Origin of the sequence: Ruminococcus sp. NK3A76 (genome assembly GCF_000686125.1) — a bacterium.
In the GTDB taxonomy this organism is placed as follows: domain Bacteria; phylum Bacillota; class Clostridia; order Oscillospirales; family Ruminococcaceae; genus NK3A76.
The window spans coordinates 634,386-692,056 of record NZ_JMMA01000002.1; the positions used below are offsets into that span (position 1 = coordinate 634,386).

Below are 57,671 nucleotides of genomic sequence, written 5' to 3' on the forward strand. Positions count from 1 at the left end.
TAAACGTTCCGGCAGGTATAGGCTCGCCTATATTCGACGGACTTGAAAACTCTATCGCTCAGCTGATATTCGGTATCCCTGCTGTAAAGGGACTTGAATTCGGCGTGGGCTTCAATGTTGCAAATATGCTCGGCTCTGAGAATAACGATGAATTCTATGTTGACGAGAGAGGTCACGTTGTGACAAGAACAAATAATCACGGCGGTATCCTTGGCGGTATATCCTCGGGTATGCCTATAACACTGAGGGTGGCTTTCAAGCCTACACCTTCTATATCAAGGCCGCAGGAGACAGTCGATTACTCGGCACTCAAGAACGAGACTCTCACCATAAAGGGCAGGCATGACCCCTGCGTAGTTCCGAGAGCTGTTCCGTGCGTTGAGGCGGCTGTGAATATCGCACTGCTTGACCATATGCTCGATTATCCCAACTTCTAAGGAGGAAGCGGCTTGGATCACAATTTCGGAAAATATGTCGAGCCGAATATGCTCACTTTAAAAGATGTATATGAGGCAAAGATCTTGCTTTCGTATTTCCTTTTTCAGATAGACAGACCATGTACACCTATGCAGCTGATAGATATCTGCGAGCAGTCGGGGGTAATGGATTATTTCCTTTACTCGGCAGCTATCACGGATATGGAGCAAAACGGCATCGTCGAGCTCAAAAGCATCGACGGCACTGAGCAGTATGTGCTTTCTGACAAGGGCAGGGACGGCGCTGAGGATTTCAAGGCAATAGTAGCCCCGAGCCTGAGAAAGAAGATATACGCCACAGGGCTCATGTTCTTTGCACGCCTTAAGAATGAGCGTGATGTGAGCTTTGAGGTGACAGAGCACGGCAAGGGCTATCTTGTAAGGTGTAAGTGCTGCGACGGCGATTCTACGCTTATGGATATATCTCTGTATGCACCTGACAGCGATCAGGCGGAGTTTATCAAGGCGAAGATCGGCGCAAACCCCTCGGCATTTTACTCGAAGGTTATGGATTTTATAATCGACAACCAGGAGTATCTGCCTGATGTAAGAGGGTAGATGACATAAAATTTACAGAGAATAAGCGACAATGCTGTACCCGTTTGGGACAGGGCTGTTGTTTATTCTTTTTTTATTATATAGATTAGGTAGTCCAAGGCGTTATTATTGTGTGAATTGCTTACGACAAAGGTGCCTGAAACGGCGTAGGTAAGCGCTTTCGGCACTGTCGGGCAAAAATTGCCGCTGCATAAGGTTATCGACATTCTTTGATAAATACTGTGCATCTTGCAGGGTGGGGAATGCACCGATTTAACAGGCTGAAAAGCGTTTTGCACATAAGTATGTCGTTTTCTTAGTGTATTATGTATAAAACATAGAACGTCGAAAAAAGGCTTGACATTCTCCCGAAACTGTGCTAAAATAAACAAGTCGCCTGAGGAACGGGGGTCAACGAGAGGAAAAAGAAATAAAAAAATATTTCAAAAACCTCTTGACAAACGAAAAAAAGTGTGATATAATAGACAAGCACTTTTAAGAAAAGGCGCAACGGTATCTTGAAAATTGAACAATAACGAGAAACACAAAACCCTTGAAAATTGCTTTGAGGAAACGAGAAGTAAGGTCAAGCAAAGACTAAAAAATGAGCGAAACACGACAGTGAAGAAACTGAGATCATAAATCTCGAAAGAGAATTAGGATACAATCTATTTAAAGAGTTTGATCCTGGCTCAGGACGAACGCTGGCGGCACGCTTAACACATGCAAGTCGAACGGAGTTTTAGAGAGCTTGCTTTTTAAAACTTAGTGGCGGACGGGTGAGTAACACGTGAGCAATCTGCCTTTCAGAGGGGGATAGCAGTTGGAAACGACTGATAATACCGCATAATATAGTAGGATCGCATGGTTCAACTATCAAAGATTTATCGCTGAAAGATGAGCTCGCGTCTGATTAGATAGTTGGTGAGGTAACGGCTCACCAAGTCGACGATCAGTAGCCGGACTGAGAGGTTGAACGGCCACATTGGGACTGAGACACGGCCCAGACTCCTACGGGAGGCAGCAGTGGGGAATATTGCACAATGGGCGCAAGCCTGATGCAGCGATGCCGCGTGAGGGAAGAAGGTTTTAGGATTGTAAACCTCTGTCTTCAGGGACGATAATGACGGTACCTGAGGAGGAAGCTCCGGCTAACTACGTGCCAGCAGCCGCGGTAATACGTAGGGAGCGAGCGTTGTCCGGAATTACTGGGTGTAAAGGGAGTGCAGGCGGGACTGCAAGTCAGATGTGAAATGTAGGGGCTTAACCCCTGAACTGCATTTGAAACTGTAGTTCTTGAGTGAAGTAGAGGTAAGCGGAATTCCTAGTGTAGCGGTGAAATGCGTAGATATTAGGAGGAACATCAGTGGCGAAGGCGGCTTACTGGGCTTTTACTGACGCTGAGGCTCGAAAGCGTGGGGAGCAAACAGGATTAGATACCCTGGTAGTCCACGCTGTAAACGATGATTACTAGGTGTGGGGGGACTGACCCCTTCCGTGCCGCAGTTAACACAATAAGTAATCCACCTGGGGAGTACGGCCGCAAGGCTGAAACTCAAAGGAATTGACGGGGGCCCGCACAAGCAGTGGAGTATGTGGATTAATTCGAAGCAACGCGAAGAACCTTACCAGGTCTTGACATCGTACGCATAGCATAGAGATATGTGAAATCCCTTCGGGGACGGACAGACAGGTGGTGCATGGTTGTCGTCAGCTCGTGTCGTGAGATGTTGGGTTAAGTCCCGCAACGAGCGCAACCCTTACTGTTAGTTGCTACGCAAGAGCACTCTAGCAGGACTGCCGTTGACAAAACGGAGGAAGGTGGGGATGACGTCAAATCATCATGCCCCTTATGACCTGGGCCTCACACGTACTACAATGGCTGTTAACAGAGAGAAGCGACATAGTGATATGAAGCAAAACCCTAAAAGCAGTCTCAGTTCGGATTGCAGGCTGAAACCCGCCTGCATGAAGTCGGAATTGCTAGTAATCGCGGATCAGCATGCCGCGGTGAATACGTTCCCGGGCCTTGTACACACCGCCCGTCACACCATGGGAGTCGGTAACACCCGAAGTCAGTAGCCTAACCGTAAGGAGGGCGCTGCCGAAGGTGGGATTGATGACTGGGGTGAAGTCGTAACAAGGTAGCCGTATCGGAAGGTGCGGCTGGATCACCTCCTTTCTATGGAGAAAGCGAAAGAGAGAACACTCTTTCAAAAGAATAGAATTCTCCGGTCAGCAAGGATAAGAAACAGCAGTTATTGTTCAATTTTGAAGATACCGAAAGGTATCTTGAAAAGGAAAGCATAAGACGGAACCTAAACCCTGAAGAGAGGGAAGGAAAGATAAGCCTGCCTTCTTAGAACATGGGGGTGTAGCTCAGCTGGGAGAGCACCTGCCTTGCACGCAGGGGGTCAGGAGTTCGATCCTCCTCATCTCCACCAATGGGTAAGGAAGACGAGCATACCGTAGAATGTAACCGGACATTGAAATTTGTAAAGCGAATTGAAGCGAGCCAAGGGAAACTTAGCCATTCAAATTTGCGAAGCAAATTAAAATGGGCGCATAGCTCAGCCGGTTAGAGCGCACGCCTGATAAGCGTGAGGTCGGTGGTTCGAGTCCACTTGTGCCCACCATGGAAGCAAAAAAATGCTTCTGAGATAGCAACTTGAAAATTGAATAAAGGAAAAGGTAAATGCAAATGAGGAAAATAAACGACAAATAAAGTCGGGTATTTTTACTACAATTAAGCTAAAGCAAAAATTCTTTGTAAAAGGCTTTTAAAAGCAAATGAGAGCATAATTCAAAATGGTCAAGCTAATAAGAGCGCAGGGAGAATGCCTTGGCATCAGGAGCCGATGAAGGACGTGGTAAGCTGCGAAAAGCTGCGGGGAGTTGCAAGCAAACATTGATCCGCAGATATCCGAATGGAGCAATCCGCATGGACAATATCCATGCATCACATACTGAATAAAATAGGTATGTGAGGGGAACCGCCTGAACTGAAACATCTAAGTAGGGCGAGGAAAAGAAATCAACCGAGATTTTGTGAGTAGTGGCGAGCGAAAGCGAAAGAGGCCAAACCGAGAGTAGCAATACTTTCGGGGTTAGGACAGCATTTAGCATTGTCAAGTTCTAGATGAAATGTATGGGAAGACATACCGAAGAATGTGATAGTCATGTAATCGAAAGGACGAGACAGCGAGCTGTATCCAGAGTACCGCAGGACACGAGGAATCCTGTGGGAATATGGGGGGACCATCCTCCAAGCCTAAATACTAACTGATGACCGATAGCGAATAGTACTGTGAAGGAACGGTGAAAAGAACCCCGGGAGGGGAGTGAAAAAGAACCTGAAACCCTGTGCTTACAAGCACCGAGAGCACGTCAAAGTGTGATCGGGTACCTTTTGTAGAATGGTCCGGCGAGTTATTGTATGTGGCAAGGTTAAGTACTTAAGGTACGGAGCCGAAGCGAGAGCGAATCTTAATAGGGTGTTAAGTCGCATGCAATAGACCCGAAACCGAGTGACCTATCCATGTCCAGGCTGAAGTGGAGGTAAAACTCCATGGAGGGCCGAACCCACGTTCGTTGAAAAGACCGGGGATGAGGTGTGGATAGCGGAGAAATTCCAATCGAACTCGGATATAGCTGGTTCTCTCCGAAATAGCTTTAGGGCTAGCCTCATGACAGATTACCGGAGGTAAAGCACTGAATGAGCTAGGGGTCGAAAGATTACTGAACTCTATCAAACTAAGAATGCCGGATAATCGATTCATGGGAGTCAGACAGCGTGAGATAAGTTTCGTTGTCAAAAGGGAAACAGCCCAGACCCACAGCTAAGGTCCCAAAGTATATTTAAGTGGAAAAGGATGTGGGGTTGCATAAACAACCAGGATGTTGGCTTAGAAGCAGCCATACATTAAAAGAGTGCGTAATAGCTCACTGGTCGAGTGACCCTGCGCCGAAAATTCAACGGGGCTAAAATGTACACCGAAGCTTGGGATTCATTCTTTTGAACAAAGCAGATTAGTACCGAACAACGCCGAAGGCGTTCAAATTCAACGATAAGGTTAGAAAGGTATTAGTAGGTTTTGTTCAAAAGAATGAGTGGTAGGAGAGCGTCGAATAAGGGGTGAAGTCATAGCGGAAGCGATGGTGGACTTTATTCGAGTGAGAATGCCGGAATGAGTAGCGAGAATTATGTGAGAATCATAATGGCCGAAAATCCAAGGTTTCCTGAGGAAGGTTCGTCCGCTCAGGGTAAGCCGGGAGCTAAGGTGAGGCCGAAAGGCGTAGCCGATGCACATACGGTTGAAATTCCGTAGCCGCCGAAAGAGTTAAGCACAGGGACACTTTAGAAGTGATGAAGCCGGGCGATGGTTGACCCGGTCGTAAGGGATCGAAAATAAGTAGAGAAGTCATCATAGATAGAGGCAAGAAAAGCTGTGTGTATATCTAAGGCGCCCGTACCGCAAACCGACACAGGTAGATAGGAAGAAGATTCTAAGGCCAACGGGAGAAGGGTTGTTAAGGAACTCGGCAAGTTGACCCCGTAACTTAGGGATAAGGGGTGCTTGAGCAATCAAGCCGCAGAGAATAGGCCCAGGCGACTGTTTAGCAAAAACACAGGTCTCTGCTAAATCGAAAGATGACGTATAGGGGCTGACACCTGCCCGGTGCCGGAAGGTTAAGAGGAGGAGTGAGAGCTCTGAATTGAAGCCCCGGTAAACGGCGGCCGTAACTATAACGGTCCTAAGGTAGCGAAATTCCTTGTCAGGTAAGTTCTGACCCGCACGAATGGTGTAACGATCTGGGCACTGTCTCAACAACCTGCCCGGCGAAATTGTAGTACCGGTGAAGATGCCGGTTACCCGCGACTAGACGGAAAGACCCCATGGAGCTTTACTGTAGCCTAATATTGGACTTCGGTATTTCATGTACAGGATAGGTGGGAGACTGGGAAGCATGGCCGTCAGGTCGTGTGGAGTCGACCTTGGGATACCACTCTTGGAGTGCTGGAGTTCTAACCTGCGGCTTTGAATCAAGTCGGGGGACATTGTTAGGTGGGCAGTTTGACTGGGGCGGTCGCCTCCTAAAGAGTAACGGAGGCGCTCAAAGGTTCGCTCAGCATGGATGGAAACCATGCTCTTGAGTGTAAACGCAAAAGCGAGCCTAACTGCGAGAATGACGGTTCGAGCAGTAACGAAAGTTGGAGTTAGTGATCCGGCGGTATGTGAATGGAAATGCCGTCGCTCAACGGATAAAAGCTACCCTGGGGATAACAGGCTGATCTCCCCCAAGAGTCCACATCGACGGGGAGGTTTGGCACCTCGATGTCGGCTCATCGCATCCTGGGGCTGAATTCGGTCCCAAGGGTTTGGCTGTTCGCCAATTAAAGCGGTACGCGAGCTGGGTTCAGAACGTCGTGAGACAGTTCGGTCCCTATCTGTCGTGGGCGTAGGATATTTGCAAGGAGCTGTCCCTAGTACGAGAGGACCGGGATGGACGCACCTCTGGTGTACCAGTTGTCACGCCGGTGGCACGGCTGGGCAGCTATGTGCGGAACGGATAAACGCTGAAGGCATCTAAGCGTGAAGCCGCCCTTAAGATAAGATATCCCATCTGTTTACAGAGTAAGACCCCTGAAAGACTATCAGGTTGATAGGCTCAAGGTGTAAGTGTGGTGACATATTTAGCCAGCGAGTACTAATCGGTCGAGGGCTTGACCTTGATGAATTAAACTCTCAGATCCTTCCCTTTATTCAATTTTGAGGTTGTTATCAACCTACTTTCGGTGACTATAGCGATGAGGTCCCACCTGTTCCCATGCCGAACACAGAAGTTAAGCTCATCTACGCCGACGATACTTGGCTGGCAACGGCCTGGTAAAATAGGTAGTCGCCGGAATAAAAAAAGATAAAGAGGATAATAATATCCTCTTTATCTGCATATTCCTCCTTAGCTCAGTCGGTAGAGCAGATAGAAATCTGTTGTACGTTTAGGGCTAAGCAGAGGAAATCACAAATTGAAAGTTTCATATTTTTATAGAAACTTTCATATATTCCTCCTTAGCTCAGTCGGTAGAGCACTCGGCTGTTAACCGAGTTGTCGTTGGTTCAAGTCCAACAGGGGGAGCCAAAAATGAAGAGATATTCACCTGTAAGCAGCACTTGATTTTGGAGGAGGCTGCTTGGAAGCTTGGTGAATATCTCTGTTTTTTTATTCTATCATAGATCATTTGATTTGTCAATACTCTTTTGTTATACGAATGTCATGGAATAATATATTTCTATTGGCTATAGTGATTGTTGATGATATATCTCTGAAGTGATATTAAATATATGCAAAAGTACAGCCCTCAAGTCGTCCTTGAAGGCTGTAATTCATTTATTGTGATACTATCTCCCCGTCCGAGATCTCAATGACCCTCCGACACTGCCTTGCCACCTCATCATCATGCGTGACGATTATGACCGTCTTGCCCTTGCCGTTGAGCTCTTTTAGCAGCGCCATTACCTCCTCGCCCGAGCGCTTGTCGAGGTTGCCCGTCGGCTCATCGCAGAGCAGAACGTCGGGGCTGTTTATCATAGCACGAGCGATAGCCGCCCTCTGCTGCTGACCGCCCGAAAGCTCGGAGGGGTAGTGCTTTATCCTGTCATTTATGTCGAGTGCTGAGTAAAGCCCTTCTGCGCCCTCGCCTTTCTTTTTAGCAAGCTTGGACGGCAGCAGGATATTTTCTTCGGCAGTCAATTCAGGTATCAGGTCAAAAAACTGAAACACAAAGCCCACATTGTTAAGCCTGAACTTCGACAGCTCGGTGTCGTTCATTCTGCCTATCTCGGTGTCGTTGTAAAATATCTTCCCCTCAGTCGGCGCATCAAGCCCGCCTATGAGGTTTAATAGCGTTGATTTGCCGCTGCCCGACTTGCCGATTATCGCCACCATTTCGCCGTCATTTATCGTGAGGTCAACGCCCTTGATGGCGACCACCTTGCCCTCGCCCTTGCCGTAGGTTCGTGTGAGGTTTTCTGTCTTTATCATTGTCTTTTCCTCCCTTTTGAAAGTGATGAGGCTATGTCGGGGGTGAACATCTTGAAGCTGCGGCGGGTGAGCAGGATAGTTACCACACACATTACCCCGAACACTATCATCAGCGGTAATACAAAGCGTATAAACCACATCTGATTGTCGAGCAGGTAATCGACACCTATCTTACTCATGCGCTCGTTGTACTCATTCATTTTCTGCATAAATTCGTTAAACATACTCTCGACCTGAAAATACGGCCTGTATTTATCTGCCATATCTCTGCTTTCCTGCCATAATGCTTGCTGGTCGTTGTAGGCACTTTTCATTACTCTTTGCATCAGCTTTATTCCGCCAAATGTAAAGACGCAAGCCGCAACAGGTATGCGTATGCTGTCGAGCATAAGCCTGCGTCTTAGCTTTTTAAGCGGTGTGCCGACTGCACGCATAACGGATATCTGATATTCTTTTAAGCGTATCTTCATACCAATGCCATTAAAGTATGCCGCAAAGCCTAAAAGCGACATTACAAGAATAAGCAAAGCCATTGAGCCTATCTGTGAGGCATTTTGCAAAAACAGCTTATGCTTTTCGATGCTGTATGAGGTCTTTTCCATGCCTGTTCCGAGAGGGAGGGCGTTTGCAGGAAGTGATTTTGTCGCAAATATCTCGGTGTAGCATGCATTGCTTACACCCAAAGCCTTTGCGCCCTGCGCTGTGGTGAGCAGGCTGCATCTGTCACCTGTCGTTACGGCGTAGTGCAGAATATTCGGCGTGTCTTTGTTAAGCCTTACAACTGCGCCTATCTCGGTGTCCTGCGTGGTGAGCTTATCTATGCCAAAGCCGTTATCTGTGTAAAGCGAGCCGAGCGTTATCTTCTCACCACTTGAAAAGACCTCCATATCCTCTGTCAGAACTGCGATGATCTGCTCGCCGCTTGAAAGCTTGCTTATGTCTATGCTGCCGCTTATGATGTAAGGCTCAAGCTGTTTTATAGCTGCCTTGTTTGCAATAGCTGTCTTGTATCCGTAAAAATATTTTCCGCTGTCGATAAACGCTTTGCCCTCGTCCGATGAGTTGTCATAGATAAACTTTCGCATTTCATCATCACCGAAGGTTATGCCATACAAAAGCCCGTTCTGCCGCTCGTCATACTGTAAAAAGGTGTGTGTAAGTCTGCCTGTTGTTATTGCTTCATCAAGCCCGTCTGCGGTGTTATCATCAATTCCGCAGGTGCTCTCTGTCTGTGGGGACATACATAGGTTTTCAAGCATATTATTCTGCGGAGGAAATGCAATGTAGTATTCTTCTACACCGTCCTCCTCAAAATCGAACCGATTATTATTGCCGAACTTCGTTGTAACATATGGGTGAAACTCACCTGTTTCATTGTCAAAGCTGCCTGTTGTTGTGTAGTATAGCATATACCCGAAGATAGTTCCAAAGCAGATAAGACTAAGGGCAAGAGTCTGTATTACAGTAACAGATCTGTTTGCAAAAGCCCTTGCTATGCACCTGCTAAGACCTGCTGCTTTTCTGTTTCTGCGGTGCGGCATTCTGATATGTGAGAGCAATGCCGCAAAGAGATAGCCCGAAAGCAGCACGGCAAGCGAAAACACAGCCGCATAAAGATAAGGGCTTGCTATATTTTCTGTAACGAGCGTATCGGTTGTAAAGCCAGACAGCGGCGGCTCTTCAAGGACACTTACCTGAAACTGATATATACCAAGATATACGGACGCACCTACCCCCAGCCCAAGTGCCGACTGGAAAGCCGCAAGTATAAGGTATTCGGTAGCAAACATCACACGCATACTGCGCTTTGACATTCCTACTTTTCGCAGCATCGTCAGGCTCCCCTCACGCTCGGAGAAGATATTTCGCATAACTGCTATGACAGACAGCGAGGATATAAGGGTCGCGATAATACAAAGAATAGTGATACTCCTTGTATTGCCTGCAAAATCGCCTTTATAGCTTTTGGCTGCATCGACTGATTTATTTTTCCAGGTCGCAGAAGGCAGCATACCGTCAGTATATCCAAGGTTACTTACAAAATATCTGTCAAGTTCATCGGCATTCTGAAACTCCTTGATATTGTCAAGCATAGTGTAGCTGTAAAGGGGCGTTTGACTATTATCCCCGCAGACATATATCATAGGGATATACTTTACATCACTTTCATCATAGCTTTGCTTGTAAGTGTTTGTATCATTTATCCATTCATCGGCTGAGCGTGAAAACTCTCTGCTGTGCCCGTAGGTTTCCTTATCAATTATGCCAACAAGGGTATATGTACCTAAGTCAAGCGTTATCTCATCACCGACCGAGCCAAAAAAGCCCAGCTTGTCAAGTGCGTGGCGCTCTATGGCGATTTCTCCCTCTTTCTCGGGCAGCCTGCCGCTTTCAAAGGGGATATGTGCAAGACTGTATGGATCATCAAGATATCCATATTCATATTGTATCGCACCCTTGCCCGTCTTGCCGAGAACATTTATTGTTCCCTCAATTGTATCGTCCGTCCTCAGAGCATTGAGTATCTTTGCTTCATCGCTTGGCCACATAAAGGAGTAATAGCCCGTAACGTTATAGCGATTATCAAGGAAACGGCGAAATTCTGCTCTTTGGAGCAGGAATGCACAGCACACCACCGCACACAGCAGCACACCCGAGAAAAGCAGCGCCGCAAGGCTTTTTTTGTGCTTGGACCAGTACTTTCGTGTAATATATAGTTTAATAATCAATAGTTTTTCCTCCAATCATATTAACGGGGAAGTATTTATCTTCCCCGTTAATATGTTAATGATTATTTTGCTATTGTATATTCATAAGCGTCATATATTGTTATGTATCCATTTGTTGAACCACTTGATGTTGCTTTTATTCTATAATATGTAGTATCAAGCTCAAGGAAACATGTTGATGATAATGATGATGGCATTCCCAAAACTTTTTGAGGTATAACAATAGTCTGAGCAACACTATTATTTTTCCTAACTATTCTAATTGTAGTTGATGAACCCGTTGTTGGTGTGAATGATACCGTATGGTTACCATAGGTATAAGTGTTGAATTTATCCGTGCTTGTATATCCTGTTGAATTAATATTATCGAATTCATACTGTACTTTATTATTAGTATTAGAACATATATAAATATACCCAGCCGCATTTGCCTCAATGCCAAAAGCTCCTATTGCCATAACCATTGCAGCACCCATAGCTGCTAACTTCTTTCTGAGTTTCATAAAAATTCCTCCCTATCATTTTAGCATATCATCAATAAGATATCAATGCGCTAATTCCTTGTCGTAAAGCCAATATTCCTACAACTCGCTTAAAGCGAAAGCCTTTAAACCCGGTTCCGATACTTGGACAACGCCCAAGTATACAGTACTGTATACTTTCAAACCAACGGAATCAGTCCTCCTCTCTGCATAAAGCATAATTCATATTGTTTTTTCGGCACTATACTTTAACAGTGTCTCAAAATTGCTTCCTGCATAAACCACAAAAGACGATTTCAAACGATATGTACCGTTGGATAGACCTGAATAAGTCTTAGTAAACGATCCTCTATAGTAGTTAATGGTCGTGCTTGCGCTCTTGACAGTTATCCAGTTACCCGAAGAATTTTTCTTCTGCAAATACTGTCCAATGACTATCTGAGTGGTTTCTCCAATATATCCTGTTAATGAACTCTTACACGTTGCTGTATTACCTGAAACAAGCAATGTGGAACTATATGATTCAGTATACAATAGCTTTTCGCCATTATCAGGTGTTTTGGCTAAGGCATTAAGAGGAAAGGCAAGTAAAAGAACCATTACTATTAGAACAGAAATACTCTTTTTCAAAAAATAAACCTCCAATCATCATGTATTAAAAGCATTAACTGCTTTCATATACTATGACTTTTTGGAGGTCTTATTTCTGACAGCTTTTTTACCAGAACCACACTATTCTACTTTTTGCACAGTTTTTACTATGCTGATTAGTTCATCTTTACTAATGCTTGAACTGTATTCCATTATAATAATCACTATTACTACAAATAGGCTAATACTTCAGAGTAATAGGAGATATAAATATTGTTGGATGTAGTTGTGTTTATTGAAAAAATGACAAATAAGATGTATAAGCATTCCCAATAACCCCCGCATTAACTCCAAACCACTTAAACACCTCTATCCCCAACAAATACAAAACCAGCGGCAGCACCAGCACCGCCGTTTCAATCAGCAGCGCCGCAATAAAACTCTTTGCTTTCTTTGAAATAAAGAATATCAAAAGCATAGCTGTTATAAGCGTAAAGAACCTGACCACACAGAGCAGTATAAGATACGCCTTTATGCTTATGCTAAACCCTTTCAGATGCTCCATAGAGCAGGCAGGAGCATTTATTTCTCTTGTGCCGTAGGCTTTGAGTACTCCGTAGAAATACGGCGCATATGTCAGGATATAAACTATCGTCACTATCAGAATACCTATGATGAGCTTGCGGATAAACACCGCACCTCTGCCTTTAAGTGATGTGTGCAGCAGCACGCTTGCGCCCGTCTGATACTCAATACTGTAAACGTAAGTGAGCGTGCAGATAAGCATTGCCATTGCCGTAAGTGCCATTGTGGTGTCCTTGCTGCCTGCGCTCTCATCTCCTGTCAGCAGCTTGTAACCGCTGTCGTAAACTATCTCTCCGCCGTTTTGCTTCAGGTAGTCAATGTACTTTTTAAACGTTTCGTAAGCAGAACGCTTTTCGGCTAAGTCCTGCATTTTTATCATAGAGGATATTTCATCTCCGCTTGTGTCATATTCATCAAGCGCCTTGCCTTCAAGTGCGATAGCCTGCTCTTTTTCTTCGGTAAGCTCACCCTCATATTTGAGTATATACTGCTTTAAGTATATTTCCTCTTTTGAGTAAAATCGTTCCTTTATAGGCGTGTATGATGCATATACTAATGCCGCAAATGCAAGCAGTATAAACAGCACCTTGCCGTTTATCAGTATCTTGTAGCACTCGTGCAGAAAAAGGCTTGTGTGATGTATTTCTGGAAAATGCAGTGATATTCTCCTTGTGCGGCTTCTGATAACGCCACGCTTTGCAAAAATAACTACCGAGCAAACAGAAAACCCCGTCAGCAGAATTATGACAGAGATAAAAAAGATGTAAAAATACCCATACGGCTCACCGAATATGTTGAGATTTAGGTATTCCGAATAAAGCTGCTTTGTATCCGCAAAGGCAACAAGGTTTATGTATTTGAGCGGACAAAGATAGCTCGTCGGCTGAATGGTATAGTACAAAGCACTCTCGCCCGCAAGGATAACGGCAAGTATTGCATATACCTTTACTGCGCTGTCAGAAACAGCTGTCACAAGATAGATAAGAGCCGCAAATGTGCAGTAAACTATCAGCTTTGTCAAGAGAAAAAATACAAAATATTCGGAGACAGATATTCTCAGGTTGCTGCCGTTAAAGGAAAGCACAGACTGTATCTGTCTTGAAATGTCGCCAAAGCCGTAGGTATTGTAAGCTATTATGAAGTTGACAGAATAAAGCATCACTAAAGCCACAAAGGCCGCTGCAAAGCAGGTAAACAGCTTTGCAGTTCCGAGTGATGCCCTGCCCTTGAATGTCGTGCGTGAGAGGGTAAGCTGTTCAAGCTCTTTTTCACGGGTGACGATAGTAACGATCACCGTCATTATCATCAGAAAGGCGATAACATCTGTCGGCAGAAAGCCCGTTGCCATATCAACGCCCTTTGAGGGTGAAACTTTAAGCGCTGAGCCTTTAAGATGTGCAAAGTCATCAGGCGTTTTGGCAATGTTCTTGTAGCTGAATGAATCGGGATCGGAAAAAATGGAAATAGCGGTCATTTTCTTTGCTCGCTCGTCAATTCCCGATAAATAATCATCATACCCTGAGACTGCTTCGACCTCTGTAAGTACCGTTTCAGTCAGCTCAAGCTGCACAAGGTCGCTGTCGTTTTCTTCGAGGGCGGTTTTCCTATCACACAGTTCAGTATATACATCAGCCGCAGGTCTGCCTGAGATCTCGGCATACATCTCCCCGTACTGCTTAGGGGTGTAGAGTGCATCGGTGCTGTTCTCGTTAACATACAGCATAACGCCGTTTAAGACGATGAGCGCTATAAATATACCTATGGTGCTTTTTCGGAAGATTGCCTTGATAAGCTCGTTAAAATATATCCTCATACTCTCACCTCAATCAAAATAGTAAAGATAGAGGTCTTCAAGGTCAGGCTTGCAGAGGGTGTGCTCAAAGTCTGTCGGCTCGCTGTCAGAGATAACTCTTACATAAATATTCTGCATATCCTTTGAGATATTGCCGACTTTGTATTTGTCTGTTATTTTGGATAGTTTGCTTTCGTCTGCTTTTATCTCAAACACCTTGCCCGACAGCTTTTCACACAGCTCATAGGGCTTGCCCGAATCTATTATCTCACCGTGCGAGAGCAGCAGAACTTCTTTTGCGATAAACTCGATATCAGGCACAACGTGCGTTGCTATTATGACTATTTTCTCAAAGGCTATCTCTGCGATAAGGTTGCGTATCCTTATCCTCTCTTTCGGGTCAAGCCCTGCGGTAGGCTCATCAAGGATTATTATCTCAGGTCTGCCGAGCATTGCCTGTGCGATAAGCGCACGCTGCTTCATTCCGCCCGAAAAGCCGCCGAGCCGCTTTGTGCGTGCATCATTCAGATTTACAAGCCCTATAAGGCGCTCTATATCCGCCTTTGCCTGAGCCTTGCTCATACCCTTCAAGGCTGTCATATAGTAAAGAAATCTCTCCAGCGTAAAGCCCGGGTACAGCCCCTGCTGCTGCGGCATAAAGCCTAAAAGTCTGCGAAACTCAGAACCCATAGATACAGTATCCTGTCCGTTATACATAACGCTGCCGGAGGTGGGCTTTAAGTTATCTGTAATGATATTCATAAGTGTTGATTTACCTGCGCCGTTTGGTCCGAGCAAGCCATAAACACCGGGGGTGAACTCATAGCTCAGGCCTTTAAGGGCGGTGAAGGTGCCGTATTGTTTGGTGAGGTTGCAAAGAGACAGTGTCATTTCTTAGCTCCTTGTTTTATCTTTTCGTTTATGCTTGACAGTATATCCTCTATCCCTGCGTCTGACAGCTCTTTGTTTAAGGCGGCTATATCGCTGTCTAAGTCCTTGCTTTTCCATATATTCTGGTATTTATTCATTACCGTGTTTATCTCCTTGCAGTCTGTTGTGATATCTATCCCTGCCAGCGGAGATACGATGACGTTTTCATCATAATATGCTTTCTTTTCATCAGGTGAGCTAAACTGCATTAGCATATCTGCGCCATACAGCACATTGGTGTCTATGCCAAATACCAGCTTGTTTATAAAGCCATATATCTTCTCACCCGATGCGTCATAAGCATATCCGTCCTTTTCTGTAAACTCATTACCATAGACCAACAGATCAGCTATCTCGGGATCGGTATGAATTACCTCCAGCAGTTTAAATGCCTCTTGTTTCTTCTCACTTGTATTTATTATACCTGTCGATGCTCCGAACCTTTGACCAACTATGGCCTTGGTTTTGTAAATATAGATGTTCTCTTTACTAATCGGAACAGTATCTTTTGTTATGAGCACGCTCCAGTCGCATTCTATATCGGTAGCTTTTCCTTTGTTAAAGAGTGAGTTCATTTCCTTTAGCCAGGCCATACATTCGGCATCACCTGTAATGCTTTTTGCAACGCCCTCGGGAGTGGTTATAATACCATTGCTGTAATAATCACCATAAAACGAAGAATAGTCAAAACCACTCAGCCCATAGTACAGCATATCATTATCGCTTAATAATCCGTCAAGCTGCGTAATATCCCCGTTAAATGCCTTGGCTTTCTCAGCAGGTATCTTATCAAGATCAAATACTACGCACACCCCTATATCCTGCATTGCCTCGCTCGGTATAGTATAAATGCTGCCGTTTGACTTTGTTGTTTTCCAAAGCTCCTCGGGGATAAGCGAATAAAGCTCGCTGCCCTTTAGCATATCATCAAGCGGCGCAAAATACCTCTCGGCAATAAGCCATTCGCAGGGCTTGTCATCATCTGAATCAAATCCTGCAAATGCTATATCAGCATCAGCCTTTATAAGCTCCGAGTGATAATCTATCTCGCCCGGTATATCACTGATAGGCACAAATCTTACTCCAAGCCCATATTTCTCGTCAAGTAAAGCATTAACTTTGTCATTCACTTCATCGGATATGATTATGCTGTCGGGAATTGCCCACTTGATATAGAAATCATCATCATGTGTCTGCGGTGCAGGAGTTGTTATGCTTTCTGGCAGAGAGCTTATGCTATCAATATTTGATGTATTGCCGCTGCACCCTGATAAAGCAGATAGAGAAAACACCATAGCTGAAATTATTGCTGCTCTTTTAAACAAATCCATATTCACACCGCCTTGATCTTTGTAAGCTCACATTCTTTACCGCTTAATAACGCTGCTTTTTCAACAAAACCTAAAAATGTATCCTTGCCAACGCTGTAATACATATATACATAGCTGTCTGTTATAGCAGCTATCGAAGTGTTTTTATCCTTGATGCCAAGCTTAGTCATTTTGTCTGAGGATATGTCGAAAAGAGCAAGAGAGTAATCGTCTTTACTGTAAACGAGTACGCCCTTGTCTGTTATAAGATATGGAGAGTACTGACTGTCAAGTATCTTCCTGCTGCCGTCTGAAAGTGAGATAAGTGCAGGCTCGTCCTCGTCTGAAAGTGCATAGTCGAAGCCAATATCCGTAATATTTGCATCTAAAGTACAGATACTTTCAGCCTTGCTGCTGCCGATATCAAAGCGTATAAGCTCTGTCTTTATTATGCCTTTCAGATATTCTTCATAATCACTATCACTCTGCTTTGAAAGGTCAATGTCTTCTGTGGTGTATGTATATGCAAATACCGCACTTTCCCCGTCAAAGCATATTTTATTGATTATGCCCTGAGTGTTTTCGTATGAGGGGGTGGTGCATATCCTCCCGCTGTCAAGGTCTATCACACTTAATTTGCACACACGCTTATCAAGCGACTGACCGTTATCATCAAAGCTGTTATAGTAAGCACAGGCATAGTAATGTCCGCTGTATGCCGATGCACTTATTGTCTGAGCATTGTCAAGCCTTGCTATCTCGCTTCTGTTTGTGCCGTCTTTATCCGCCTTGCACAGTACCTTTGTTGACAGGTCTGCATAGCTGCTTTCCTTTTTGTCGGGGGTGTATAGGAAATACAGATCATCACCGTATATCGCAGGCGAATAGCAACTCCCTTCAACATATCCGTCACAGGTGGGCTTGGGGTTTGCTGCACTTACTCCTTCGTGCTTGCAGTTGGCTTTTGAGCACAGCGCTGTATCATACCCGCTTGCGAGGTCATAGAAGTGAAGTATGCCGCTGTCGCTTACATATGTCACACCCATATCAGAATAGCTTTGCGCTGATGTGAAGTCGATAGATACAGATTGCTTTTCTGTGCTGCTCTGTGGATCATTATCATTACTCTTGCCGCATGATGTAAGCAGCAAAAGTGTTATCACAAGAATAAAAAGTCGTTTCATACGCCGCCTCCTTTTATTTATATATACGTTTACCGGAGATGATTTCACTCGATTGTTCAAATGGATTTGTAAATAAGGACAAAAAATTTGGTTGTTTATTGTGATAAATAATAGAAAGCATTTGATCGTATTTACAGATCCATTAAAACATATATTAAATCATCAAATATAGGAGCTGATTGCAAGATTAAAAGCACTCAGCTCCATATTATTCTGTATGACACTTAAATATTCAGCTATATTGTGAGTGCATAATGCTATGTATTGATTATGCTATTAGTATATTACACTAGTCGGCTGAGACCATGCGCCAACTGTATGTGTTGCTGATTCACTATAGCTTCTATTACCACTAGGTGCTGTGAAGCTTACTGATGCCGAATAAAGTGCGCCATTATTTGCAGTTTTAGTTGTTCGTACAGCTGTAGATATATTAATATAAATGTATTTACCTTGAACAACTGCAGTCGCATACGGTTTTGTAGTGTTTGTTGAACTGCTACCGGTACTATATGTCACAGTAGATGTTCCTGTATTGGTATATCCCGGGAATGTCGCAGTAACTGTATCGCTTTTTGCACTTGCTCCAATGGCAGTAACAGAAGCTATCATAATAATAGCAGTACTCATAGCAACTAATCTTTTTCTGATTTTCATAACGAAACCTCCATAATACTATTTGCATATCATTCTGAAAAAGTCAATGCATTTATTACTTGACTTAAAGTCAATACTCCTATAATTTGCTTAAAGCAAAAGTCTTAAACCAAGTACTTATACATACAAGTACACAGCCGTAATATTACACTCAAAACATCGGACTCATCCTCCTCTCTGCATAAAGCATAATTCATATTGTTTTTTCGGCACTATACTTTAGCAGTGTCTCAAAACTGCTTCCTGCATACACCACAAAGGACGATTTCAACCGATATGTACCGCTTGATAGCCCGGTATAGGTCTTTGTAAATGACCCTTTATAATAGTTGATAGTCGTGCTTGCGCTCTTGACAGTTGTCCAGTTACCCGAAGAACTTTTCTTCTGTAAATACTGTCCGATAACAATTTGTGTGGTTTCTCCATAGTATCCTGTTAATGCGCTTTTACAGGTTGCTGTATTCCCTGAAACAAGCAATGTGGAACTGTAAGATTCTGTATACAATAGTTTTTCACCATTATCCGGCGTTTTTGCTAAGGCATTAAGAGGAAAGGCAATTAAAAGAACCATTACCATTAGAAGAGAAATACTCTTTTTCAAAAACAAAACCTCCAATCGTCATGTATTAAAAGCATTAACCGCTTTCATATACTATGACTTTTTGAAGGTCTCATTTCTGACAGTTATTTTATCAAAACTACACTATTCTACTTTTTGCACAGTTTCTGCCATGCTGATTAGTTCATCTTTACCAATATTAGAACTAATTTTAATCATATAATCACCATTATCCCATATTAAATGATTATAATTGTGATTATCTGTATAGAACATTGCTTCGTATCCGTTTATTTCGACTGTGATGGTTTTAGCATTCTCTGTGTTTATCGCAATATCGAATTCATTTTTTGTGAATTGAGAGAAATCTATAATCCTATTGTTACTGCTTTTATATGTTATATTATATGAAACGTCATCTTTTTCTTCATAAGTAACCGAATAATCCTTTATCAGTTCTTGCGATATACCATAAATATCTTTGATAGTTTCAGGGACACTGCTATCTTCATCATTTGATCTTACAACAGAATACTTTTCAAATGTATTAACGATAAATGATTTAAAAGCCTCTCTGAATGACGCCACGCTCATAACAGTTGTAAATGAAGCGATAAGTATGATCCCGATAATACAGGCAGCACGCTTTGCGGCGGTATTGATCATCATATAGTATGGCTTGCTCCTTCGCTTGACGAGCTTATCCATACGCTTTTCAAACCCCTTTGAAAATGTATGCTCGTTTTCTACCTGCGGCAGCATATCATCATATTCGGGAGTAAGTGCATCAAATATTGCTCTTTTGTAATTGCTTTCATTCATCTTGATCACCCTTTTCAAGCAGCTTTTTTAGTAACATTCTTGCTCTTGATACTCGCTTATAAACAGTATCATCAGATATTTTTAGAGTTTTAGCTGTCGCCTTTGTGCCTATATCCAGAAGATCATATAGATAAATAATGTCCTTATACTTTTGCGGCAGCTTTTTTATTGCATCATAAAGATCATCATATTCATAGCTGTCAAAATAACTTGAATCAATTATTTCTTCTAAAGGAGTATCATCTTTCTTTTCAAGGCTCTTTTTATTCTTATTATATCTGTCTATTGCGTTGTTCCTATTTATTATGACTATGTAGGCACGCATTTTCTGACGATTTTTTTGTGAAATTTCTGTAAAGCTATCAGCGACTTTCAAAAAGGTGTCTTCGACAACATCTTCGGCGTCCTCGGGATTCTTAACAATGGAAAGTGCATCAAGGTAGAGTGACTGCTTAAAATCCTCATATATTTCTTTAAACTTGTTTCTGTCATTGTCTGTTTCAATGACAGACATATATACTATCATCATTTTGTCACTTCCTATTAGTATTTTATATTGTATCATATAAGCCGAATTTTTGCAAGTATACTTATTATTTTTAATTATGACATAACAAAGCACAGCTTAGTATAAACTGAGCTGTGCTTTTATAGCATAATAAATCAATATAGGATCATTCAGACTTAGCAGGTGCAGGTATTACTATACTTTGTTATAGTCTCATAGTCGTCACCACTGTATACCTTTGCAATGGTCTTGAGACGATATGTGCCGCTTTGTAAGTCAGATTTCTGAGTTGAATATATTGCAATATATGTATTATAGGTATTTATAAAATACACTTTATTAGACCATGATGACCCATTTTTCTTTTGGAGTATTTGTTCAATCCTAATTTTTGTTGTTACATCAGGATATCCCATTACAGTACTTAAACATGAAGCTGTATTATTTGATATAGATAAATAATTACTTATCTGTCGAGTATAAATATACTCTTCTGTTGTTATTTCGTCTTCATGTGTATCATATTCACCTTCTGCGAATGCTGCCGAACCACAATTAAAAACCAAGACTAATGATAAAATCGCTGAAATGATCTTTTTCATAATATAATCACCCTTCAAAATAAAAAATGGCAGAGATTAATCTCTACCATTATTAACAGCTTAATTATATTATATGTAAGAATCAGCCTTTAGCTTTTGTTGAATTGCATAAATTGAGCGACGATTCTTTGTCTAAATTGCTTGTCATTTCAAATATGTAATAACCATTATCCCAAATGTATGTTGTATCTTTGTCTGATTCAATAATTAAGTATTCCTGTCCGTTATAAGTGGTTTTAAACTCATTAAGATGGTTGTCATAATTAGTTTCATACTCTGTTTTAGTTTCTTGAGTAAACAAAATATAATCTCCATTATTATTAGAATAAAATACAGATAAGGCTACATTTGATAAACCATACTGAGTCTGATTGAATCCTTCCGGCAACTCAGAAATATAATACTCTTCCTCTATCGTATCCGGATAACCTGTATCAGTCCCACTTTCGGTTGAGACAATAGTATAATCAGAGAATGCTTTCATAATAAAGTCGAAAATCGCTTCACGAATAGCTTTTACACTTAACGCAGAAGCGGACAGTATTATTATAGTCGCAATAATACAAGCCACTCTTCGTCCTGTGGTACAGATAAGCATAAAGTAAGGCTTTTTCTGATTCTTTATCAGTTTGGCCATTCGTTTATTATGTTTTCACTAAAGATGTGTGGTTCCTCGTCTTCAAGCTCCTTCATTTCTTCTTCAAATCTCTCATTGAATACTTCCTGAATGGCTTGTAAAACAAGAGGGTTTTCAAACATTTTGTTCTCCTTCCGCTGATAACAGCTTTTGCAGATTGTTCTTAGCAGTCCAATGCCTTTGCTTGGCGGCGGCATAGCTTATACCGAAAGAATCGGCTATTGTTTTGTATTCTATCCCTCGAATATCCTTCCAATATATTATTTCCAGATCTGTCTTATTTAATTGGTTAGCTATTTCTTTTAACTCGATAAGCTTTAATTCTGAAAAGCTATTGCTTGATAGTATTGTATCATCATAAGAAATGCTTTCTCTCGAAATCTTCTCTTTTTTAATTATGTTGACTGCCCTGTTCCTAATACTACTAACAATATATTTGCTCTGTTCGTCAGTGTTTAATTTATTAACTTTTTGAAAATTTCGAGCAATGGCAAGAAAAACCTCAGAAACGCAATCCTCAGCGAGTGTACTGTCCTTTATTATTCTATATGCCGTTTTATAGGCTTTATCCTTGTTTGACTCATATAGTTTTTCAAAAGCCGGAATATCGCTTTCATCGACCAAGTCCATGAATATTATTGGCAGCATTACTATACCTCCATGTTAATAATTGTAAGATTTACTGTTATTCTACTGATTATATCACAACGGTAATAATAAGTAAATATAAAAGCAATCATAGATGTGGTAATTATTGAATTGATTTTATTATCCTACTGATACGTTATCAAGAGAGTGATTTTAGGTTATACTATAATTATACTATTTTTAATGTATCCTCAATTAGTTATTGGGTAGGTGATATTATGGAGTTTAAAGATGCGTTGTATTATTGGCGTAAGAAAAAGAATACTAGTAAATATAGATTATCCGATTTGTCAGGTATAAGTGTGGCACATTTAAGAAATCTGGAAAATGGTATCAAGCAGCCGAATTTCTCTACAATTGTGATCATAGCGGACGCTTTAAACCTGTCTTTAGCAGAGTTTTTCAATATAGATGATTCCGGTATGTTATATTATTCTGAAAAGGATAAAAAGCTAATAGAACTATTCAGACGTATGTCAAAAGACAAGGGCCAGCTTCTTTTGGATTATATTGAAAAAGCTCTTGATCTGGAGGAAGAGATAAAGAGCTGATCAATGCAATTATATGTATGTATTAAAGCCGTAGATGAAATCTGCGGCTTTTTGTTATTGGCAGTTTTAGCGTAAATAACCCCCCGGTTCTACCGGGGGGACATAAAAAAGCTTCAGCGAGCGCTTTGAAATAACCTCCGAATATGATAAAATAGTAGTGGCTTGGCGACCGCATTACTAAATTAAAATAAACGGAGGTTATAAACTAATGAAAAACGAAATAAAACATCTATCCCATTCAAATTACAGATGCCAGTATCACATAGTGTTTGCACCCAAATACCGCAGAAAGGTGATATATGGACAGCTAAAGGCAGACATAGGACAAATACTGAGAAAACTGTGTGAACAGAAAGTCGTGGAGATATTGGAAGCCAAAGCAATGCCAGACCATATCCATATGTTGGTGAGCATACCGCCATATATAAGTATAGCACAGTTTATGGGATGATATCTTGGCTAAATAAATTTAGCCCGGGCAAGAGTACCCTGATGATATTTGACAGGCACGCAAATTTGAAATATAAGTATGGTAGCCGACATTTTTGGTGCAGAGGATAATATGTTGACACCGTGGGGCGCAATGAAAAAGTCATACGAGAATACATATAGAATCAAACCGAAGAAGATCATATGCAATATCAGATGAGCCTAAAGGAATTTATGGACCCGTTTACGGGTAGTAAGACCAAGTAGGCAAAAAAGAACAGCAGCTTTGCGGCTGCCTGTGAATGTAATGCGGTGCTAAACCCTCGGCGCCCCTTGAGGGGCTAAGCCAGTAATAGCCCCTTTTAGGGGCAGAGCAAACCACCGCTTTAGTGGTAGTTATGATTATGTAAAGAATACAAGATGAAATTAGAGATACTTCAATGAATACTACGAATCTGAGTTTTATATTCTGTGTATTATAGGTATTTATAGTTGAAGTCAAAACAATACTATTATTGATAAAAGATTTTACATTATTGCCTATATGAATCACCTTATGATGTCATTGTAAACAAACAATCTTTACTGGAATTGTGTATTTATACAATTTTTGTTGCTTGCTTCTTACTTTTGTTATAAGATTCTTGTTAAAAATTTATAGGGAGTTAGTAAAGAATACGAGAGAATGCGTAAATAGAACTATTTGATTTCAGGAGGTTAGACTATGAGAAAAGCATTAATTGTTGGTATAAATGATTATCCAGGTTCCCATCTAGATGGCTGCGAAAACGATGCCATAGAAATATCCAGACTCTTGCAAAAGCATGATGATGGATCGAGAAATTTTGATATAAAAACAGATTTGTCAATACAAACCAAAGGAGAACTAAAAGGAAAAATCAAAGCTCTATTCTCAGGCGGAAATGATATTGAACTACTATACTTTTCAGGACATGGTCATTGTGATAAAACAGGGGGTTATCTTGTTACACCTGATTATGCTATAAATGATTGGGGAGTATCAATGAAAGATATCCTTAAGATGGCTAATGATTCAAGTAGTACCAATAGAATAGTGATATTTGATTGTTGTTACTCAGGTAGTATGGGTACATCACCAATTAATCAAAGCATTAGTGAAATAGGAAAAGGTGTAACGATTCTTACTTCGAGTAGAGATACAGAGATTTCTGAAGAAATAGATGGACATGGAGTATTCACTGCACTATTGTTAGAAGCTTTGAAAGGCGGTGCAGCTAATATATTGGGAGATATAACTCCTGGCAGTATTTACGCATATATTGATCAATCATTAGGCACATGGCACCAGAGACCAATTTTTAAAACCAATATTTCAAAGTTTGTTTCTCTTAGAAAGGCTAAGTCGAGAGTTTCATTTGATGATCTAAAGATGCTTCTGAAGTGCTTTGATAATGAAAATAGTGTATTCAGCTTAGACCCTTCTTTTGAATTTACAAATAAACCTGATTATGAAAACAAAACTATTAAACCATATGCGGATGATGATAATGTCAATACTTTCAAAGTGCTACAAAGGCTTGAAAGCGTTGATATTGTTGAGCCTGTCAAAGAGGAGCATATGTACTTTGCAGCAATGAAGTCAGGTGGTTGTAGACTTACACCGATTGGAAAGTATTACTGGAAATTACTGGTCAATAATCGTATATAGTAGATGAGGAGGTATTATGAAAGTATTTATTTCACATAAACAAGAAGATTCGTCGATTGCACAAGGCATTCAAATGGCATTAAAGGGATATGGGGTTGATACTTATTTGGATTTGCTGGATGATACACTTATTGGAAATGGAAAACAGTTGACTGAACATATTCGTGCGAAAATGGGAGAGTGTTCAGATGTGTTTGTTGTGATGTCTAAGAATACAAAAGACTCTTGGTGGGTTCCTTTTGAAATAGGTATAGCTTCAGAAAAAACAATACCTATAGCTAATTATCTTGTATCGTCTGTTTCTTTACCAGAATATCTTGATTATTGGCCAAGACTTAAGGATGGAAATGATATTTATAAATATATTATGGTGCGTGGAAGGGTTTCTGAATCTTACGAAAGAACAAGAGTTTTATTTGAATCAGTTAGTTCAGAATTAAAAGAAATGGAAGTTCAAGAGTTTTATCAAGAACTAAAGAAAGAACTAAACAGATAATAAATGGAGGTAAAAAATGATATACAATCTTTTTATTAGTCATTCCTGGTCATATAGCAAAATGTACAATGAGTTACTTGATCTCCTAGATGAAGATCCTTTTTTTGAGTACAAGAATTATTCTGTTCCCAAAGATGATCCTATACATAATGCCCCTAATGAACAATTATTAAAAGCTGCAATTAGAGAGCAAATGTCTCATGCAAGTTGTGTATTAATATTGGCAGGTGTCTACGCAACATACAGTAAATGGATCAATATTGAGATGGATCTTGCTAAGAAAGGTTTTACACATCCTAAAAGAATAATCGCAGTTGAACCTTGGGGATCTGAGCGAACATCTTGGGTTGTTAAAAGTAAGGCTGACAGTATAGTTAGATGGCAGAGTAAGTCAATTATCAATGCGATTAAGAGGTAATTATTTATTATAAAATTGGTAATTATAGTTTTGATTAGTAAGCTATTTTTTTATTACTGTTAATGATATATTATGATATAGAATAAGAATCCCTGAAGTAGAATGATTTGTTAATTGCTATTACAGGGATTCATAGTATTTAATGATATAATTCATTATGATATAGGTAAAAGATTGAATCCATTTGAGACTAGCAAAATGAACGTTCAATGTTTTTTAGATAAATGTGTAAATCTAAGAAACAAATATATGATATATATATTATAAATTATTAGTTATTTAGTATTAATAATACTAATAGTGAGATTAAGAATGATTTACAGATGCTAAGGGAGAATTATATGTTAAGGATAGATAAAGCAATTCTTGATGCTGATGCTGTAATATGTAAGAACATTTCTAAATTTGATGATTCAGAAAGAGGTTTATTATCACAAAATATTCTTTCACAGCTTCGAAATCTTGTTGAGTATATTGCTCAGAAAGTATATTCTAATGGTCAAGATTCAGATCCAAATGATTATAGAATAAAAATAGATGCATTGGACTTCATAAAAACAAAGGGGCAATTACGTTTCTTATCAAGTTTTCATGTGTTATTGCAAAAGTCGGTTTCCCATTATACTTTTGATGAAGGTGGATCTGAAAGGTTGATGCTTAAGTATTATGAGCATCTGTTAAAGATAAAGGAATTCTTGAGGGCAAACTATAATATAGAAGTTTTAAGGAATATAGATGATTTCCCATTAAACCTTGACCCTCAACTATCTGAATACTATCAAAAGATTAGTGAAAGAATTAAAGTCCCAAGTCAATATGCGTATAAAGATCAATATGATGATAGAGTATATATACAGAAGAAAAAAGCTTTTTTTATAGGAAGTCAAATATTCTACGAAGTGACATTTACTATTGCAGATGATAATGTGAGTAAATTTGATAGGGTGATTTGTTTCACGAATCTAGATATATTCGATAATTATGCTGTTAAGCTATCATTACATAATGATACAATTAATGTAATGGGTAAATCAATGCCAATAAAAGTTATTGATTCATGGAAAGTATCAATACGTCAATGTGAATTTAATAATTTTGCTAGAATACTTGGTGATAATGAAAAAAGAGTCAATACAAAACAGAAAGAATATTCTTCATTAATGGATCATATATCAGAGAATCATCAAAGTTTAGTGGATTTAATTGCATCCTCAGATGATTATTATGAATACATAAAGCAAAAATGCACGGAGAATTCCCAAACGACACCAATATTTGATGTTCTTGATTCTGCACGAAGTATTATAAACAACAATCATTCAGGATCAAATGTTTTGCGTTATTTGCTTAATAATATGAATAATAGAATCATCAAAAAACAGTATAATGTTGAGACATGTCCTTATTTATCTGATTTGAACTTATGTTGGGGGTGTATTCCCTTTGACAAAATGCCTTATACAACGTCTCTTGTTAATCACAATCCTAAGCTTTATGATTTATTTGATTGTATTGATACTACAGGGCGTGATCATGAGTTTTTAGCTAGAATAATAACGAATAATACTGAACAAAATGGAGTATTATTCACCCCAAAGAATGATTTATCTCGTTTTGATGATATTCAAGAATTAATCAATAAGTATAATTCAAAGTTGTATTATAAGCATTCTCATCGTAACCTATTAACCTATAAAGATTATGTATATATTAAAGGATTTGCAGATGATACATCAGAAATAATAGAAAGAATCATAGAACTATCTCAAAACGGTGTTGATGATTATAAAGAGTTTGTTACATCATGGTTGATTAGTAACCCGGAGTATGTTATTGATTGTAAAGAAAAACTTCAGGCATTAGAGAGCATGTTTGAAAACTCTAATGTCTCATTAATATATGGTTCAGCAGGAACCGGTAAATCTACTCTTATAAATCATATTTCACATTTATATGAAGATAAAAAGAAACTCTTTATTGCTAATACTAATCCAGCTGTTGATAATATGAGACGTAAAGTGACTGTTGATAAGAATAACTGTAAGTTTATGACTATAAAAAAATTCAATTCAAAGCATACTGTTTTTTCTAAATATGATATTGTTGTAATAGATGAATGTAGTACTGTAAGCAATTCTGATATGAAGGAGTTTTTAAGTAAGGCATCTTTTTCTCAGCTTGTTTTAGTTGGAGATGTATTTCAAATTGAGTCTATTCGATTCGGTAATTGGTTTAGTATAGCTCGTTGCTTTGTTCCACAGACATCGGTTACTGAATTGACTAAACCTTTTCGCACAACAGAAGAAAGCTTGTTAACCGTATGGGAGAGAGTGAGAAATCTTGATGATGCCATTTTAGAACCTATGCTAAAAGCGGGATATACAGTTAATCTTGATGATTCTATTTTTGAAAGCGTTGATAAGGATGAAATAGTTTTATGTCTCAATTATGATGGCCTTTATGGAATCAATAATATAAACAGACTATTGCAGAGTAATAACCCCAATAAAGAGTATATCTGGAGAATCAATACATATAAAATCGACGATCCTGTTCTATTTAATGAATCGGACAGATTTGCACCTTTGATTTATAATAATATGAAAGGAAGAATAGTTGGAATATCTCCGGGGGAGAATAAAATCACATTTGAAATTGAACTTGATCATATAATAAATGGATTTGAGGCCAATATGTATGGTATTAAAGTGTTAAAAGATACCTTAAATAATCATTCAGTTATTAGTTTCAGTGTAGATAAGTATAGATCTACTGATGAAGATGATCAATCCAATAATGCTATTGTACCATTTCAAGTTGCATATGCGGTTTCAATTCATAAAGCACAAGGGTTAGAGTATAGTTCTGTTAAAATAGTTATTACAAATGAAGTTGAAGAATTGATAACTCATAATATTTTTTATACAGCAATCACAAGAGCCAAACAAAGCCTAAGAATCTATTGGTCTCCGGAAACAGAAAAAAAGATATTAGAAAGCTTTTCTAAAAAGAACTATAATAGGGATGCATCACTTATTAAGACATTATATGATTTGAATTAATATTCGTTATTTGCTGATTCATGAGGAATGGTTATATGTTTTAGTATCTTTAGGAGGGTTTATGGCGGTTTCTGGTTGCAGACAATTACATATTCTAAAATATCTTTATAAGATGACGGATGAAGAACACTATTTGACTGTGCATCAAATTGTTGAGTATCTTGATTCTATTGGCTTTCATACTCATAGACAGACGATATGCTCTGATATAGATGAGCTGAACAAATGCGGTTTTGAAGTGGTTTGTGTCAAGAGCTCACAGAATAGATATCATATTAAGAATAGAGTGTTTTCAATGTCTGAGCTTACTCTTTTGATTGATGCAGTATCAGCTGCAAGAACAATTACTGTTGAGCAGAGTAATGAACTGATAAAAAAGCTATCAGGTCTTGAAAGTAAGTATAATGCTGATAAGTTGCTCAAAAATGTAGGAAAAAACTGTATCAAGTCAGAGAATCACGATATAATGGATATAATTGAGGTTATTAATCGTGGGATTGATAGTCATAAGCAGATATCATATAAGTATTATGATAATGATGAAAACCTTTTGCCCGATTATCGTTATGATGGAAAAAGTGTTAAGATAAGTCCGTATGATCTTGTATGGTTGGATGACAGATACTATCTTATTGGTTTTTCAGTTAAGCATAAAAAAGTGATTACTATTCGAGTTGATAGAATGAGTGATGTAAAGATCACAAAAGACACATGTGTTCCTTCGCCGTCCGATTATGATGTGAATTACTATATAAAACACGTTTTTAAAATGTTTGACGGTATAATGCAAAGTGTTGAGCTTAAATGCTTTTCCAAAGATGTGTATAATGCTGTTATAGACAGATTCGGTTCGGATATCTATGTACAGTCTGATGAGTCGGACAATTATATAGTTATTACTGTCAAAGCGAGTGTAAGCAAGACTTTTTACAGTTGGGTGTTTCAGTTTGACGATGATATAGAGATACTCTCTCCCAAAACTGTCAGACTTGAGTACAAAAAGATTTGTCAAGGGATTCTTAAGCAGTATAAGTAAGTGGGAGATATTATTCTCTTTTAAAATGTTTTTTGCCTCTGGTGATGTAAAAAGACATCACCAGAGGCTTTTTATTTTTTTCTGGCTATTGACACAAATAGAACATATGTAGTAAAATGATGATACAGAAAGAGATGTCTCGCAAGACTTTGTGTGTGAAAATATGGGCGTTTTATTGTGAAACGGAGGACGATAATGGCATATAAATCTAAATTTATGGTATGGCTGGAGGGTCAGAGCGAGCTTATGTGTATTGATATTGAGAATAGTTATACAAAGATAAAGATCATTCTCGAACAGTACAAAGCTTTTAGCTGGACAAATAATACAGGTGTAAATCTGTTGAATATAGATGATTATGATATTTATGAACAGGTTTATGGCGAGGATAGGTTTTCATTTCTGATTGGTTATCTGTCAAATGACGATATGAGATCATTCAGAGTAAGGTTAAAGACTGCTGTTCAGACAAAGGAGTTTTCTGAGCTTATTCAAGCCGCTGTCCGAAAGGTGAAAGAATACCCGAAAATGGGTGAAGAATACTATAAGATACTCGATATGAAGTATCTGAACTATTTTGACTATAATGAAGACGATATTCTGGAACAGCTTGAAATAGAGCGCAGCACATATTACAGAAAGAAGAAGGAGGCGATGTATCTGCTGGGTTATGTTCTGTTTGGTTTTACAATACCGACGTATATCATAAAGACAAACTCGGCATGAATTCAAAAATGGTTTACAATAAGTCGCAAAAACATGCGACTTTAATGCGACTGGAATGCGACGTAATTCCTACAACATTCCTACTCGTTTGGTACTGCTTTTTGCTGCATATGATGATATAATGAGTTTACAACATTAAAGATAAACGCATTGGAATTATCCTTATGCAGCAGCTGAGCATTAAGAATATTACGGCAATAAGCCTTTCATCAGGGTGAACTGCCGACAAGGTGCGCACTTTCCTGCCCTGCGTCTTTTTGACGCAGGCAGAGGGTGTATTTTTTTGTGCCTTTTTCGACTGGTAATATATACTAATTAGTGCTCCGGTGTGTTTGATTCTGTTGAATTTAAATGCGCCGGAGTGATTCTGTGTTTAGATATGCTCACTATCCTTAGCGAAGATCTGAAATTTAAAGGACCAACAACTTTAATTTTAGATTTTCGGAGGATATAAAAATGATAATTGATAACAAGGGTTTTGTTGAGGAATATAAGAATGTATTGGATAAAGTATCTATCATCTTCAAGGCAGATAATGTCAGCGTAATAAATATCAGAGACTATTATGAGGACAACTGCTCTGAGCAGGAAACAGAAGAGGTAAGTGATAAGGTGCTTATCGAGCTTCTTGACTATAAAAGAGAAAAGGAAAGGGAAAGAAATGAAAAAAGACGTCATCATGCAGGATCGATTGATGTTCCCCATAGTATGGAGGAGTACTCAGCAGTAGACTTGGATGATAGCAACGAAAAAATCTATCTGCGTGAATGGATAAAAAACGAACTCAGTAATTGCAGCAAGGCAGTAGTAAGAAGAATGATACTTAGGTATGTCGAAAACTATTCCATAAAGGACATCGCTGAAATAGAGGCTGTTCATTATACAAGTGTGAGATGGACCTTAAATAAAGCAAAAGAAATATTGTCTAACAAATACAATTCCAGAAATGACATTACATTTTGATTTGTGCATATCCCCAAACTTTTGCATTTGCTACTAAAAAAGCGCCTCAAAGTGACCTATATAACGAAACCGCATATTTGGCGATTAGCGGTTGTATTTAAAACGAAAGGAGGAATGACCATGCACGGCGATGATGTTGCCAGCGCAGGAGTAACTGTCAGCGTTGATATTATCTCAAAGGCGAATGAGATATTACTGGAGCTTATCAAGATAAACATTGATAAGGAGCGTGACAAGGCTCAGGCGAAGGCTATGAAGGGCAAAAAGCTCAAGCTGTCAGGCGGCGAGGTCAGCTTCAAACGGCTCAAAGAGGGCGGCGAGATAGGTATGCTGCCGAGCTTTGATAAGGCTGATTTCAAGGAGCTTGTAAAAAGGGCAAAATCACTTGACATACCGCTTGCAGGCGTTCAGGAAAAGGACAAGGATAACACGCTGTCGGTGTTCTTTAATAAAAAGGATAAGGCAGCCCTTGACAGTATCGTGCGTGACATAGTACAGCAGAAACTAAACCAACCTGCACAGGCAGAAAAGATGATAACCATCGAAAAAACGCAGGTCGAGGGGTTTCAGATGTACTGTTCCGACCACGATATACCTGTCAGCTTTATGGAAACGCAGGAGGATGTCAAGTGCATTTTCAATGCGGCTTACGAGCAGCAGATCGGTCGGGCTATGGAGAACTACCGCAGGATGCAGAGCGAGCTGTCTAAAATATCAGTCGAGGTGGTAAAGGAAAAGGACAAGCCTAAGATCATTGTTACGGATATGAATGACGGCAAAAAGATCACAATGAATTTCTGCACAAAGGCAAGGCTTGAACGTATGCTTGGCGAGCGTATGGGCTTTGAGCCTTTCAAGGCGGCAGAGGTGGCGAATATCTTGGCTGACAGGCTGACCGATGAGCAGAAGCAGTTTTACTACAGCGGCTCACGAACTGTCGAGCAGCTTGAATACTTTGCAAAGGATATCCGGCTTGATGATGACAATATCCTCACCGAGAATTACAGCTTTGCAAAGATGAAGTTCAGAAATGAGGAAACTCCCAAGCTTACGATCACCGATAAGGACGGCAACTTTGTGGTGCTGTCAGGTGCGAATATCAGGCGTGAGGACGTTGAGCGTGACATTGTGAACTATCTCAAAGTCAGCGATACCGAAACGATCGCAGCGATCATGTCTAAAGCCGAAAAGCTGGGCTTTGCTGAAAAGGCTGTAACGCTGAATTTCAAGGAATACGCTATTGAGCGTGAATCTCAGAACAGCTTTACGGTAACAGGCGGTTCTACCGTTTTAAGGCTTGACCTGTCGGATAAGGACTCGGCAATAAAGCAGATGACCGATACTTTTGGTATGAGCAAAAATAAGGCTGAGAGGATAATAGGTAAGGCGAGCAAGCAGAGCGTTTCGATGAATACGCTCCAGCGTGTCAAGGCAAAGCTGCCTAAGCCCGGAAATACGCTTGACCATAAGACAAGAGACAGGGGGTCGAGAAAATAAGTCGGGAGCCAAAGAAACCGGACTTTATCACAGTAAGTATCTACTCGGCTCTCGCAGGGTTCGCTCTGTATTTTTCGGCAGCGGTCGGTGCATCATTTGATCTTGTTACCGACGAGAACGGCAAGACGAATATTGAAATGCTTTCAAAGACCTTGGACAGCACCTTAAAGAATACCGAGCTTGTATTTGAGTTTGTTAAGGCTGGAGGATATGCTGTTAAACTGCCAATGTTTACAGCATTCGGTATAGGGCTTTATGCGCTTAATAAGTACACAAGCAGAAAGAGATTTCACCGAAAGGGCGAGGAACACGGCTCGGCAAGGTGGGCGAATAAGAAGGAGATACAAAGCCTTGCGGACAAGCCTAAGAAGGTAAAGCTGCCGTTCAAGATCAAAGTACATAACTTCTTTGAACGGTTAAAGTTCTGGAAACGACGGGAACTCAGCTTTGAGCAGGACAATAACGTTGTCCTTACAAACGAAGTCAAGATGTCGCTGAATACAAGGCAGACGAGGAAAAACCTGAATGTTATGGTCATAGGCGGATCGGGGTCCGGCAAATCCCGATTTTACGTCAAGCCTAATCTTATGCAGGCAAATACCTCCTATGTCTGTACCGATCCGAAGGGTGAGCTGCTGCGGTCAACGGGTAAAATGCTTGAAAGCTACGGCTATGATATTCGGGTTTTCAACCTTATAGATATGGCTCACAGCAACAACTACAACCCCTTTGAGTACATCTATGATGTTGACGGTAATTATTCTGCAACAGCAGTAATCAAGATGGTTAATGTTCTGATGAAGAACACCTCAAAGGAAAACAGTGGCGGAGATCAGTTCTGGGACGACAGCACAAAGGCTTTGCTTGCAGCACTCTGCTTCTATTTAGTAGAGTGCGAAGATAAGTCAAGACAGAACTTTTCAGAGGTAATGAAGCTGCTGAAAAAGGCGGAGGTCAAAGAGGGCGACGAGGCATATATGTCAGACCTCGACCTCATATTCGACGCTTTGGAGGAGCCCGAAAAATATACCGAGGAGGCGGGAGGAATTGATAAGAGGGTCAAGGAGCTAAATCTGATCGACCTTGCGCAGAAAAGCCAAAAGTCTCACGAGTATATGTGCCTGAAATACTACAAGGATTTCAAAAAGGCAGCAGGAGATACGGCAAAGTCGATACTGATCTCAACGGCGGTGCGCTTGCAGGCGTTCAATATTCCCGAAGTAATGGATTTGACCTGCTGTGATAACATTCACCTTGAAACGATAGGCGACAGACCGACAGCAATGTTCATTATCATACCAAGCTCGGACGATACCTTCAATTTCTTGGCGGCGATGATGTACACTCAGCTTTTTGATGTGCTCTATGACAGGGCAAATTTCAAGTACAAAGGCAGGCTGCCCGTTCATGTCAGGTGTCTGCTTGATGAGTTTGCGAACATAGGCAATATACCGAGATTTGAGGAACTGCTGGCAACAATGCGTTCAATGGAGATCTCGGCAAATGTTATCATACAGAACTTGTCACAGCTTAAAAAGATGTACAAGGATAGCTGGGAGAATGTCTTGGGCAACTGTGACAGCCTGCTGTTCTTGGGCGGTCAGGAGCCGACAACTCTTGAACATATTTCAAAGACGCTGGGCAAGGAAACAATAGATACAAGGTCGCATAACCGCACCAGAGGAAGGCAGGGCTCGACCTCCGAAAATGACAGTATTCTTGGGCGTGAGCTTATGACGGTGGACGAGCTGAAAACTATGAAGGACAATGAGTGTATTCTTTTTGTTCGTGGCATTTATCCGTTTTTCTGCAACAAATACAAGATCGAGCGTCACCCGAATTACAAGCTGCTGGAGGATTTCAATGACGATAATGCCTACCTTATCAGCGACATAAATACGGTGAAGTTTGGTCATGAATCAGAGGACGAGAGTGATCTTCACAGTGAGCCGGTTGAAGATACCGAGCATGGAGCAGTTCCCGAAAAGATAGAAATGGTAGAAAACGAGCTTGACTGCCATGTGGAGAGTATCGACGTGGGTTCGCAGCAGCCGCATAGCCGTATTGCAGAAATGCAGGCGGCAGAGGCTTTTATGAAGAGAATGCCGAAAGTGCCGGAGGACGGACAGCCGGAGCCTGTAATCGTTGATGGTACGGAAAGCCTTGTCGCAGCAGAGCCGATGGTCACAGATAACAGCAGATATATCGAGGTGTATGAAGATAATTACCTTGATGATTTTTATGATGATTTTTAGGGAGATGATATTTACGAAGTGGATAAGAAATAAGGCGGCTCAGATAAAGGCCGCTTTCAAGGAAGATCTTACAAAGAACAGTGATCTGACGGTAGAGCAGTGTGAGAGCAAGCGTATCAGAATGGTGCGGCGTATAAGCTTTGCCGTTACATTTGGTCTTATGGCAGCAAATCTTATGGGTATTACAGCGTTTGCTGATGATTCCTCCGGCTCTTCGGGCAGTACAGAGGGTGTCGATACCTTTAACACCGTTGTGCAGTTCATCGTTGACTGGGTCGCCCGTATCGGTCTGGTGATAGGATTTATCGGTGCGATACAATTTGCTATGGGGTTCAAGGACGATTCCGCCGACGGCAAGACAAGAGGACTTATGTGCCTTGCATCGGGCTTTATAGTGTTTGCTGTAGCAAAGGCCTACGATATGTTTACTGTCTGATACCGGCTCTGTATGGAAAGGAGTTGGTGGCGTGAGTATTATAGATTGGGATACTGTCGATGAATGGCTTGATGATTGGCTTAGTATGATAAATAAGGCATTTGATAATGCTATGCAGATCTTGTTAGTGTCTCCATTTGACAGTAGTATTACAGCTATTGATACAGCACTTGCTGCTGTAGAGGGTGTAGCGCTTGTTATGGTGTCTATGTTCTTTGCTATACAGCTCTGTAACGAGGCCATGCTTCTTAGGATACAATCATACGAACAGGTTTTCAAGATATTTTTCAAGTTCATTCTGGCGAAAGTTATCGTGCAGAATGCCCGAGGTCTGATGGCTATCATATATAACAGTTTCAATACTGTGGCATCTGACCTGATAGAGGACAGCTATGGTTTTCTATCTGGCTTTACGACGAGTGACCTGCTGCCAGAGCCTGACGATGAGGGCTTTTTAGGGCTTAACTATCTTGTTAAATACTTGGAAACTATGCCCACATTACTTATTCTTATGGGTGCGTGCTGGGTAATAAACCTTATCCTCATAGGCAGGATTTTTGAGATCGTGGTATATACTGCAGTATCGCCTATTCCGCTTGCTACATTTGCAGCGGAGGGCTGGCACGATACTGCAAAGGGATTTATAAAATCGTATGCTGCGGTGTGCTTGCAGGGGTTGGTGGTGGTGCTGATGTTTTATTCTTTTTCACAGGTTGTAGATCTTCTTGGAGGAGAAAGCACAATAGGCATAACAATAGTTGCCCTGTCTTTAGCACTCGGTGTAGCAAAATCCGGTCAGTGGGCAAGACAAGCACTTGGCTGCGTGTAGGAAGGGAGGTGAGGCTGTATGTGTAGGTATCTTGGAATCAAAGCATACTTAGTTAGGAGGGGATAAATATGTCATTCATTCTATGGCTTGCGGTGTTTATTGGTATTTTGAGTATTGGCTATACTGCCTACGGACTCGTCAAGCTGACAGACTATTTCAATGAGGTGTACGGATATGATAGAGATTCGCATACCTAAAGAAATAAAGAATTACAGGGAAAAGTTGTTTTTCGGGCTGACTCTGCGGCAAAGTATCTGTGTTGCGATTGCTCTGCTCGTATGTGTTCCAATATATATATGGGGACACCACTTTCTGCCGCAGGAGGCTATTTCCTGGATAGTTGTTTTCATAGCTGTTCCGCTTATGCTGACAGGCTTTTTCAGATATAACGATATGGCTGCCGAGCAGTTTGCTCTTGAAGTGATACATTTCTATGCTTATCCGCAGAAGCGGGTCTATTCCTATGAGCCGCCGTTTATGGAGCTTAGAAATGCGTATCTGCTGGAGGAGCTTACAGAGGAATATGCAGCTAAAGGAAAACGTTTCAAGAAGAACAGGATATAAAGGGGGCGATAGAGATTCCTAAATATAATGACAGTTCAAAGGCGGAGACGACTAAGGCGACTACTACTAAAAAGACAACCACATCGGTCGCAAAAACAGCTCAGCCAAAAACGACGACAACTAATACAACAACGGTGACAACTACTGCACCGATATATACATCGGAGCAGAGTGTCACCGAGATCATTTATGAGGGAGATGAAAGTTATGCACAGACCGGAGTATCGCAAACAACAGTTTATCCGCAGACCTCGTATTCCGGTCATATCGAAACTGCACCGCATGAGGGCGGATACTCGTCGGAAGAAGAAAAATCCGGTACAGTTTCATCGGAGGCAGGGGTAGAGGACAGTGTTTCGGAAGATAGCGAAACTGTATCTTCTGTTGCAGAGCAGCCCGTTATATCTCTGAACGTAAAGCAGGCTCAGGCATTTACCTTGCTTGCAGGCACATTTGGATTAGTGATCGCAGCAGCAGTCATTATGATGAAAATGAAGGGCAAGAAAAAAACAGCCAAAGATGACCTGTCGGCACTTACTGCCAAAGAGCGTGATGATATAAGGATCAAGGAGGAAAATAAGAAAAAGCCGAAGGAGTGGAAGCTGAAGAAAAAGCGACCTGCTCCGAGAACTGTGCAGAAAACGCTGCCTTACAGAAAAGTGTGTGATGACTACATATTCAAGGTCGATGACAACAAGTTTTCAAAGACCTACAAGTTTGAGGACATCAACTACCAGATAGCAAGACAGGACGAGCAGGAGAGCATTTTCTTGGGCTACTGCTCGGTGCTCAACAGCTTTGACACCAATGCCGATATTCAGCTTACTGTTCACAATAATAGGGTGAATAAGGCTGATTTTGATCGTATGGTGCTTATTGGTCACAAGGGCGACGGTTTTGACCATTATCGTGACGCATATAACGAAATGCTTATTGAGAAGATGGAGCAGGGGCAGAACGGTATCATCAGAAATAAATATATTACCGTCACCTTGCAGGCGGCTGATTTGGAAAATGCTCAGACAAAGTTCAACACTATTGATCTTGAATTGTTAAACGCTTTCAAGAAGATAGGCTCGGCAATTAAACCGCTGACCTCCAATGAGAGGATAGTTCTGCTAAAGGATATTTTTCGTAATGTTGATGAGGAGATACCACAGCTTACAGACAAGCATTTTAAGCGGCAGGCGGAGCGTGCCTATTGCTGCCCCGATTATCTGGAGTTCAAGAAGGACTACTTTATGTGGGGGGATAAGTATGCTCGTACCATGTTCATCAAGGATATGCCTGCAAGCCTTAAAGACAATATGCTTACGGATATTGCAAACACCAATCTTGATGTGATGATAAGTGTGAACATAGCCCCTGTTGACCCGTACAAGGCTTTGAAGATAGTAAATCATCAGCTCACATCAATGAGGGCAAATAAGCTGCAAGCTGAGAAAAAGGCGATACAGTCGGGCTACACTTCGGACGTTATCAACGAGGACTTGAAGCACTCGCTGATGGAAGCCGAGGAACTGCTTGATGACCTGAGAAGCAAGAATCAGAAGATGTTTCTTGATAACATAATCATAATGGTGACGGCAAAGGATATGGACGAGCTTGAAAGCAATACCGAGGCAATAGAAGCTGTGGTACGAAAGCACATCTGCTCGCTGTCCACGCTGAAATTTCAGCAGGAGAAAGGCTTACAGAGTGTTCTTCCTCTCGGCAACTGCACCTTGAAGATAAGACGCACACTCACTACCGAAAGCACGGCAGTGCTTATGCCGTTCAGCGGCAAGGAGATAAACCATAAAAACGGCAAATACTACGGCTTGAATGCCTTGTCGAATAATATGATACTTTTTGACCGCTTGCAGCTTAAAAATCCTAACGGCTTTATCTTAGGCTCTCCCGGCTCGGGCAAGAGCTTTAGTGCTAAGCGAGAAATGCTCAATGTGTTCTTGGCGACCGATGACGATATAATCATCATCGACCCGGAACGTGAGTACACAAATCTTGTGGCTGCTCTTGGCGGTGAAACGATCTTTGTTTCTCCGGGCAGTACGAATTACATCAATCCGCTGGATATGTCGAAAGACTATTCCGATGATGAAAGCCCTCTGGTTATGAAATCCGACTTTATTCTTTCGTTCTGCGAATGTCTTATCGGCAAGCAGGGGCTTACGGCAAAGGAGAAAGCTATTATCGACCGCTGCCTTACAATGACCTACGGTGAGTATCTTATCAAGTTTGACCCCGAAAAGCTGCCGACGCTTATGGAGTTCTATGAGAATATCAAAGCACAGCCCGAAAAGGAGGCTAAGGGTCTGGCACTTTCCTTTGAGCTTTACATCAAGGGTAATCTTAATGTGTTTGCACACCATACAAATGTTGACGTTAAAAACCGTGTGGTTTCTTACGACATAAAGGACCTTGGCAAGCAGCTTAAAACGCTGGGTATGCTGATAGTGCTTGATTATGTATGGAACAGAATAACCGTCAACAGAGCGCAGGGCAAGAGAACATGGATATACTTAGATGAAATATATCTGCTGTTTGCAAATGAGTATTCCGCTAACTTCCTCTATGAGCTTTACAAGAGAGCAAGAAAATGGGGCGGCATACCTACGGGTATAACGCAGAATGTGGAGGACTTGCTGAAATCGGAAACAGCAAGGTCAATGCTTTCAAATACCGACTTTGTTATGATGCTCAATCAGGCAACAAGCGACAGAGAGCAGCTTGCAAGGATACTGAATATCTCGGACAATCTGCTGTCCTATGTTACCAACAGCGACAGCGGACAGGGGCTTATCTGCTGCGGTGGTTCAATTATTCCATTCAGAGATAAGTTCCCGCATAATGAGCTCTATGACTTAATGACAACAAAATTATCAGAGATAGCCGAGAACGAGCACAAGAAGGAGTGATTTGAATACAGATAGAGACTAAAAGGGCAAGAGATGCACCTCAGACGAATATAGAGCGAGAGGGCATTGAGACCGGACATGAAAAGATAGGGGTCGGGAATAAGTATCATATAAAGTCGGTCAAAAAGGGGAGTATTCAGACTTCCTGGGGCGGAAAAGATGTGGTGCTTAAAAATCCAAACGTCAACCGAGAGGAACGAATAAGACAGCTTCGGGGTATAAAGCGGCGAAAGGACTATTTCAAAAGCCGTAAGTTTACTCTTTCAAGGCGGAAATATACTGCCGCTAAAGGCGATGAAGAAAGCCCGAACAACATAACTACAGTACAAAGCACAGTAAATGTTGCACAGGGCGTTATGCAGACAGGCGGTGTTATACGCACTGCTGTGGGCGGTACTCGGAATACGGCAGGCAGGATACAGACCGCTGTGAATCGTGGTGTAAGCGTCGGTTCGGTAAAAGATGTGGGTAAAATGGCAACTGTTGCAAAAAATGCAACAACCGGTGTTGTTAAGGAAGCAGGTCATTCTCTGTTGAGAACAAGGGTAGATAAGACCACCACCACCGATACCGGAACTGAGGCTATTAAGCAAGGGCTTACTGACATAAGTTATGCAGATAATGCCCGAAAAGCGGTCGGAAATACTGTAAAAGGCGGAATAAAGACTGCACGTTCGGTCAAGGAAACGCCAAAGGCTGTGGGGCGTGATGTGCAGAGGATAAGAGAAAAGCTTATCCGAAAGCACAGAGCTAAACAGATAGTAAAGGCTAAGAAAACAGGCAAGGCAGCAGGGCAAACTGCGAAGAAGGGCGCAAGTGTGATCGGAAAGGTCGTTACCTCAAAGGGGTTTATCATAGCAGCTCTTGGGGCAGGACTTGTGCTATTAACAGCAACACTGCTTTCAAGCTTTATATCTTTGATAATCTCTGCTATATCCTCAATGTTTTCATGGCTCATACCCGGTGACGGCACAAGTCAGTATGATTATCTCCAGATGTATCATACTCAGGTGCAGGAAATACAAAGCCGTTTGCAGGAAGAAATAGACGGCAATTATGAATATACTCCTGAATACAGGTATGATGATACCGAGATCACAAGTTTGAACCAATATGGAAATCTCACGCTTTCAGTCGATGAGAATGCGGTCATAGCTGCTTGTGCGGCAAAGGAGTTTCAAGTCGGAAATGACACTCTGACTGATGAAATGTTAAGTGAGGTAATTGAGAACTTTTATTCATACTCTCACGAAACAGAGAACGGGTATTGTCCGGATCACGACTGTATGATTGATGAAAATACTGAGCTCGTCGTTAATGACGGATTTAGTATCAAAAGTCGGGAATACATAGCGGCGGAGGATAAATATGCAGTTACATTCACCGGAGATTGTTATGAGCACACATCATCTGTTTTTACCGATCTGACTATTGGTACAAGTGACGGGGATATAACCGGAACAGGATATGCGCAAATTGATGGCTCTGCTTGGGAAATAACATATAACATTGACAGCGACAGCTATTCGGATATTGATTGGGACGATATATCCATAAAGACCACAACAATATACTGCGATAACCCCGATCACGTTATTTACTACGGTGAGGTAGTGAATTTCGACGCAGAGACCGGGCTTGAGAATATGAACTTTACTGATGATGTAGAGGGAATGTTTTGGACTTTCTATTCAATCTTACAGCAAGGAGGGTTTTGATGTTCGGCTCACTTAAAAGACTAAGAAACAGCTTAAAAATGACAGACCTTTCTTCAAGGCAGGAGTCACAGGAAAGTGATGAGGGCAAGGATCATAGGGCGGTCATTATAATGGCAGCAATGCTTGCCGTTGCGATCACACTTACACTTGTAAAGGCTACTTATGACCCGGTAACTCAGGCAGAGCTTAATAGTCTGAGGATAAGTGCCTTTGACGTTATATTATTCCTAACGGCTGTTATAGGGTATTTTGTAATGAAGAAAAGGGGGAAGAAATGACAGAAAGGAAAGAAAAGCTGACAGCAAGGCTTGATAAAGTTCGCAAGAATATCGAGGACACCAAGCGGCTGATAGCTTATCACAAGAAGATGCTGAAGATATATCAGCGTAAGGAAACGGAGCTTTGCGACAGGCTCGAAAAGGAGCAGCTAAGTGACCTGTTCAAGACTGTCAAGGATAAAGGCTGCGATATTGAAGCTATAAATACGGCTATCAATAATGGGGAGTTTTCATCAAGCGTTAATGAGGTTATCGCACCAAAAGCGAATGAAGAAAATATTGATGTATACTATGATGATAAAAGGGAGGTTAGGATAGTTGAAGATAAATAAAGCTTTTAAACGTGGAGTGTCAGGTATGCTTGCGGCTGCAATAGCATTAAGTACGCTTGCAACATCAGTAACTGCTGCAAGCACAGGTGTTACTATCGGATATACCTGGGACAGCTCGGTCAATCCGACCTTATACACAAATAAATATGCTGCAAGCGGCGGCAAGGGCTCGCTTACCTACGGAGAGCAGATCGCAAGGTTTGTTCCGAGTACAGACAGCGATGTATGGGCGTTCTGTATTGAGCCCGGTGCAAGCCTTACGGGTCAGTCATACGGAAGCTGGGTAAGTGCAAACGGCTTTACCGAGTATGACACCTTTGACCTTAATGATAAGAACAAAGCAGATACAGCGGCATATTGGAAGTCTATAGGAGGAACAGACGGAGATATTGCAAAATATCTTGCACTTGTTCAGTATTATGGGTTTTCTTCACATAAAAACGGCAATTATTTCGCAGCCACTCAGTGCTTGCTTTGGGAAATAGCTATGAACTACAGAGGACATACACCAAGTACCTTTGCAACGTGCTCTGATCAGTTATGGAATGACTTTACTTACCCTTCGGGCGGTTGGTGTACAAAAGCCGGAGTTGAGGCAGCGTATAAGGATATAGTTGCAAATGTAAAGGCACATTATAACCTTCCTGCGGCAATGCAGAAAACTGCGGCGCTTGCAAAGGATAATGCAAAGGTAATGAAATTTAATGCTTCAAATATGCGTTATGAGGCTAAGTTTACCATAAACTCAGCATATGTTGACAAGACAAGCCTTGCCCACAATTTCAGTACATATAAGTCTGCACTTGAAGCACTTGTAAAGAGCAGGTTTAAAGGTACTTACGGTAAGGATTACGGTATTGATACCACTACAAGCGGAAATAACACAGTTTATACTGTATGGTCAAATGAGAGGCAGTTTACAAGCAGCTCTGACAGCAGTATATATGCGACCTCTGCTATTCCCATGCAGCTTAAAAGCGGATTAAAGCAAAAGGAATCGCTTTTTTGCAAGTCATATTATCAGACCTGCATGTCAGCTACGACCTTTGATCCGGTCAAGGGCTATTCAGCGCTCGCAAGCTATAACGAGCCTAATTTAAAGGTGGAAAAGACATATACCGACAGCAGCAACAAGGCTATAACTGCGACTGAGTTGAATGATCTGCTTGGTAAGACCTCTTTTGTTATCTCAGCTACTATAAACAGCAAAAAATACTATGTTGTTGCAGATAAGGATAATGATAAAAACAGATATGTGTTTAGAAAATATACCACATCTGAATCAGAGGCTACAAAGTTTAAAACAATTGATAATTCAACTAAAAAGGGTGTGTTTTCTGTATTTGATCTGCCTACCTCAGCTTCATCAGGCAGAACATATACTGTAAAAGAATACAGCGTACCCGATACAGAACGATATGAAAAGCTTTCAAAGTCTGTTAAGCTGCCTTCACCAACCTCTGAATTTATGACAAATGCAGGAACGGGAACGGTCAAGCTTAATAACAACGAGGAAAGCTATGACGCTAAATTTGGTTCAGCCACACTTGATAAGATCGTAGAAAATGGTGACGGCAAGGTGCTTTCCGATGATAATGAAAGAGATATAGCTGCTCTGTCGGATATATACAAGTCAACTAAGTTTATCGTCGGCTTCTGGGACGGAACTACAATGCGATATCTGACAACTGCACATAAGTCTGCATCAAAGGCTTTAAACGGCGATCTTGCTGACCTTAAAAACTACAATGATACAACTTATGAAACAGGTGACGGAAAATACTATATGCCTACAACTCTTAATAAGGCTCACGAAGTAATATTTGATGAAAGCCGTACAAGTACGGACATATCAAAGGCACAGATCCTTTCAGCAGGATACCTATATACGGGTACAGATACCTGTGATTATTTCGGACAGATATTTTTAAATCTTTTACCGCTTGATTCTTCAGGCAATGCTCAGGAGATAGTGTTTATTGAGATAAATGGTGCTAAGGGCTATGGCTATGATGATACTGTAAAGGAATCAGGCGCAGTAATGCTTAGCACGATAGGCTCATATAAGGATAAAAGAAATATCTCGGGAGTAATGAAGAATGATACGGGAAAAAGCTATACTATCACAAGCTCTACGGGTAAGGAGTATGTTATATCCTCCGGTAAATATTACCCTATAAGCGGCAACAAGCTTGAAAGCAACAAGCTGCGTTCAAGTGCTGAGATAGTAAATGAGCTTGTAAACTATGAGCTTATCCTAACTAAAAAGGATGATAAAAACACTATTCTCCCGGGGGCAACTTACGGCTTATACAACAGCAGCAAGAAACTGTTAAAAACAGCGGTAACAGGTAATGACGGAAAGGCCAAATTTGAGTATAACCTTATCCAAAACACCGACTATTATGTGCATGAGATAACTGCACCTGACGGGTATGTGTTGGATACTCAGTATTACAAGGTAAACCGCAGCAATGCTGTAGGTGATGACCTTGACAATTTCCAGAACGCAAAGCTTAATGATTACGGCTATGAGGTAAAGGATAAGCCATATACGTTAAAAATCGAGCTCAACAAGTATGATATTATAAACAACATCAAGATCGAAGGTATAACCTTTGATGTTTCTCTAAACGGTAAAACTGTTGCAAGTATCAAAACCGATAAGAACGGCTATGCAAGTATATCCGATCTTCCCCTCGGAAAACTGAAGGATAAAACATTTGAAAACATATATACAGTTACAGAGCGAGAGAATGACAAGTATATTATGCTTGATGATGAAGGCAATGCCTCAAAGGAGATAAAGATCGTTACTACTGTAGGCGATATAGAGAGCAAGACTGATCCTGTTATTACTTATACAGCAGATATTCCAAATACCTTACAGCTTGTGGATCTTAAAGTAAGTAAGGTGGATGAGTATGATAATCCTGTAAAGGGAGTAACATTTGACCTTGCACCGGCACAGGATATAGTTTTTAACGGCAAGACAGTTCAGAAGAAGGGTGAAAAGATAGGAACACTTGTAACTGACGAAAAGGGTGTTGCATCTTCAAAGTATATCGAATATGCTACAGAGGGTACAAAGGGCTATGAGAAGATCCTTCCTATTTATCCGAACTTTGAGTATATGTTGACCGAAAGGTCAGCTCCGGAGCCTTATATAGTTCCAAAAAACAATGTAACAAGATTTATTGCCAAGTCTGATAAGGCAACTACATTGACGATCCCTCACGAGATAAAAATCAAGGACAATGTTCAGACCGGCATACTTGATGTATATAAACAGGATAAAGACACTAAGAAGCCTTTGCAGGGCGCTGTGTTTGAGGTCAGAGCAGCTAAGGATCATTTTATCGGAACAAAGCAGATACACAAAACAGGGGATCTTATCTGTACAATGACAACAGGTGCAGACGGACACGCTACAAGCGGTGATGCAAAAATGTATATAGGAGCACAATATTCTCTCACAGAGAAAACAGCCCCAAAGGGATATTCGCTTAAGTCAGACAGTAAAACATTCACATTCAGTTTTGCAGGAAACAACGCTGAGTATTCAAAGCTTGGAATTGATGTTGATAATTCGAGCCAGCAGGGAAGAATATCTGTTCATAAGACGGGTGATGTATTTACATCTGTAAATCCATCTATGTCAGCTATTAAGGAGGAAAACGGTGTTGTTATGACAACTCCCGTTACATATGATTTGGTTTTTACAAATGGTGATCTTGAGGGCGCTGTATTTGATGTCATAGCAGACGAGGATATCATAACCGCAGACGGAACGATAAGAGCGCACAAGGGCGATCTTGTAGCTCAGATAAAAACTGATAAGAAAGGATATGCACAAACAGATATGCTTTATCTTGGAAAATATAAGGTTTGCGAAAAGCAGGCGGCCTATGGTTATATCAACAAAAGTGAGCCGCAGCTTGTAGAGCTTAAATATGCAGGACAGGAAGCATCGGTCAGCGATACGGTAAATACTGATTTTGTAAACGAGTATCAGAGTGTAAGGGTACACCTTGCTAAAGCTATGGAGCGTGACGAAACCTATGGTATCGGACAGAACAAGGAATATACAAAGGTGCGTTTCGGACTATTTGCTGATGAGAAGATAACCGCAGCAGACGGTACCTTCGTCCCCGAAGGAGGACTTATATCAGAGCTTTCTTTAGGAGAAGATATGACGGCAGAGTTTAACGCCAAGATTCCATTCGGAAAATATTACATTCAGGAGATAGCTACTGATGATCATTATATCCTAAACGGGGAAAAGTATCTTGTCACATATGAATATGCAGGACAGAGTATAGATACCGTTGAGATAGACTGCGGTAAGTTTACAAATGAGATAAAGCGTGGCTCTGTTAAGGGTTTAAAGGTCAACGAGCATGATGAGCCGCTTGCAAATGCAGTATTTGGTCTGTTTAAAGCGGATACAAAGGATTTTTCAGAGGCTAATGCTGTTAAAACATCTGTTTCTGACGAAAACGGCAGCTTTGGCTTTGATAATATTCCCTATGGAAAGTATATCGTTACAGAGCTTTCTTCACCTGCTGGATATGTTTTTGATGATAAAAAGCATGATGTGAATATAGCTAAAGATGGTGATGAGGTATATCTGAAGGCCATAAACAAAGCAACTCAGCTAAATGTATCAAAAATAGATATATACGGAAGTGAACTAAAGGGCGCTTTAATGCAGATAACCGATACAGATGGAAAAGTATTTGCCGAGTGGACTTCAAACGGTAATACAAGGTGCATAACTAAAATCCCGGCAGGCAGCTATGTTTTAAAGGAAACAGCAAGCCCGGACGGTTATGTGATCGCAGCACAGATCAGCTTTACAATTGATAGGTATAACCGTGTGACTGTTGATGATATAAAAACTCTTTCAACTGACAGTAATGGTGTTCCTACAATTACTATGATAGATGATACAACAAAGGTTTCATTAACAAAGTTTGATATTACAGGTAATAAGGAGCTTGCAGGTGCGCTGATGCAGATCATTGACAAGGATGGCTGTATTATAGACGAATGGACAAGTACAAATGAGTCACACTATATCGAAGCTGTTCTCAAAGCAGGAGAATCATATATTCTTCACGAGGTCAGTGCTCCGACAGGTTATGTGCTGGCAAATGATATATCGTTTACTGTATCGACAGACGGAAGTGTAGATAAGGTAAATATGACAGACGATATCACTAAGGTATCTGTGACTAAGTATGATATAACCGGTGAAAAGGAGATCAGCGGAGCAAAGCTTCAGGTGATCGACAGTGAGGGTAATATCATAGATGAGTGGATATCATCAGATGTTGCACACGAGATAAATGGAGTATTAAAGGCGAGTGGTGAATATATACTTCACGAAGAGATCTCTGCTGACGGCTATGTAATAGCAAATGACGTTTCTTTCGTTGTTGATGATAAGGGGGAGATAACCAAAGTCTATATGTATGACGATACTACAAAGGTCAAGATCAGCAAGCTTGACATTACAAATGATGAAGAGCTTGCAGGTGCTTACTTGCAGATTATTGATAAGGACGGGAATATCGTTGATGAATGGGTAAGCACTAATGAACCACACTATATAGAGGCACTCCTTATATCAGGTGAAACCTACACGCTTCACGAAACGATCCCTGCGGAGGGGTATGTTGTAGCTGATGATGTTACCTTTACAGTAAATGACAAGGGTGAAGTGACTGAGGTGAAAATGTATGATGATACTACAAAGGTCAAGATCAGCAAGCGTGACATTACAAATGATGAAGAGCTTGCAGGAGCTTACTTGCAGGTAATTGATAAGGACGGGAATATCGTTGATGAATGGGTAAGCACTAATGAACCGCACTATATAGAGGCACTCCTTATATCAGGCGAAACCTACACGCTTCACGAAACGATCCCTGCGGAGGGGCATGTTGTAGCTGATGATGTTACCTTCACGGTAAATGACAAGGGTGAAGTGACTGAGGTGAAAATGTATGACGATACTACAAAGGTACACATTACAAAGCTTGATATAACTACAAAGAAGGAGCTGCCAGGTGCAAAGCTCCAGATAATTGACGGAGAAACAGTTGTTGAGGAGTGGACAAGCACTGATAAAGCTCATATTATCGAGGGTAAGCTTATAGCAGGAAAAGAGTACACTCTCCGTGAGATAACAGCACCCAAGGGATATGAGATCTCTGATGATATTAAGTTTAAAGTAAATGAGGATGGTAGCGTTACAAGTGTTGTAATGTATGATGAGCACACACCCGATACATCTACACATATTCAGACGCCTAAGACATCTATTCCGTTTATAGGCAACCCTCAGACAGGCTCGGCAGTAGAGAATACTGCTTTTGCTGGAATTGCTGCTACGCTGCTTATTATGATAGTATGCTCTGTAAGGAAAAAAGAATAATAAAGACTAATTATCAAGAATATCCCTGCGGTGTATTCCGCAGGGTGATATTCAAAAAAGGAAGGAAGATGTAAGTGCTTAGAACAATAAAACCTATCAAAGATGTAAGAAGGGGTGATTCTAATTGCGTTTGATACTTTGTGAAAAGCCCTCTGTGGCGATGTCAATTGCCTACTGCGTAGGTGCAACTGAAAAAATATCCGAGGGGAAACGTTTCTACTGGCAGGGTGATGACTACATCGTTACCAATGCTCTTGGTCATCTGGTGGGTATAGGTATCCCCGAAGATTACGGGTACAAGAAGTGGAAGCTTTCTGATCTCCCTATTATCCCTGATTTCAAGCTGTTTTTGTTAAACGGCTGCGGCACGCAGATGGGAATGCTCAGAAAGCTCTTTGAACGTGAAGATGTGACGGAGATAATCAATGCCTGTGATGCCGGTCGTGAGGGCGAGTGTATTTTCAGATACATATATAACTATCTCGGCAGCAATAAGCCCGTAAAGCGTCTTTGGATTAACTCGCTGACAGACGATGCTATTCGTGACGGTATGGCGAAATTACTTGATCCTGCGAAGCTTGACGGTATGTTTGCGGCAGGCTATGCAAGAGCCAAGTCGGACTGGATATTCGGTATCAACCTTTCAAGGTTTTACAGCCTCATATCCAATCAGCGGCATAAGTCGGGCAGGGTCAAAAATGCGGTGCTGGGCATCATAGCTGAGCGTGAAGCGCAGATAGCTGCTTTTGAGAAAAAGCCCTACTTCAAGCTAATCCTTGATAACGGTGCAGAGTGTACCCGTACCTTTGATACAAGAGAAGAAGCGGAAAGTGTTGCAAATAGCTGTATCGGCAAAACTGCTACAGTATGCTTTGCACTTGCGGAGGAAAAGAAAGAGAATAGACCTCTGCTGCACAGCCTGACTTCTTTACAGAGAGAGGCTAATGACATCTTTGGTCTTACGGCAGCGTTAACATTAAGGGCAGCCCAGAGCCTTTACGAAAAGAAGCTCATAACATATCCCCGCACAGACAGTAATTTCATCAGCGAGGATATGATCGGCTATGCTGAAAGCGTTGTAAAATGCCTTACAAGTTATAACAAGGAAAGGACAGACAAGCTGCTTTCACAGGGGCTTAACTTTGACAAGCGTGTAGTCAACAATGCAAAGATAACAGATCATCACGCTATCATACCCACAAACATCATAGGAAAGCTGGCTGAAACAGAGCTTAACGATACCGAGAAAAAGATAATCGGCTTGGTGATAAACCGCTTTTTGTCGGCAATTGATAAGCCGTACACCTATCTTGAAAAGCGTTTTGAGTTTGAGGTAGAGGGCGAGCTGTTCCGCTTGACTACAAGAACACCCGTTGAGCTCGGCTGGAGAGAATACAGCCGAAAGGGTGCAGATCAGCAGGCAGCTCCGGCATATTTCAAGAACCAGACGGTACTTGTTAATGCCGTCAGTATTCGTGACTGCGAAACAAAGCCGCCTGCACATTTTACGGAAGCAAGTCTGTTAGCTGTCATGGAGAACATAGACCGCAGAATTGATGATAAGGAGCTCAAAACCTATGTCAAAGATCGTGGGCTTGGAACGCCTGCGACAAGGGCTGACATTATCGAAGGTCTTATTTCAGCCAAATACATCAAGCGGAAAAAGAAACAGATATACATTACCGATTTCGGTAAGAAATTTATACGCATACTGCCCGATAATCTAAAGTCGGCGGAGCTTACTGCCCATTGGGAGCAGGAGCTTGCGGACATTGAGCAGGGCAAATGCGGAGAGGAGGATTTTATGAGTGAGATAATCAAGAACGTAAATGATGTGATCGAAAATGACGAGGTTACAGCCGCTGAAACAAGTGCAGATAATACAGAAACAGAACAGCCTATGGAGGTCGGCAAGTGTCCCTGGTGCGGCAGTCCTGTGAGAGAAGGACCGAAGGCTTTTTACTGCTCGGACAGAGAAAACTGCGATTTCTTCATCTACAAACACGATAAGCGTATCGGCAGAAGCTACAAGGCGGCTGAGATAAGTGAGCTGCTGGCAAACGGCAAGGTAATGCTGAGGGGCTGCACATCTTCAAAGGGGAATAAGTATGCGGCGGTGTTCGAGCTTGATGATTCGGGGGAGTATGTAAATCTCAAGTTTGTAGAGTATGTCAAATCAAATAGAAAGCGTGATCCAAATCGCTCATAATAATACGCCGCTGAACGGCGGCGTATTGGATAAATAATTATATATCGTCATCAGGTTCTTCGGTGAGGTTGTCACCAAAAAGAATACGAATATAATCTCGTCTTCCATATATGATCCTATGAATCTCAATGTTTTCTGTGATCTTATAGAAGATAAGATAATTTCCGCTTATGAGATAATGAAAGGGAACGTCTAATCTTATACTCTGACTTAGAGTTGTACCCATAAGAGGGGTGTCTATAAGCTTTTTGTAGGTCGATATAATTTTTCTAATGGTGTTTTCAGCAGCCTTTGGACTTGCAAGTTCATCAGAAATGTATTTCCTTATATCTTTCAAATCTTGAAGAGCTGCAGGAGTGACGATTAAATTCATAAAAGACCAAGCTCCCTTTCAACATCTTCTTGCGAGAGCCAACCTTTTTCTCTGACCGACTTTTCGCCTTTAGCGAGTTCGGATAGCAGCTTGATTTCAGCTTGCTTTCTTTCATATTCCTCCATATCGAGGATAACAAAGCGGCCTCTACCGTTTTTAGTGAGAAATACAGGTTCACCTACAGCAATGTCACGAAGTACATCGGTGTAGTTTCTAAGATCGGAAACGGGTTTGATATTTGGCATAATAAAACCTCCTTTAACTTGATAGATAATCTGCTGTAATTATTGTAGCATAATTTGCAGCAAAAATCAACAGCAAAAATAAAAATTTACAATTAGAAAGGTATTGAAATATATGAGAAGAACAAATATAAAGTACATTTTAGAGTTGCTTATAAATTCAGCAGCAATTGTCGCTGCATACAAGCTCGGTAACAGCAAGGGCTATGATGAAGGCTGGAATGACGGTGCTTTGGCAGGTGCCTGTGCAAAGGATAGTTCTGACGATAACAGCAGCGACATTACAGATTTTGAGGAGCTTTTTAACTGACTTATCAGCAAAATACGGAGGAAAGGAGACAACATTTATTGAATAATCGGTATCAAAGCGTATGCTACAACTGGTCGGACGTGACCGAAAGGCTCAGACGGGATAAGCAGACACTTGCTCGTTTTCTGCGTTTTTCGGCTTCTCTTTACAAAATGGGATTCCCCGATGCGGCACTTGTTTTCTATCACGATCCCAATGCCACAAAGGTCGCTGAGCTTGAAACTTGGAACAGGCTGGGCAGGTTTGTAAACAAGGGCGCAAGGTCGATAGCCGTTTTTGGTGAAGGCGACAGGTGCAGACACCTTTTCGATATTTCACAGACCAACGGTAAGCCGATTCCTAACGGCTGGCGGCTGACGGAAGATGTGGCGGCGGAGCTTGTTGATGTCATTAGTGAGAATTACGGCAGGGAGTGTAAGGATATTCACGAGGTGCTTGCCGCTGTTGCGGTGGATAATATCAAGGCTCATAGCCCCGAAATGCAGTACACCATAGAGCAGATGAATTTGTCGCAGAAGGAAACTGCGGAATATCAGAGGTCTGTGGTGTCGGCGGTGCGTTTCGTAGTCGAAAACCGCTGCGAGCAGAACGGCGGTATGCCGCTTTCGGGAAACATCAATCTCAACGCTGCTGACTATTTCAAGGATACAAGAGATGTTATTCGTTTCTGTGACCTTGTTCAGAGAAGTGCTAAGGACAGCCTGCTTGAAATAGAGCGTGAGGTCATTCAGATTCTTAGGAAAAGGAGAGAAAGAGAGCATGAATTACAAGTTAAGCCCGACCGGACAGATGTTAGCAGAGGTAGCATACACGGACGACCCGCAGGAAATCGAAATGCTCAAAACACCGATAGGCAGGTGGGGCAGAATGTGGCAGGAGTGGGTGAGAACAGAGTACCCGACCGAGGAGACGGTGCTGATAGTAACGGGCAGGTGGAACATAATACCGAGGGAGATAGACAGACAGGCAGAAGCCCGGTTCACAGAGCTGGACGCACTCTACCGAAAAGAGAACCCTCGCCCCGTAACATTCAGCGAAATGCAGAAGTGGGAGAAAGACCGTCTGCTGACGATAGAGCACAGGATAATGGAGGAGATAGTTTATCAGCCGAGGAGCTGACCGCTGATACCCTTATACAGCGTTACCTTCAAAGTGACTTTAACCGTCGCCCCGACAGCTATGAGATAGCAGGGCGTTTTCTTGCTGATTTCCTTGATACCGATGTAGACATAGTAGAATTTTTTAGAAAGCACGAAGCCTACAAGTATTCCGAGAGACAGCAGGCGGAGATAATTCTCCTAATTGAAAACGCACTCCGTCTGCGTGAACAGGAACAGAAAAAGGCAGAGCAGACACCCTCGGAAGGTGATGACGGCTTTGTACTTATTGGAACATCGGGCATAGCTGTTCCGACAAATATGGAGCCAGTTTTCCCGACGGAGATAGTAGAGGATATTACTCCGCCGGAGGAAACTCCCGAAATTGATCTGTCAAGGCCAACCGAGGAAGAAGTCGAAACCGTTACACAGAATCAGCCTGCCAATGATACTGTTATTGTCAAAAATGAGACTGTTGTAACGACCGACCTGCCGCCTATTACAGATGAAAATATCATATTCGGAGTATTAAAGCAAGATCAGTTTTTCCATATAAAGAAAGATCGGATAGAGGCATTTTTCGAGAACAACACCGACCATGACGAGCGTGTGGAGTTTGTCAAACAGATATTTAATTCCGATTATTCGGAGGTGCTGCTTGGCGATACGGAAGAAAGCAGATATGGATATAAGACCTATGATGAGGGAATACATATCTGGAAAGGCAGCTATCTGAGCCGAACAATGGAATCGGGATTTAGCTGGGAGCAAATACAGAGCTTTTATGCCGATATGGTCGAGCGTGGGCTGCTGCTTGATACTCATGTGTCAGAAATTGACGAGCCTATTTTTACAGAGCCGACAGAGAAAAAAAGTTACCCCGAACCCGAAGAAGAAACTACTGAAACGCCCAACGAAAATGAAGGTGCAGAACAGCTTTCATTCTTCGGTGAGCCTGTTCCTGTGGAGCAGACAGCTAAAAAGGCTAAAAAGTCAAGCAAGACAAAAGTTCTGGCTAAAACACCAATGCCCAATTTCCTTATCACCGAAGATATGAAAAAGTATGTGCTGCGGTGCGGTAGTCCCGAAAGAGGCAGTTTGTCAAGGATAGTCGCTCAGCTTCAAAAGGGAAAGTCGATTGCGGAAAATGCCGAGTTTCTCAGAAATGAATTTGGCTCTGACGGCCGAGGATATGTGTATAATACTTCCGACTTTTCGGAAACTAAAAACATCTGCTCTTGGTTTGACGATAACGGAATAATCATCAGCGCAGGCGAGAACGTTGTAAATCCGTATTCTTCTGCAAAAATGCCTTGGGAAAGTGCGGCAGCAAGAATTGCGGATATGCTTGATAACGGCGAATTCTGTTCACAGGATATTATCGACGGTGCTGCCGAAAAAGAGATAAAGGATATTGCGGATAGATTGTGGTATCTTCATCAGGATACCGACAAAAGCGTCTATCAGTATTTTATCCCGGACGAGATGTTCAAAGGTGGATTCCCCGACAGCACCGAAAGAATAAAACTTGCTCTGCTGGATAAGGACACCTTGCAGGAATATATCAACGGCTTGGAGCAGTTTGTTACCGACTATGAGCAAAATCGTGACATAATGCGTTTCCATTTCCATAAGCCGAAAGAGCTTTTGTATAGGCTCAAAGACTTGCAGATAGAGCGTAAGCAGTTTATCACCAAGCCCGATTTTTCTTTCAAGGGATACTATTTCATTTCCGAACGAGAAAAGGACGCTCTGCTTGGATACGGCAGCGGCTTTTCTGACGGCAAGTTCAGAATAGAAAAGTTCTTCAAGGAAGATCACAGCCTGCCCGAGCAGATAAAGTTTCTGAAAAAAGAATACGGAACCGGTGGAGGGTCACGCCGTGGCGGTGATGAGTGGCACGATGCTAAGGGTATAGCATATATGCGTGGCGAAAGCATAGGTAAGCCCGATACCAAAATACTTATGAAATGGAATGAGGTAGCAAACCGCATATCAAGGCTCGTATCCGAAGGGAAATATATAACTCAAAAGGATATTGAGGATAAGATCCGTGACTGCAAGCGGATAGTGCAGAATTATGACCCCGACAGCTATTCTGATTTTGACAAGGAGTATGAACGCAGACAGTATCATGAAGCCCAGCAATTCTTGGGTGAGCAGGGTGTCGCAGTTGAAAGGCCTATAGACGGTCTGATCAAAAGAGCACAGGATACGGGAATTCCTGTGGAAATAAAGAATAGTCAGCCCGCCGAAGATGCGGCGGAGCAGGCTGTATATATGGATATTCGTGATGAAAGTTTCATTGAGCTGCACCAGACCGATGAGGGTATCTCATATACGCTTTATGCACCCGATCTGACAATTGTTGACGGCGGCGTGTGGGAAATGGAAGAATCCATGTCATTGATGACCGCAGCGGCTGAGATACTTGCAACGACAAGTAACGCACTTGCCGAGGTCGAGGACTATAACCACTTTATGGCTCTCGTGGATATGGACGCAAGACTTGATATTCCTGCGGAACTTGCATTGCTTAAAGCTCACATTTTAGAGGAACTAAGTGATGAAGCGGCAGAAATTCTCGATGCAGAGCCTACAGAGCTTGTGGCTGATGATGATATAGATGAGCCTGAACCTAAAAAGGTGGCTGTCAATACTCTCGAAAAGATAACTGCCGTACCTGTTATTCCGAAAAGCGGAACGCCTGTTACATATCATTTCAGCGAAAGTGATATTGTGCAGGGCGGTGCAAAATCGAAGTTTAAGGCAAATATTGAAGCAATAAAAACCTTGCAAAAAATCGAAGCCGAGAACAGATATGCAACCCCGGAGGAACAGTCTGTCCTTGCAGGCTATGTGGGCTGGGGAGGTATTCCGCAGGCGTTTATAACTGACCGTGCTGCTGATAATATCGGCGGTAATTTGGGCGATGCCGCACCGACGGGCTGGGAGGAGGAACAGCAGGAACTCAGACAGCTTTTGTCCGATGATGAATACAAGGCGGCAAGAGCGTCAACGCTCACAAGCTTTTATACTCCTCCAGAGGTAACGGACGGCGTGTTTCAGGCACTCAGACAGTTTGGTTTTGAGGGTGGAAACATCTTAGAACCTTCAATGGGTGTCGGCAATTTCTTTGCCAAAATGCCAGATGATATGCGTGACGGTTCAAAGCTGTACGGTGTAGAGCTTGATTCGATAAGCGGCAGGATAGCACAGCTTTTGAACCCTGAGGACAGAATACAGATCACAGGCTTTGAAAAGACAAGGTTCAATAACAACTCTTTCGATGTGGTGATCGGTAATGTGCCATTTGGTGACTATAAGGTATCGGATAAAGCGTATGACAAACTCGGATTCAATATACACGATTACTTTGCCGTAAAAAGCATAGATAAGGTCAAGCCCGGCGGTGTTGTGGCTATCGTAACAAGCAAGTTCACAATGGACAAGATGAACGATAAGGCAAGGCGTTACCTTGCTGAACGCTGTGATCTGCTTGGTGCTGTGCGTCTGCCGAATAACGCATTTAAGAAAAATGCCGGAACGGAGACTACTACAGATATTCTGTTTTTCCAAAAGCGTGAAACGCTGACGGTGCAGGTGCCGAGCTGGGTGCATTTCGGTGAAACGGCTGACGGCATACCCTGCAATCAGTATTTTGTCGATAATCCCGATATGGTGCTTGGCACAATGGCATGGGACGAGCGTATGAAGGGCAGATATGGTGATGACAGCAGGGTGACGACTTGTCTGCCGAACACCGAAACACCTTTGTCAGAGCAGTTAAAAGCGGCTATATCCAAAATCAAGGGCAAGATCGAAACTATCACCATTGCCGAAGAAGGCAAGCAGGATATTGAGATAATTCTCGCCGATCCGAGTGTGCGAAACTACACTCACACCATTGTTGACGGCAAGCTCTTTTTCAGAGAGAATGAAATAATGACCAAGGTTCAGGAAACCGGCAAGACCCTTGACAGAATGATGGGTATGCACTTTATTCGTCAGAAAACTATGGCGGTGATAGACGCTCAGGCAAGGGGCTGTGATGATGCAGAGCTGAAACGCTTGCAGGCTGATCTCAATTACACTTATGATATATTCAAGCGTGCTTACGGTGCAATAACTGACAGAGCAAACGAGCGAGTATTTCAGCACGATGATGACTACAACACTATTGCGGCACTTGAAATAGTTGATACCGAGAAAAAGACGGTAGAGAAAGCAGAGATTTTTAGCAAGAGGACTATCCTGCCCGAAACCGAAATAGTATCCTGTGAAACTCCGCAGGAAGCACTGCAAATATCCATTGACCGCAAGGGTAAGGTCGATCTGGCATTTATGGCAAAGCTTGTGGGTGTTGAGCCCGATGAGATAATCAAAGAGCTTGGCAATGATATTTTCAGAAACCCTAAGTTTATTAAGGATAACGATCCGTTATCGGGCTATGAAGATGCAAGCGAGTATTTGTCCGGTAATGTCCGTGAAAAGCTGCGTATAGCTACTGAGTATGCAGAGCATATAGACAAAAGCTTTGAAAAGAACGTCGAGGCACTTAAAACCGTTATCCCGAAAGACCTTGAAGCAAGCGAAATATCCGTGCGTATCGGTGCAAATTGGGTCGATGTTGAGGATTACAACCTCTTTTTGCGTGAGGTGCTGAGAGGTCAGCCATTTGCCCACCCGATCACCCGTACAAAAATG

42 protein-coding genes, 3 tRNA genes, 3 rRNA genes and 1 pseudogene (2 of these 49 cut by a window edge) are annotated in these 57,671 nt (G+C 41.6%); 31 read left to right on the forward strand and 18 right to left on the reverse strand.

From position 1 onward, the window contains the following. The 8 genes from aroC to CD05_RS0103130 all read left to right on the forward strand — a co-directional run. Nucleotides 1–437 carry the 3' portion of a chorismate synthase gene (gene aroC / locus CD05_RS0103095; RefSeq protein WP_028509263.1) on the forward strand. 655 nt of this gene lie to the left of the window's left edge, so 437 of the gene's 1,092 nt are visible here — the last part of the coding sequence; the start codon falls outside the window, past its left edge; its stop codon occupies nucleotides 435–437. A 12-nt stretch (nucleotides 438–449) separates the two neighbouring features. Then, complete coding sequence (locus CD05_RS0103100; protein WP_028509264.1) at nucleotides 450–1,034, forward strand: DUF4364 family protein; 585 nt, start codon at nucleotides 450–452, stop codon at nucleotides 1,032–1,034. A gap of 648 nt (nucleotides 1,035–1,682) precedes the next feature. Continuing rightward, nucleotides 1,683–3,195: ribosomal RNA gene (locus CD05_RS17260) — 16S ribosomal RNA — on the forward strand. A 186-nt stretch (nucleotides 3,196–3,381) separates the two neighbouring features. Continuing rightward, nucleotides 3,382–3,457 (forward strand) — tRNA-Ala (locus tag CD05_RS0103110). Between the two features lie 115 nt (nucleotides 3,458–3,572). Continuing rightward, nucleotides 3,573–3,649 (forward strand) — tRNA-Ile (locus CD05_RS0103115). A 174-nt stretch (nucleotides 3,650–3,823) separates the two neighbouring features. Then, nucleotides 3,824–6,746 (forward strand): 23S ribosomal RNA (locus CD05_RS0103120). A gap of 60 nt (nucleotides 6,747–6,806) precedes the next feature. Next, nucleotides 6,807–6,923 (forward strand): 5S ribosomal RNA (gene rrf, locus CD05_RS0103125). Together the 16S, 23S and 5S rRNA genes with 3 tRNA genes alongside form the textbook arrangement of a ribosomal RNA operon. 155 nt (nucleotides 6,924–7,078) lie before the next feature. Further along, nucleotides 7,079–7,154 (forward strand) — tRNA-Asn (locus CD05_RS0103130). 249 nt (nucleotides 7,155–7,403) lie between these two features. On the opposite strand, the gene CD05_RS0103135 is transcribed toward CD05_RS0103130, so the two are convergent. The 16 genes from CD05_RS0103135 to CD05_RS19430 all read right to left on the reverse strand — a co-directional run bounded on the left by CD05_RS0103135 (nucleotide 7,404) and on the right by CD05_RS19430 (nucleotide 22,093). Continuing rightward, entirely contained in the window at nucleotides 7,404–8,057 is a 654-nt protein-coding gene (locus tag CD05_RS0103135; protein ID WP_028509265.1) for an ABC transporter ATP-binding protein, read from the reverse strand. Then, complete coding sequence (locus tag CD05_RS0103140; RefSeq protein ID WP_028509266.1) at nucleotides 8,054–10,786, reverse strand: ABC transporter permease; 2,733 nt, start codon at nucleotides 10,784–10,786, stop codon at nucleotides 8,054–8,056. The genes CD05_RS0103135 and CD05_RS0103140 overlap by 4 nt, the downstream gene beginning before the upstream one ends. Before the next feature lie 62 nt (nucleotides 10,787–10,848). Beyond that, a complete protein-coding gene (locus CD05_RS0103145; RefSeq protein WP_028509267.1) occupies nucleotides 10,849–11,289 on the reverse strand; it encodes a hypothetical protein in 441 nt (146 codons plus the stop codon). A 201-nt stretch (nucleotides 11,290–11,490) separates the two neighbouring features. Further along, entirely contained in the window at nucleotides 11,491–11,898 is a 408-nt protein-coding gene (locus tag CD05_RS0103150) for a hypothetical protein (RefSeq protein ID WP_028509268.1), read from the reverse strand. A 253-nt stretch (nucleotides 11,899–12,151) separates the two neighbouring features. Next, nucleotides 12,152–14,257, reverse strand: a complete 2,106-nt coding sequence (locus CD05_RS0103155; protein ID WP_028509269.1) for an ABC transporter permease — start codon at nucleotides 14,255–14,257, stop codon at nucleotides 12,152–12,154. Nucleotides 14,258–14,266: 9 nt separating this feature from the next. Continuing rightward, entirely contained in the window at nucleotides 14,267–15,127 is an 861-nt protein-coding gene (locus CD05_RS0103160; RefSeq protein WP_028509270.1) for an ABC transporter ATP-binding protein, read from the reverse strand. Then, on the reverse strand, nucleotides 15,124–16,497 hold the full coding sequence (locus CD05_RS0103165) for a hypothetical protein (RefSeq protein ID WP_028509271.1): 1,374 nt from the start codon (nucleotides 16,495–16,497) through the stop codon (nucleotides 15,124–15,126). The genes CD05_RS0103160 and CD05_RS0103165 overlap by 4 nt, the downstream gene beginning before the upstream one ends. 2 nt (nucleotides 16,498–16,499) lie before the next feature. After that, complete coding sequence (locus CD05_RS0103170) at nucleotides 16,500–17,660, reverse strand: hypothetical protein (protein ID WP_028509272.1); 1,161 nt, start codon at nucleotides 17,658–17,660, stop codon at nucleotides 16,500–16,502. Between the two features lie 276 nt (nucleotides 17,661–17,936). Further along, nucleotides 17,937–18,317, reverse strand: a complete 381-nt coding sequence (locus tag CD05_RS20505) for a hypothetical protein (protein WP_156947273.1) — start codon at nucleotides 18,315–18,317, stop codon at nucleotides 17,937–17,939. A gap of 193 nt (nucleotides 18,318–18,510) precedes the next feature. Further along, nucleotides 18,511–18,918, reverse strand: coding sequence for a hypothetical protein (locus CD05_RS0103175; RefSeq protein WP_028509273.1), 408 nt, complete (start codon nucleotides 18,916–18,918; stop codon nucleotides 18,511–18,513). A 102-nt stretch (nucleotides 18,919–19,020) separates the two neighbouring features. Beyond that, the gene (locus CD05_RS0103180) at nucleotides 19,021–19,698 is read right to left on the reverse strand and encodes a DUF4367 domain-containing protein (RefSeq protein WP_028509274.1); all 678 of its coding nucleotides are present in this window, start codon (nucleotides 19,696–19,698) and stop codon (nucleotides 19,021–19,023) included. Further along, nucleotides 19,691–20,227, reverse strand: coding sequence for an RNA polymerase sigma factor (locus CD05_RS0103185; protein ID WP_028509275.1), 537 nt, complete (start codon nucleotides 20,225–20,227; stop codon nucleotides 19,691–19,693). Before CD05_RS0103185 ends, CD05_RS0103180 begins: the two co-directional genes overlap by 8 nt. Before the next feature lie 155 nt (nucleotides 20,228–20,382). Next, the gene (locus CD05_RS0103190) at nucleotides 20,383–20,808 is read right to left on the reverse strand and encodes a hypothetical protein (protein WP_028509276.1); all 426 of its coding nucleotides are present in this window, start codon (nucleotides 20,806–20,808) and stop codon (nucleotides 20,383–20,385) included. Nucleotides 20,809–20,890: 82 nt separating this feature from the next. Then, nucleotides 20,891–21,379, reverse strand: coding sequence for a DUF4367 domain-containing protein (locus CD05_RS17265; RefSeq protein WP_198021564.1), 489 nt, complete (start codon nucleotides 21,377–21,379; stop codon nucleotides 20,891–20,893). Nucleotides 21,380–21,432: 53 nt separating this feature from the next. Further along, nucleotides 21,433–21,567, reverse strand: a complete 135-nt coding sequence (locus CD05_RS21270; RefSeq protein WP_278244759.1) for a hypothetical protein — start codon at nucleotides 21,565–21,567, stop codon at nucleotides 21,433–21,435. Then, on the reverse strand, nucleotides 21,560–22,093 hold the full coding sequence (locus tag CD05_RS19430; protein WP_051588794.1) for a sigma-70 family RNA polymerase sigma factor: 534 nt from the start codon (nucleotides 22,091–22,093) through the stop codon (nucleotides 21,560–21,562). Before CD05_RS19430 ends, CD05_RS21270 begins: the two co-directional genes overlap by 8 nt. A gap of 218 nt (nucleotides 22,094–22,311) precedes the next feature. On the opposite strand from CD05_RS19430, the gene CD05_RS19435 reads away from it, so the two are divergent. The 21 genes and pseudogenes from CD05_RS19435 to CD05_RS0103310 all read left to right on the forward strand — a co-directional run bounded on the left by CD05_RS19435 (nucleotide 22,312) and on the right by CD05_RS0103310 (nucleotide 50,942). Next, on the forward strand, nucleotides 22,312–22,644 hold the full coding sequence (locus CD05_RS19435; RefSeq protein WP_051588795.1) for a helix-turn-helix transcriptional regulator: 333 nt from the start codon (nucleotides 22,312–22,314) through the stop codon (nucleotides 22,642–22,644). A gap of 208 nt (nucleotides 22,645–22,852) precedes the next feature. Then, nucleotides 22,853–23,340, forward strand: a pseudogene (tnpA, locus tag CD05_RS17280) (IS200/IS605 family transposase). 457 nt (nucleotides 23,341–23,797) lie between these two features. Next, nucleotides 23,798–24,763: a caspase family protein gene (locus CD05_RS0103220; protein ID WP_028509277.1), complete on the forward strand. Its 966-nt coding sequence runs from the start codon at nucleotides 23,798–23,800 to the stop codon at nucleotides 24,761–24,763. Between the two features lie 16 nt (nucleotides 24,764–24,779). Further along, nucleotides 24,780–25,259, forward strand: a complete 480-nt coding sequence (locus CD05_RS0103225) for a toll/interleukin-1 receptor domain-containing protein (RefSeq protein WP_028509278.1) — start codon at nucleotides 24,780–24,782, stop codon at nucleotides 25,257–25,259. A gap of 16 nt (nucleotides 25,260–25,275) precedes the next feature. Next, entirely contained in the window at nucleotides 25,276–25,677 is a 402-nt protein-coding gene (locus CD05_RS0103230) for a TIR domain-containing protein (RefSeq protein ID WP_028509279.1), read from the forward strand. A 341-nt stretch (nucleotides 25,678–26,018) separates the two neighbouring features. After that, nucleotides 26,019–28,739 (forward strand): ATP-dependent RecD-like DNA helicase, encoded by a 2,721-nt coding sequence (locus CD05_RS0103235; RefSeq protein WP_028509280.1) that lies wholly within the window; start codon nucleotides 26,019–26,021, stop codon nucleotides 28,737–28,739. A gap of 61 nt (nucleotides 28,740–28,800) precedes the next feature. Beyond that, complete coding sequence (locus CD05_RS0103240) at nucleotides 28,801–29,775, forward strand: WYL domain-containing protein (protein WP_028509281.1); 975 nt, start codon at nucleotides 28,801–28,803, stop codon at nucleotides 29,773–29,775. A 195-nt stretch (nucleotides 29,776–29,970) separates the two neighbouring features. Beyond that, the gene (locus tag CD05_RS19440; protein ID WP_051588796.1) at nucleotides 29,971–30,501 is read left to right on the forward strand and encodes a DUF1492 domain-containing protein; all 531 of its coding nucleotides are present in this window, start codon (nucleotides 29,971–29,973) and stop codon (nucleotides 30,499–30,501) included. Between the two features lie 456 nt (nucleotides 30,502–30,957). Continuing rightward, nucleotides 30,958–31,464 (forward strand): hypothetical protein, encoded by a 507-nt coding sequence (locus CD05_RS0103250; protein ID WP_028509282.1) that lies wholly within the window; start codon nucleotides 30,958–30,960, stop codon nucleotides 31,462–31,464. Nucleotides 31,465–31,584: 120 nt separating this feature from the next. Further along, a complete protein-coding gene (locus CD05_RS0103255) occupies nucleotides 31,585–32,961 on the forward strand; it encodes a DUF3801 domain-containing protein (protein ID WP_028509283.1) in 1,377 nt (458 codons plus the stop codon). 137 nt (nucleotides 32,962–33,098) lie between these two features. Next, a complete protein-coding gene (locus CD05_RS17290) occupies nucleotides 33,099–35,216 on the forward strand; it encodes a VirD4-like conjugal transfer protein, CD1115 family (RefSeq protein WP_051588797.1) in 2,118 nt (705 codons plus the stop codon). Beyond that, entirely contained in the window at nucleotides 35,203–35,652 is a 450-nt protein-coding gene (locus tag CD05_RS19445; RefSeq protein WP_051588798.1) for a hypothetical protein, read from the forward strand. Before CD05_RS17290 ends, CD05_RS19445 begins: the two co-directional genes overlap by 14 nt. Before the next feature lie 31 nt (nucleotides 35,653–35,683). Next, entirely contained in the window at nucleotides 35,684–36,481 is a 798-nt protein-coding gene (locus CD05_RS0103270) for a hypothetical protein (protein WP_028509284.1), read from the forward strand. A 68-nt stretch (nucleotides 36,482–36,549) separates the two neighbouring features. Beyond that, the gene (locus tag CD05_RS21275) at nucleotides 36,550–36,678 is read left to right on the forward strand and encodes a hypothetical protein (RefSeq protein WP_278244760.1); all 129 of its coding nucleotides are present in this window, start codon (nucleotides 36,550–36,552) and stop codon (nucleotides 36,676–36,678) included. Beyond that, a complete protein-coding gene (locus CD05_RS19450; protein ID WP_051588799.1) occupies nucleotides 36,656–37,045 on the forward strand; it encodes a PrgI family protein in 390 nt (129 codons plus the stop codon). Before CD05_RS21275 ends, CD05_RS19450 begins: the two co-directional genes overlap by 23 nt. Before the next feature lie 134 nt (nucleotides 37,046–37,179). Continuing rightward, nucleotides 37,180–39,963: a VirB4-like conjugal transfer ATPase, CD1110 family gene (locus CD05_RS17305; protein WP_242841224.1), complete on the forward strand. Its 2,784-nt coding sequence runs from the start codon at nucleotides 37,180–37,182 to the stop codon at nucleotides 39,961–39,963. A gap of 161 nt (nucleotides 39,964–40,124) precedes the next feature. Then, nucleotides 40,125–41,681 (forward strand): hypothetical protein, encoded by a 1,557-nt coding sequence (locus CD05_RS0103290; protein ID WP_028509285.1) that lies wholly within the window; start codon nucleotides 40,125–40,127, stop codon nucleotides 41,679–41,681. After that, nucleotides 41,681–41,959 carry a hypothetical protein gene (locus CD05_RS0103295; protein ID WP_028509286.1) on the forward strand — a complete coding sequence of 93 codons (279 nt, stop codon included), beginning with the start codon at nucleotides 41,681–41,683 and terminating at the stop codon, nucleotides 41,957–41,959. The genes CD05_RS0103290 and CD05_RS0103295 overlap by 1 nt, the downstream gene beginning before the upstream one ends. Further along, nucleotides 41,956–42,291 carry a hypothetical protein gene (locus tag CD05_RS0103300; RefSeq protein WP_028509287.1) on the forward strand — a complete coding sequence of 112 codons (336 nt, stop codon included), beginning with the start codon at nucleotides 41,956–41,958 and terminating at the stop codon, nucleotides 42,289–42,291. The genes CD05_RS0103295 and CD05_RS0103300 overlap by 4 nt, the downstream gene beginning before the upstream one ends. After that, nucleotides 42,278–48,733, forward strand: coding sequence for a SpaA isopeptide-forming pilin-related protein (locus tag CD05_RS0103305; RefSeq protein WP_028509288.1), 6,456 nt, complete (start codon nucleotides 42,278–42,280; stop codon nucleotides 48,731–48,733). The genes CD05_RS0103300 and CD05_RS0103305 overlap by 14 nt, the downstream gene beginning before the upstream one ends. A gap of 124 nt (nucleotides 48,734–48,857) precedes the next feature. Then, a complete protein-coding gene (locus CD05_RS0103310) occupies nucleotides 48,858–50,942 on the forward strand; it encodes a DNA topoisomerase (protein ID WP_028509289.1) in 2,085 nt (694 codons plus the stop codon). A gap of 37 nt (nucleotides 50,943–50,979) precedes the next feature. On the opposite strand, the gene CD05_RS0103315 is transcribed toward CD05_RS0103310, so the two are convergent. Both CD05_RS0103315 and CD05_RS0103320 read right to left on the reverse strand, forming a co-directional pair. Beyond that, nucleotides 50,980–51,315, reverse strand: coding sequence for a type II toxin-antitoxin system mRNA interferase toxin, RelE/StbE family (locus CD05_RS0103315; RefSeq protein ID WP_028509290.1), 336 nt, complete (start codon nucleotides 51,313–51,315; stop codon nucleotides 50,980–50,982). Continuing rightward, the gene (locus tag CD05_RS0103320) at nucleotides 51,312–51,560 is read right to left on the reverse strand and encodes a type II toxin-antitoxin system prevent-host-death family antitoxin (protein WP_028509291.1); all 249 of its coding nucleotides are present in this window, start codon (nucleotides 51,558–51,560) and stop codon (nucleotides 51,312–51,314) included. Before CD05_RS0103320 ends, CD05_RS0103315 begins: the two co-directional genes overlap by 4 nt. 112 nt (nucleotides 51,561–51,672) lie before the next feature. Between CD05_RS0103320 and CD05_RS0103325 the strand changes: the two genes are divergently transcribed. Beyond that, the gene (locus CD05_RS0103325) at nucleotides 51,673–51,867 is read left to right on the forward strand and encodes a hypothetical protein (protein WP_028509292.1); all 195 of its coding nucleotides are present in this window, start codon (nucleotides 51,673–51,675) and stop codon (nucleotides 51,865–51,867) included. Nucleotides 51,868–51,905: 38 nt separating this feature from the next. Beyond that, nucleotides 51,906–57,671, forward strand: partial view of an SNF2-related protein gene (locus tag CD05_RS17310; protein WP_051588800.1) — the 5' portion only. The gene runs 2,868 nt beyond the window's last position; the window shows 5,766 of its 8,634 coding nt (coding positions 1–5,766); it begins with the start codon at nucleotides 51,906–51,908; its stop codon lies off the right edge, out of view.

Coding starts and splice junctions, on each gene's coding strand:
- CD05_RS0103160 (WP_028509270.1), bottom strand. CDS start 15,127: ATGACACTGTCTCTTTGCAACCTCACCAAACAATACGGCACCTTCACC.
- CD05_RS0103255 (WP_028509283.1), top strand. CDS start 31,585: ATGCACGGCGATGATGTTGCCAGCGCAGGAGTAACTGTCAGCGTTGAT.
- CD05_RS0103300 (WP_028509287.1), top strand. CDS start 41,956: ATGACAGAAAGGAAAGAAAAGCTGACAGCAAGGCTTGATAAAGTTCGC.
- CD05_RS0103180 (WP_028509274.1), bottom strand. CDS start 19,698: ATGAATGAAAGCAATTACAAAAGAGCAATATTTGATGCACTTACTCCC.
- CD05_RS0103235 (WP_028509280.1), top strand. CDS start 26,019: ATGTTAAGGATAGATAAAGCAATTCTTGATGCTGATGCTGTAATATGT.
- CD05_RS0103135 (WP_028509265.1), bottom strand. CDS start 8,057: ATGATAAAGACAGAAAACCTCACACGAACCTACGGCAAGGGCGAGGGC.
- CD05_RS19435 (WP_051588795.1), top strand. CDS start 22,312: ATGGAGTTTAAAGATGCGTTGTATTATTGGCGTAAGAAAAAGAATACT.
- CD05_RS0103240 (WP_028509281.1), top strand. CDS start 28,801: ATGGCGGTTTCTGGTTGCAGACAATTACATATTCTAAAATATCTTTAT.
- CD05_RS19445 (WP_051588798.1), top strand. CDS start 35,203: ATGATGATTTTTAGGGAGATGATATTTACGAAGTGGATAAGAAATAAG.
- CD05_RS0103295 (WP_028509286.1), top strand. CDS start 41,681: ATGTTCGGCTCACTTAAAAGACTAAGAAACAGCTTAAAAATGACAGAC.
- CD05_RS0103220 (WP_028509277.1), top strand. CDS start 23,798: ATGAGAAAAGCATTAATTGTTGGTATAAATGATTATCCAGGTTCCCAT.
- CD05_RS20505 (WP_156947273.1), bottom strand. CDS start 18,317: ATGAAAATCAGAAAAAGATTAGTTGCTATGAGTACTGCTATTATTATG.
- CD05_RS0103170 (WP_028509272.1), bottom strand. CDS start 17,660: ATGAAACGACTTTTTATTCTTGTGATAACACTTTTGCTGCTTACATCA.
- CD05_RS0103165 (WP_028509271.1), bottom strand. CDS start 16,497: ATGGATTTGTTTAAAAGAGCAGCAATAATTTCAGCTATGGTGTTTTCT.
- CD05_RS19430 (WP_051588794.1), bottom strand. CDS start 22,093: ATGCTGCCAATAATATTCATGGACTTGGTCGATGAAAGCGATATTCCG.
- CD05_RS21270 (WP_278244759.1), bottom strand. CDS start 21,567: ATGTTTGAAAACCCTCTTGTTTTACAAGCCATTCAGGAAGTATTCAAT.
- CD05_RS0103230 (WP_028509279.1), top strand. CDS start 25,276: ATGATATACAATCTTTTTATTAGTCATTCCTGGTCATATAGCAAAATG.
- CD05_RS0103185 (WP_028509275.1), bottom strand. CDS start 20,227: ATGATGATAGTATATATGTCTGTCATTGAAACAGACAATGACAGAAAC.
- CD05_RS19440 (WP_051588796.1), top strand. CDS start 29,971: ATGGCATATAAATCTAAATTTATGGTATGGCTGGAGGGTCAGAGCGAG.
- CD05_RS19450 (WP_051588799.1), top strand. CDS start 36,656: ATGATAGAGATTCGCATACCTAAAGAAATAAAGAATTACAGGGAAAAG.
- CD05_RS0103320 (WP_028509291.1), bottom strand. CDS start 51,560: ATGCCAAATATCAAACCCGTTTCCGATCTTAGAAACTACACCGATGTA.
- CD05_RS0103250 (WP_028509282.1), top strand. CDS start 30,958: ATGATAATTGATAACAAGGGTTTTGTTGAGGAATATAAGAATGTATTG.
- CD05_RS0103190 (WP_028509276.1), bottom strand. CDS start 20,808: ATGAAAAAGATCATTTCAGCGATTTTATCATTAGTCTTGGTTTTTAAT.
- CD05_RS17290 (WP_051588797.1), top strand. CDS start 33,099: ATGCTTTCAAAGACCTTGGACAGCACCTTAAAGAATACCGAGCTTGTA.
- CD05_RS0103225 (WP_028509278.1), top strand. CDS start 24,780: ATGAAAGTATTTATTTCACATAAACAAGAAGATTCGTCGATTGCACAA.
- CD05_RS0103155 (WP_028509269.1), bottom strand. CDS start 14,257: ATGAGGATATATTTTAACGAGCTTATCAAGGCAATCTTCCGAAAAAGC.
- CD05_RS0103315 (WP_028509290.1), bottom strand. CDS start 51,315: ATGAATTTAATCGTCACTCCTGCAGCTCTTCAAGATTTGAAAGATATA.
- CD05_RS21275 (WP_278244760.1), top strand. CDS start 36,550: ATGTCATTCATTCTATGGCTTGCGGTGTTTATTGGTATTTTGAGTATT.
- CD05_RS0103145 (WP_028509267.1), bottom strand. CDS start 11,289: ATGAAACTCAGAAAGAAGTTAGCAGCTATGGGTGCTGCAATGGTTATG.
- CD05_RS0103325 (WP_028509292.1), top strand. CDS start 51,673: ATGAGAAGAACAAATATAAAGTACATTTTAGAGTTGCTTATAAATTCA.